Source organism: Streptococcus nakanonensis, from assembly GCF_059738785.1.
The window spans coordinates 1,398,370-1,456,040 of record NZ_AP027139.1; the positions used below are offsets into that span (position 1 = coordinate 1,398,370).

Consider the following 57,671-nt stretch of genomic DNA (forward strand, 5'->3'; position numbering starts at 1 on the left):
GCCAAGGCTTCTTGGAGTTTAATTTCTTGATCTGCTCCTGGCTGAATATATTCTTTAATCTCGCTTCCAACCTTGACACCATAGATTGGTGGTTGGGCGATATAAACATATCCAGCTTCTAGGATTGGTTTCATATAACGATAAATCAAGGTCAAAAGAAGGGTACGAATGTGGGCTCCATCGACATCGGCATCCGTCATCAAAACGAGTTTTTGGTAACGGGCTTTCGAAACATCAAATTCTGCGCCAAATCCTGTTCCCATGGCTGTGAAAAGACTACGAATTTCTTCGTTAGCTAGAATCTTATCCATACTTGCTTTTTCAACGTTCAAAATCTTACCGCGAATTGGAAGGATAGCCTGAAACTCACGGTTACGACCAGATTTGGCTGATCCACCAGCTGAGTCTCCTTCGACGATGAAGAGTTCTGTTTCAGCAGGATTGTTAGAAGAGCAGTCTGCTAGTTTCCCTGGAAGGTTGGAAATTTCCAAACCAGATTTTTTACGAGTGACTTCACGCGCACGCTTGGCAGCCACACGAGCCTTAGCAGCTAAAATCCCTTTTTCCACGATACGTTTGGCAATCTGTGGATTTTCCATGAGGAAATCGGAGAAGGCATCACTGAAGAGGCGATTGGTAATCTTGACCACTTCGCTATTCCCCAGTTTGGTCTTAGTTTGTCCTTCAAACTGTGGATTTGGGTGTTTAACTGAGATAACTGCAGTTAATCCTTCACGAACATCTTCCCCTGTTAGGTTGTCTTCATTGTCTTTTAGTAACTTATTCTTACGAGCATAATCGTTGATGACACGTGTTAAGGCTGTACGGAAACCTTGTTCATGCGTTCCACCTTCATGGGTATGAATATTATTGGCGAAACTCATGACATTTTCATGGTAACCTGTTGTGTACTGCATGGCTACCTCAACTGTGATATCATCCATCTCACCATCTGTGTAGATTGGTGTATCAAAGATTACATCCTTGTTCTCGTTGATATATTCAACATAACTAGCAATCCCACCCTCATAATGGTAATGCTTGGTTTGTTCCAAACCTTGGCGCTTATCTGTAATTGAAATTTGAAGACCGCGATTTAGAAAGGCCAACTCTTGAATCCGTTTATTTAATTTATCAAAATCAAAAGTTGTTGTTTCAGTAAAGATTTCTGGATCTGGTGTGAAGTGAACCGTTGTTCCAGTTCTATCTGTATTCCCAACCACCTCAAGGTCTGCGACAACATGACCACGACGGTATTCTTGGTAATGAATTTTACCGTTTTTGTGGACATGGACGTCTAATTGAGTGGAAAGAGCATTAACGACTGATGACCCTACTCCGTGAAGACCACCTGAAACCTTGTATCCGCCACCGCCGAACTTTCCTCCAGCGTGAAGGACTGTAAAGACGGTCTCAACAGCAGGACGGCCTGTTTTTTCCTGAATATCGACTGGGATACCACGCCCATCATCGACAACAGTAATCGAATTATCTGGCTCAATAAAGACTTGGATATGGCTGGCAAATCCTGCCAAGGCCTCGTCAATTGAGTTATCAACAATTTCCCAGACTAGATGGTGAAGACCTTCTTTTGAGGTTGATCCAATGTACATCCCTGGACGCATACGAACAGCCTCTAAGCCCTCTAAAACTTGAATTTGACTGGCATCATAATCCTGTGCCTGCAGATTTTTGATTTCTTCTGTCATCTTATTCCTTTTTCTTATATGTCTAATACTTGTCTTAAATTCACGATACTGGTAAACAAGTGGGTATCGAGTCTTGCAGCTTGACCTGCTTCGATATCAATCGGTCGATCACCAATGACAAGACCAGAGCCAATCTGATATTTTTCTCTTAAATAAATCATAGACTCAGGATTTGGCTTTCTCTTAAAACCTGAGCTAGAAGTCACTACTTCCGTAAAATAGGTTGCTATAGAAGTTTTTTCTAAAATTTCTAAGACCTGATTATTTCGATGAGAGACCAAAAAATGACGGCCACCTTGATTTGAAATGTCTTCCAATAATTCAGAAACTCCTTCAAACAAAATCGGGTGTTCAAGCTCTCTGGCTTCATTTTCCTTGTATTTTTCTAAAAAATTCTCTAAATTGGGAGCGAATGTCTCAATCGCAAAAGGAGTAGAAACCTTTAAAGCTTGATAGACACTGTCATGGTCTTGTGTGACGCCATACAGTGCCAATGTTTCAACAAATGCGGCTGTTGAAGTTTCATAATTATCCAGTAAAGTTCCACCTAAATCCCAGATATAATCGTGATATTTCATACCCTTCATTATAGCATTTTTTTATGAAAAAAGCGATGATTTCCCTGATTTTTCCACATAAAAAACGAGAGAATAACTCCCGTTTTACTGATTTTTACCAAAGACATCTCGATAGAGCATTCCTGTTCGTAAACTCTCTTCGTCCCCTCCTAGTTGCTCCACCAACTCGTAGGCAAAGGCAAGAGCTGTCGAAGGGCCTCGACTGGTTGTCAACTGACCATCTACCACTACTGTTTCCTTGACATATTGACCATCAAGGATTTGCTCTTGAACGCCGTCATAACAAGTAAACTTCTTGTTTTTCAACACTCCTGCTTGATTGAGGGCAATTGGTGCCGCACAAATGGCTGCCAGTTTCTTCCCTTCTTGCTCGAAGCTTTGCAATTCTTGCATCAAGGCCTGATTGTCCCGTAAATGTGCAGAACCAGGCATGCCGCCAGGAAGAACAACCATATCATAGTCTGATAAATCACCATCAAAGACACGATCTGCTCTTACTTGGATTGCGTGCGAACCTGTCACTTGCTCCTCAAAACCAACCATATCACAAGTAATATTTGCCCGACGCAAGACATCCACAACTGTCAAAGCTTCAATTTCTTCAAAGCCCTGAGCCAACATAACTGCTACTTTTACCATGATTTTCTCCTTATTTGATTTGTTTTAATACAACCTTTTTCCGCTTGAATGGGACTTTTCCGCTCTTTTCTTCAGCTAGATTGGTCTGGTAACTCATCGATAAAAGCAAGCCAACACCAATCAGATTACTGATAATAGCTGATCCTCCTTGAGAAATGAAAGGCAGTGGAATCCCGGTCAAAGGAAGCAAGCCCGTTACAGCACCGATATTCTCAAAGATGTGGAAGAGCAACATCATAATCAAACCTGTGGAAATATAGGTGTAGAACTGGTTATTTGATTTGAGAGTAATCTTCAACATACGATAAATGAGCATGAGATAAAGGGCGATAACAAGGACAGAGCCAATAAAGCCAAAATCTTCTGCGATCACCGTGAAAATCATATCCGACTCTCGAACCGGAATAAGCAGATTCGAAGCATTAAAACCTTGACCAAATAAGCCACCACTCCCAATGGCAATCTGCCCTTGAGCCTGCTGGTAAGTCGTTGTTTGGGCAAACTCAAAGGGATTGAGCCAAGCCAAAATCCGATTGATTTGGTAGGTCGGCATTCCAATCTGGTGAAGAAAAGCTCGTCCGTCCTTGCTAATAAAGATAGCTAAGAAACCAGCAACTCCTGTTACAGCAGTCACAAATACTGGGATAATAATTTTCCAAGAAACTCCTGATAGCAAGACGATGCCTGAGAAAATGGCTACAAAAACCAAAGCCGTCCCCAAGTCACTTTGAAGTGCTAAAAGAACTAGGACTGGAATGGTAAAGACAATCATCCAAAAAATTAATAAAAAGTCCAGCGGAACTGTGCGTCTCCATTCCTTATGTTTCTTTGTAAATTGAACAATCACACGAGCCAACATGAGAATATAGGATATCTTCATAAATTCTGACGGTTGGAATAGGGTAATTCCATTTATTGATACCCAGTTTTTGGCACCCGTTGATGCAACTAGGCTTGGATTATAAAAGACGATCGGCAAGACCATGAGTCCCAAGCCTAAAATATACAGAAAGGGTGTCACCTTCCAAAGAAATTCTGTATTAAAGAGCATGACGATAAAACCAATCACAAGCCCCAAGGCGATCCAGGCGACCTGCTGCCCTAAAATGGGCAGAATATTGTTTGGATAATCATGACTAACAGCTATATAAATAGCCACCACGCCAATAACCAGTAGAAAAAATACTGGCAATAGCAAACTATAATCGACTCTAGAGTCGAGAGAACGTTTCATATACACTAACCTTATACTTTCATACAATACTATTTATCAAAGTTCATTTAAAAATTTATCAACAGCCTCATCAACTTCGGATCGAGAGACGGTTTTAACAGTCGCTTCTTTTGCTAGAGAAGTCACAATTTGTTTGCCATATCGCTTTCCGACAATTCTCCTATCCAAAATAAGAGTTAAGGAACGCTGGTGTTCGCGTCTCATACTTCTTCCCAAAGCCTGTTTTAAACGAATAATAGCCATGGGCAATTGATAATCATAAAAGGCATTTTTCCCTTCTTGAATTAGTTCCTGATTGATCTTTTTCGTCAAGGGTTCTTGGGGATTTTGGAAAGGAAGTCTTGGTACAACTTGAATTACAAAAGGATGACTTGAAAAATCAACTCCCTCCCAGAAACTTGCTGCTCCAAGCAGGATTTGTTGTTCACCTTTTTCAAAGCGTTTCTTTAGCTGATGAACATCCCCATTTTTATACTGGGCCAAGTGGCTAACTGGAAGTAAATCTGATACTGCTAGAAGCATGTCTTTGGCAGTAAAGAGAGCCAAAATCGGTTGCTGGAAAGCTTGAACATCCATCAGCAAATCAGCTACCTCTTTGGCGTAGACTTCTAAGGAGGTTTCTGTTACCAAGGGAAAATCTTTGACCAAGACCACTTCTTGATCCTGTTTTTTATTAGATTCAATCTTGACAAATCTGGCTTCAGGGTAACCTAAAAGGTCTGCCAAAGAAACTCTCTGACTAATCTCAAGAGTAGCCGACACTCCCAAGACTTGACATGAATCAGGCACTAAAGAAGATAGAAGAATACGGCCTGATTTTGTAGAAGAAATCTGAATTTTCTTTTGACTCGTTTCAGTTGCTTCAAGCCAGTAATCACCTTCAGCCGTAAAATAGCGAACCAGTTCCTCAAAGCCTTCTACCTCTAATTCTGAAAAATACTGGTGGAGATTGGCAAGAGAATCTAAGATATTTTTCCTAGATTTGCCAGACTGAAATTGTTCTATCAAGTAAAGACACTCAAAGCGAATACTTTCTAGTATTCGTTGTTGAACCCTGTTTTCTTCTCCTATTAAAGCCTTATCAATCAAATCGACAATAGACTGGATATCGTAGGTCTCTTGAAGCAGATTTTCTAAAGCCAACAAAACTTTTTGGACTTCATCAATAATCAGTAAACGGTCACTGACAAATTCAGGATTATCTTCAAGTCTAGTTACAAGATAGGCATGATTGGTCACTAAAAGCTTGCATGTCTCTGCCCTTTCTTGACTACGTTTCCAAAAATCTTCCGTCACAAATAAGCTCTGGGATGATAAATTCCCATCATGACGAAGGTTTGTCAGAAAATGTTGGTAACGGTAGAGTTGGCCAATCTCATCCAAATCCCCCGTTTCTGTCTCTGTCAACCAGACCAAGAGTTGCATTTTAAAGCGTCTAAATAAGCGATTTTCATCATTTTCCTGCAAGGAACGATAAAAGGCATCCAACTTCAGGTAATTTTGTGGCCCCTTTAAAGAATGAATATCTGTATGGAACACTTCCTTGAGACGTTTACCTTCTTCTTCCATTATTTGATTTTGAAGAATCTTTGTCGGAACGCTAAGGACAATCTGACGCTCTTTTACTTGGGACAAAGCGGGTAAGAGATAGCCATATGTTTTCCCAATTCCTGTCGGTGCTTGAATTAATGATACAGGCTCATCTTTCAATAGCAAGCCAACCTCTTTAGCAAAACTTTCTTGTCGTTCCCTCACTTCAAGGTTCAACAGAGAAATATTTTTAGAAAAATCCTGAGATAATTTTCGTGACTCCAGGGGAGCTGCACTTTTCTTGAAATACAACCCTTGAACTTGGACCAAATCTGAAGAACTCAGAATAGATTGGTTGCGATAAATTTCTTCAATAACCAGGTAGGACTCATATAAGAGTGCATCAGCCATTTCCAGCAAGCGTTCCAAGAGACCTTTAGGAAGCTGGGCCATCTTTTCCCGTAGAAAAAGGAGTAATTCCGCAGTAGCTTGAGCATCTGAAAGGGCTGTGTGAGCGTGTTTAAGAGGAATTCCTAATTCTCGACACAATATCGGCAAGCTATATTTTTCCAGTTCAGGGAAAAAGACCTGGGCCAATTCGACCGTATCAACACGAGGGTTTCTTAGCTCATAACCTTCAAAAAATAAGTTTTCCGCCAAGAGATTAGCATCAAACTGAACATTATGGGCTACAAAAATCCCATCCTCCACCAAGTCAAAGATTTTTCTGGCAACCTGCGAAAAATCAGGTGCTTGCGCCAGACGTTGGTCAGTCAGCCCTGTCAGTTCTTTGATATGAGTATCTAAGGGTTCATGGGGATTGACATCCGTCGTATAGTGATCGACGATTTTCCCATCCTCAATCACCACAATTCCCACTTGGATAATTTTAGCCTTACTACCTGTGCTAGTTGCCTCTAAATCAACCACAACATAGCGATTACCAATCGTTTTCATTATAAAAAATTATACCAAAAAAAGGGCCATTTGGCACCTGCAAACATGGGATAATTTTCAAACACAAGAAGGTCACTTGCCTTAAAAATCCCAACAAACAGAGCATCCTAGCATACTGATTTTTTTGAAAATGATGAAGAAATACGAAAAATTGAGAGAAGAAATGTTTGCATCTTCCTTCTCTCAACGAATCATTTACTTTATTTAACCATATCAGGATCGTAATCATAGAATCCTGTATCAAGGAATCGGTTTTTAGGGTGAAGTTTACGTACTTCTTCATCCAGCAAGAAGGCTTGGTCATGGCTAAAGTTGCCCTCTTGGATCAAGCTACGCGCTTGGATAAAGAGTTTTGCAATCTCAACAAAGTTCTGACCAGGAGTATAGAGCCCTTCTAGTTTCCAGTGAGTGAAACCGTGCTCCACCAATTCTGTCAATTTGGTCATCAAATCAAGGTCATTGTTGGCAAAGATGTGGGTCCCATGATTGTCTTCAAAGATAGAGTAATGGCTCTCTGGGTCACTTGGTTCAGCCAAAAAGAGGTCACGTTTACGCGTCTTTTCATCATCGATATGCGTAAAGTTATAGTAGTTTTGCAAGAGCGGACGTTTAGAATGGTGAATCACACTAGCACCATACACCAAAACTTCAGCAGGAATTTCCAAAATCTCTGGCATTTTGAAAAGTTCAGCTGATGGAATTTCACGCGCTAAAACAGCCTCAGATGCGCCAGCCTTTTGTCCCCAGAAGTTAATCTGGCGACTGCTAGTTACCATAGTCGATGCATCGTAGATGGTCTTAAAGGAATAACCATCACGGTTGACCACGTAAAAGACGCCTGCATCCCCAATCGTAATGTAGTCTGTCTTAATTTCTTCCAAAAAGTCTAAGAAAGGCTTGATACGGTCCATCATATCTTGGTGCATGAGGGCGTTAACCGCAACGATCAATTCCTTACCAGCATCATGAACCAGCTTAGCGATTTCACGTAATTGGTCATGACTAAAGATCGTTGGCAGACGAAGGCCAAAATCTTTCTCACCGACATAGATACGGTCTACGCCAGCTTCGAGCAATTGTTTAACTTGTTCAATACTTTCAGCAGTTGCTGTAATGATAATCTTTTCCATAGGAAAAATTATACCATATTTCTCCAAAATCAGCTATTCTTTGAAAATGAAAAGGGACCTTATTCTTTTTGTAACCTTTCTGTAATAATTCTCTGCTGAAAAAATGATAAAATAGGTATGTACTGTTAAGGAGAGAATCATGCCCGTAAGAAAATTACAATCCTATGAAGTAGACTATCAAGAAGAATTAAACCAGCAACTTCCTCATTATCAAGCTTATACACCTGAAGCACAAGCTGATAGCAATCTCAAAGAAATTTTATTTTTTGTCAATATCGCTGTTTTTTGTATCTGCATTGCTATCTTTAGTTTTATCTTTTTATCATTAAAATTAACAACTGTGCTCGCCTTACCTGCAGCAATAGTATCCAGCTTACTTGTTTTAAAAGTCCAACGCTCTATTATCAAACGAAAACTTAAAAAATAAACATATCGCCCCGTCTGGAGCGATATGTTTATTTTTTCTTTTTAGATGGTGTGTGAATGGCAATCTTCACTTCAAAGATTGTTCCCTTTGGCTTATTATCTTTAACAGTAATGGTTCCTTTTAGCGCATCTACAATTTGCTTGGCTAGGGACAATCCTAAACCAAAGCCACCTTTTTGCCGGGTTCTAGCCTTGTCGACTCGATAAAAACGATCAAAAATTTTCTTTTTATCTTCTGTCGAAATACCGACTCCATTATCGGAAACTAGCAAATAAAGATTACGATCGGTCGCCGAGATAAGAAAATCAATTTCACCATCCTCTTCAGTATACTTGACAGCATTATCAAATAAGATAGTCATCAACTGCTTCAAGAGCAGTTGATCCGTCACAATCGGACGATGGATCCGATTTTCAAAACGGAAGACACGATCATTTTCCGAAGCAATCATCTCATAGTTTGTGAAAGTCGTATTGAAAAAACTAGTTGGAACTTCTGCAAGCTCCGGCTTAATCCCATCATCTCTCCGAGCTAAGTTCAGCAAGTTTGTCGTCAAAAAACGCATATTTCGGACTTCTTCCAAACTCGATGCAATGCTTTCGCTCACATCCATAATGGTTGCTTCTGGCTTACGGAAAAGGGTCTCTAAGCGATTTTGCAAAACTGCAAGTGGAGTTCGTAACTCATGACTGGCATTTTCCACAAAGGACTGTTGCTTCTGCATGCTCTCAAGCAAAGGACGAACACTGACCCTAGCTAGATAGAGACTGGCAAGTAAAGACAAAATCCAGAAACTAGCCATCACGACCACAATCAATTGCTCATGCTTTTGACTGGCCTGCTCCAACTGACTGGTGTTAATCAAGACAGCAGCATACTTGATATTGGTTGAAACCGAACTGATATTCGTTTCCATCAAAATCATGCGATAGATTTCTTCTTGTCCATAGCTATTAAAAACTTGAATCTGATAGATATGGCCTAGTTCTTTCTTTTCTAACTTAATCTTATCCAATCCCAAAAATCGATTTCCAGAAAGGAGTTGGGTAAAATTCTTATCAAAAAGAATGACTTCCGTATTGGAACTGACATTGGGTTTCACCTCAGTCTTGCTAGTATCTGTAGCGGCATTTTCTAAATCTTTAATCTCTTCTGTTGCCCTATTTACTGCCAGCTGAATAACTGCTTGAGGATTTTCACTCAATCCATGAAGCTTATCATCCACCGAAGTATAAAGACTCGAATGCATGACCTGCAAAATAATCAGAGTCATGGTGGAGAAAATCAGAGTGAAGACACCGAAGTTGCGGATAAAATAACTAAAGTCATCCGCATACCATGTTTTTTTTAGTTTACTGAACATCTTTTAAAATATACCCAACACTGCGCAAGGTTTGCAAATTCTCTGCAAAAGTGGTTCCTTTTAATTTCTTACGGACTTTTGAAACATAGACTTCGACAACTGAAATCGTTGTGTCACTATCAAATCCCCATAGACGATCAAAAATCTGCGTCTTAGGCAAAATAACATTTTGATTTTGAAGGAAATAAACTAGTAAATCGAACTCTTTCCCCAGCAATTCGACAGTAGTATCTTCAACCTTAACGGTATTTGTTGATAAATTGATGAGAATATCTCCATAAGATAGCGTATTTTCATTAAACTTACCTGAACGTTTGAGAAGGGCCTGAATCCGCATTTTGAGTTCTTCTAGGTAGAAAGGCTTGGTCAGATAATCATCCGCTCCCAGTTCAAATCCATGTCCCTTGTCATCCAAACTTTCCTTGGCAGTCATAATCAGAACTGGTGTCGTAATTCCCTTTTCACGCAATTCTTTTAAGACTTGGAAACCATTTTTTTCTGGCAACATCAAATCGAGCAAAATCAAGTCATAGACACCACTTTCAGCTTCGTAGAGACCTTCTTCCCCATCAAATACCTGCATGACATCCGCAAAATCGTCTAAAAAGTCAAATACTGAATTTGACAGGCCTAGGTCATCCTCAACCAATAAGATTTTTATCATGAGAAACTCCTCCTTATTAAAACCATTATACCAAATTTGCCTTAAAAAAAACTCAACTCTCTGCATTTTATATGAGATAGCTGAGTTTTCTTTTTATTTAGTCTTAATTATTTAGTTCCATATTGAAGAACGACTGCTTCCACTGCAGCTTTTTCACGGTTAATCAAGTCAACACGCGCTGCAATTTCCTTGATTCCCATACCGATATTACGGCTAAGAGCAAGGTCAGAAAGTTGTGGCTCAAAGAATTCCTTGTACTCTGCCAAGCGTTGCTGAGTCTTAAATACGTGTGCAGGAAGGATAACAAAGCTATCAAAGCTCATATCACCACCAAGAGCTGCCTTAATCCAAGCCCAGTTTTCACGCGCCCAAGACCAAGCTGTTTCCTGAGTTGCTTTGTGAGCTAGGAATTGGTAATACCAAGCAGACAAGTCTTGTGGTTTGACCACAAATTTGTCCTTCCAAGCAGCAATCAAGGTTTGGATATTGTCCGCATCTTTACTGTAGGCAAGAGCTGCTGCCAACTGACGTTTAAAGACAGCATCTGTTGCGTGAGTATAAGTATCAAGATAAAGTGCTAACAAGTCTTTAGTCTCATGATGTTTCATCTCATTGATCAGAACTTGTGAGCGAATTGCTGCTGGAAGTCCTGCAAGATTCTCCTTGTGAGCCGCGAAGATTTGGCTAGCGACTTGACTAGCTTCTGCATCATTTGAGCGAATCATCATCGAAACAGCCAACTGACGAACCAATTCATCCTCATCCGATTCGCCATCTTTAGCTTCAAAACCAAGACGGTCATAGTTGTGACGAGCTAATTTAGCAACCAAGGCTTTGAAGGCTCTTTCAGCTTCTGTTCCTTCATCGATAAAGCGCTCAAGAGCAGAAATCACTTGAGAAACAGCGGAAACGACAAGGTAAGACTCTTCCTTAGCAAGTTTATCAAGGACTGGGAGCAAGTCAGCATAAGAAATGTGCCCTGCTTCAGCAAGTAAACGACGTTCTTGGACGATTTGCAGTTTACTTGTGTTATCAAGCTCAACTAGGTCAGCAAGAACTGCATCCAACAAGTCTCCTTGATAGTCTGTAATGTAGTGGGCTGTATTTTCTGTGTTGAGACGAAGAGCTCCTTTGTTTTCAGCAAGAAGAGCTGCGTAGCCTGGAATTTCGATGCTTTCAGTTTCAAGTGTATCAGGCAAGCCTTTCCAGTTGCTGTTTAGTGGCACAACCCAGAGACGGTTCTTATCCTCGTGCTCACCGATGAAGAATTGTTTTTGTGAAATCTTCAAAACATCATTTTCAACTTTGACAGTAAGAACTGGGTAACCAGGCTGTTCCAACCAAGAATCCATGAAAGCTGCGACATCACGGCCAGATGCTTGACCAAGGGCATCCCAAAGGTCACTACCAATGGTGTTGTTGTATTGGTGTTTTTCAAAGTAAGCGTGCAAACCTTTGGCAAAATCGGCATCACCTAGCCAACGACGAAGCATGTGCATGAGGCGACTTCCTTTGGCATAGACGATAGCTCCGTCAAAGAGCGTATTGATTTCATCTGGATGTTTCACTTCGACGTGAACAGATTGAACACCATCAGTCGCATCACGTTTCAAGGCAGACGGAACACCACCTGTTTGGAAATCTTCAAAGATATTCCAGCTTGGTTCAATAGCATCCACACAGACGTACTCCATCATGTTCGCAAAGCTTTCATTAAGCCAAAGGTCATCCCACCATTTCATAGTAACGAGATTTCCAAACCATTGGTGAGCCAATTCATGTGCCACAACAAGGGCAACTTGTTGACGGCTAGCAAATGTTGAGTTCTCATCCACAACCAAGTAAACTTCACGGTAGGTCACAAGACCCCAGTTTTCCATAGCACCAGCCGAGAAGTCAGGAAGGGCGATGTGGAGAGATTGAGGGATTGGGTACTTAACTCCATAGTAATCTTCGTAAAACTCGATAGAGCGAACAGCGATGTCCAGTGAAAAATCAAGGTTAGATAGTGGGTGGGCTTTGGTTGAGTAAACACCAACAAGGGTACCGTTTTTAGTTTTAGCCGTTACACCTTGCAAATCACCCGCAACAAAGGCTAACAAGTAAGAAGACATACGAGGTGTTGTTTCAAACTTCCAGATACCTGTTTCCTCACGGTTTTCAACATCGATTTCTGGCATGTTAGACAAGGCCAATTCACCTTCTACTTGGTCAAAACGTAGAGAGAGGTCAAAAGTTGCTTTGGCTTCTGGCTCATCCACACATGGGAAGGCTTCGCGCGCAAAATGGCTCTCAAATTGAGTAGACAAGACTTCCTTCTTGACTCCATCAACTGTGTAATAAGAAGGGTAAATCCCTGTCATGTTGTCTGTGATTTTTCCTGAGAAAGCGATAACCACTTCAACTTGACCAGCCTCAGCCAATTCGATATGAAGGGCTTCATTGTCATGGTCAACAGTAAATGGGCGAGCTACCCCTGCAACTTCTACAGAAGCTATTTCCAAGTCTTTTTGATGAAGGGAAATGCGGTCACTCTGTGCTTGACCAGTGATGGTCACTTTCCCAGAAAAAGTCTTGGTCTCACGACTCAAGTCTAAAAATAAATCATAATGTTCAGGAACAAATTGCTTAATAAAATGTTCAACTGCTTGCATAGTTTTCTCCTATTCTAAGTTTAAGAGCTGCTGCTCTTCTTCAAACAAACTTATTATATCATGTTTTGTCTAAGAAAAAAGGATTGGACAGCGATTTCCAAAACTTTCTTCCGTCTAACAGTCTACAGAGGGTAGACCTTGCGAAATTCTTCTAAAACAACCTTGCTGTCAGGTGTAAAAGTCTGTCCTGCCTCCCTCATCCACTCGGTGAAAAAGTCCTCATGAACCTGACGCCAATAGGCTAAAGATTTGTCTCCCTCGCCTTCCTTGTAGGCATGGTCAGCAGAAACTTGATTAAAGGACTGAACGGAAACCTTTGTAATTTCGACAATGCAGACAGCCTGATTTTGACTGTCTAAAATGACATCAAATGTCCCTTCTTGCGGAAGGGGTTCATCTTCTAGTGCGTAGAGGTCGTAGGCTGAAGCTGTTGCCGTCTTTTCTCCTTCTAAAACCAAATCTGCCAAGAGATCGGCTTCCACTCCAAAAGCCCAAGCATCGATTTCATCTCCGATAGAAGGATTGATTTGTTTGTATTCATTCCACATTTCTCGCGGTGTCATGGGTTTCTCCTTTGTAATTTTTTACTTTCTTCTTTTACACGTTTGAGGTGGTCTGGATGGTCAATTTCTAAATCAAAAATCTCCGGAATAGAGCTGTAATGGAGAATGCATTCGATACCCATCTGATTCATTTTTTGTATGAAAGAAGTATTCAGATAGCCTGCTACAGCAAAATCAATCTTGTTCTTTCTTGCTTTATTCTGCATCTGTCTCAACATATCTAACATAATTGGATTTTCCATATCATGCCATTGACTGTTTCTCACAGTGGCAAAAATAAAAGAAGTCAAATCATTCATTCCAACTACAATCTTTAAAATGCCCGTTTCCATTATTCTGTCCAAGTCAAAATATGCTGACGGTAATTCAATCATCGTGGCAATTTTCCCAGTAAAGCCATGCCGACGCAATACTGTAATAGCTTGTTTTAATTGATCGGCATCATTGACAAAAGGAAAGATAACAGACAGATTGGGATTGATTTGATAAACTTCTGTAACGACATGTGCTTCAGCCTGAAATTCATCCAGACACGCCAGTAAACGCCTAGTCCCTCTATAACCAAACAAAGGATGGCGTTCATCAAAATACTCTTTAGTCCCCTTTAGACAATTAGCTTCTATATTCGTTAATTCAGAAAAACGATACCAAACTTCTTCATTTGAGTACAGGGAGCAGATAGTCTCTAGATAATCTTTTACAAATTGCTGACAACTGGGTAATAGGATGTTTTGATTAAGCTCTCTCAACAAGTATTCCCCACGAATCATTCCAATGTAGTGAAATAGTTGAGGATAAACTTTTTCAAGAATTTTTTCGCCACTAAGAGCAAGTTAATTTTGCATGTCCATTCACCTCATCTTAAAAGATATAATATCAGCTATCATTATATGACACTTTTCTCTAGTTCAAAAGCTACATAAGGTCCAATTAACTCATATCCTAAAAATTCTGCTACTTTTTTGGAAGCCTCGTTATGAGCATCCCAAAGTGGAAACATATCTCTATTTAAACTCTCTAGAATCATTGCAGCACCAAGCTTTTTAGCAAATCCATTTCCTTGTTCGTTTGGTCTAGTTGCAACTTCCACTTCAACTGCTTCACTGTAAACTAACCCTGAGGAAATCCCAGCAATCAGTTCATTATTTTTAAGAATCACAAAGCCAAATCCACCTTTTAAAACAAAATCCTGATAGGACTCAAAATCCCCCTGTAAATCCTGTGACCATTCTTCCGTAGAAAAGCAGTTATAAATATGATTATCAATAGGCACAATATTGTAGCCTTCCTCTAAATGAGTAACTAGATCATTTAGAAATTTGACTTGAAAATTTGCCTTATCTTTAAAAGAATAGCGAGTAAAAGAATTTAGCCCCACTTTCCGATGCAGAAAATCTTGCCAATTAGTATTTTCTGAAATAATAATCTTATAATCTAAACCATATTTTCTAACAAAATCTTCCCAAAATCTGGAATCCAACTCCCCTGCTAGGTATAGAAAATTCCCAACATCATAAAAGCTTGTTGCCCTATCATTGTTTCGGTAGACAGTTCCAATTTGAGATTTAAGACCATAGAGAACCATATTTTTCTTCCATGTTTTAAATAGTTCCATTATCCCCCTACTTCACCTTCCAATTCATGTAAGAAGTATTGCCCAGTTCTGTAAATCCTAATAATTCAGACTTAACCTTCAAGACTAATGGCGATGCATTTTCTTCTGTTATCTCTTGAATATCTATCCAAATATATCCAAGTGAATCGTTCGCACCATCAGACACAGCTTCCGAAATCGTAACTTGAGGTGCACTCTCATTCATTTCAACATCATACAAGGCCATGATATGGTGAACCATAAAATTTTTTAACTCTTCCCTGACGAAAACATCGTAGATTCGAGGATTAGAGTAGCTTCTAACAGTAAATCCCGTCTCTTCCATAACTTCTCTAGTCAGCGTTTCCGTCAGGCCTTCACCAAGTTGCTGACTGCCTCCAGGTAGGTCATACCGATGTTGATAAGGGCCTCTCGTTTTTTCAATGCAGAGTAACTTCCCATTTTCAAAGCAAACAGCGTAGACACCAAAGTGTCTTTTGATTTCCATCAGATCCTCCTACTTCAAAGACCAGCCACCATCTATTGTCAAAATTTGTCCTTGCATGGCGCTCGCTTTTCCACTTGCTAAGAAAAGACTAAGCTCTGCTACTTCCTCTGGTTCAATCCAGCGTTTGATTGGTGTTTCACTAGCAACCCAGGTAGCCAATCCACCTGGCTCAAAGTCCGCAGCAGTCATAGCTGTCTTGACTGCTCCTGGAGCGATACCAAATACCTGAATCCCGGTTTCAGCATAGTCTAGAGCCAACTGCTTGGTAAAGCCTGCCAAGGCGTGCTTCGAAGAAGTATAGGCGTGTCCACCGCCACCTGCTAGGCTCGAAGCAATGGAGCACATATTGATAATGGTACCTTTTTTATTCTCCAGCATTTGTGTCAAGTAATAGCGAGTCAACTCAACAGGAGTCATATAGTTGATTTCAAAAATCTCTTGAATTTCCTGCGCTGATTGTTCCAATAGGGGTTTATAAGCATCCAACACTCCAGCAGTATTGCACAAAATATCTACCTGAGGGCACCAGTCAAAAATAGGCTCCAAGTCCAAGGTCAAATCTCTCTGTAAAAAGTGAAAATCACCCTCTAAGAGTGGATTTTCACCTTGGTCAACTCCATAAACTTGATAGCCCTTCTCTAACAAGAGTCGAGCTTGAGCCAGACCAATCCCTGAACTCACTCCTGTAATGAGTACACGTTTAGTCATGCGCTTCTACCCAATCCGTCGCCAAAACATCACAAGGTGTCGGACTCCACATGGAAAAACCTTCTCCCTCCCCAGAAACGTTGATTAGGAAATAAGGTGTCACTTCAAGTGCAACCCCATTTTGCTCGATAGTGTCAAAAAGTTGGACATAGTTTTCAGCACCTCCCCAACCAGTTCGTACATATTTTTTCTTAGCCTTTAACCCAGGTAGAATTTCTTCAAATGTCATGTTTTTCTCCTTTAAAATCAATAATTCTTCCCTTCATTATAACAAAAAAACCGCTTTGTAACGGCTTTTTGACTGTGATTTATTTACATCTGCTTCTACTTACGGCAAATTATTCCCTGCTGCAAGATAAATTTCATACCATTCTTTTCTTGTTAAGCTAAAGTTTGCCGCTTGGCTAACTTCTCTCAAGTGATTAGGATTTGCGGTACCTACGACTGCCTGCATTTTTGCTGGATAACGCAATATCCAAGAAATGGCAATAGTTGAAGAGGTTACTCCATATTTAATAGCTAAACGATCAAGTACTTGATTTAAAGCTTGAAATTTCTCATTTCCAACAAAATTCCCTTTAAAATACCCAAATTGTAAGACAGACCATGCTTGAATGACCACATCGTGTAATTGGCAATATTCAAAAATGCTGCCATCTCGCATAGCTGCTTGACTATCTTCCATATTAACATGAAAACCTGATTCAAATCCTGGAGTAAAAGCCGCACTCAATTGTAGCTGATTAACAGCTAACGGCTGCTTGACATCTTTTTTAAGCAACTCCATCATCATAGGATTTTGATTAGAAACTCCAAAATCTCGAACCTTACCTTGTTTATAAAGAAGATCAAAGGCTTCTGCTACTTGGTCAGATTCCATCAAAGCATCTGGTCGATGAAGAAGCAAGCTGTCCAGATGATCAATCTTCAATCTTTGCAAAATACCGTCTACTGATTTTATAATATAGTCCTTAGAAAAATCAAAATAGGTAAATTCTTCTATGCGAATGCCACATTTGGACTGAATCCACATCTTTTCTCTTAAATCTGGACGATTTTTTAGGACAAGACCTAACAGTTCTTCACAACGACCACGACCATATATATCAGCCAAGTCGAAAGCATTGATTCCAACAGAAAGTGCTGTTTCTACAAGCTCTTCAACTTCTTTTACAGACTTATCTTTTATTCTCATCATTCCGAGAACAATTTCTGATAATTCTTTGTCATCTTGACCAAGAGTTATGTATCTCATCAAATTTTTCTCCTTTAATTTCTAACATTCTTCCCTTCATTATAACAAAAAACCGCTTTGCAACGGCTTTTTGACTATATTTCACTCCATTTTATCTTCTTAAACCCACGGAACAAGAGAAAAATGCCAATAAAAAGAACAGCTAAAGGAATGAATTTTGTAAGGAAAACATTTGAAATGCCCATCCACGCATAATAACGGAGCAGAGAGCCTACAATAAGATGGGCAACAATCATACTGACAAAGGGACGAAAGACCGCTTCTTTCCAATTCCAAATACTGATGACTAGAGAAAGCGTAAAGACAAGGAAACTATCCCAGGGAGCAGGAAGATAAAATGCTCCTTCTTGTATGAAACTTCCTATTCCTACATATCCCAGAACAACTAGAAGGACAAGAATCCCAACGACAATATAAGTGCCAATTTTCATTTTAGAAGAATCTTGGACTAAACTCCATCGTAAGATTGTGGCTACAAGCCAAAATCCAATCAAAAAAAGAAGAAGTTGCCCTAAAAATGTGAGCAAATTGACTGTTAAGAGAGGACCTTTAGAAAAATCACTTAGTAGTTGATAATAACGTAATATCGCTAGGACAAAAATTGGTGTTAAAAGGGACTCCTTGATAGAACTGCGTGGTGCTTCCTTGAGAATCTCTTTCATTATTTTTTTAGGATTCTTACCTAAATAATCCTCTGCACTCATGCCATCTCGTTCTGCTTCTGAGAAATCTAACATCATCAAATAAACCTGCTCTCTGAGATAGTCTTCATCATAGAGAAATCCAGCAAGATTAAAACTATCCCACAGTTCCTCAAAATACTGCTGATTGTCCTCAGAAAATTCATGTAGCAAAGCGCTTGTTTCTTCGTAATACTTCATTTTCTTCATGATTTAATCCCCATTCTTAATTCCTTCTACTTTTTGACTCAAATCATCCCATTGTTGCCAAAAGACTGAGACACGCTCTTCTCCTTCTTTCGTTAATGAAAAATACTTCCGATCTGGACCATCTGGCGACGGGCGCATGTCGCCTCTTATCCATTGATTTTTTTCTAACTTTTGCAACAAAGGATAAATAGTTCCTGGAACGATAGTATCAAATCCAGCCTCTCGCAAAGTCTGAACCAACTCATAACCATATCGCTCTTTTTGACCTATCATATCCAAGACACAACCTTCAAGAACACCTTTTAATAGTTGAGTTTCTTTCATCCCTTCCCCCTTCTATCTATTTTGTAATACTTACTAGTAGCTTCATCTATAATATACCACTTCACACTAGTTTGTAAAGCATAATAGTTGATACTCTTAGAAAATCTCTTCAAACAAAGTCAGCGTCGTCTTACCGTAGATATGGTTACTGACTTCGTCAGTTCTATCCACAACCTCAAAACAGTGTTTTGAGCTGACTTCGTCAGTTCTATCCACAACCTCAAAACAGTGTTTTGAGCTGACTTCGTCAGTTCTATCTACAACCTCAAAACGGTGCTTTGAGAAACCTGCGGCTAGCTTCCTAGTTTGCTCTTTGATTTTCATTGAGTGTACATAAAAAAACAGAACTAGCATGAACTAGTCCTGTCTACTTTTACCCAATCACACTTCCGTTTGGTACAGCTGGATCAACTGTGAGAAGGGTTAATTTTCCATCATATTCAGCTGAGAGGATCATCCCTTGACTGACATATTTCTTCATCATTTTACGAGGTTTGAGGTTAGCAACGATTTGAACTTTCTTACCAACCAATTCTTGTTCATTTGGATAGTACTTAGCAATCCCTGAGAGAATTTGACGGTCTTCACCATCACCAGCATCCAAGCGGAATTGAAGCAACTTATCTGAACCTTCTACTTTAGACACTTCTTTGACTTCTGCGACACGGATTTCAATCTTATCAAAGTCTTCAAACTTGATTTCTTCCTTGTTTAGTTTGAGTTCAACTTCATCTGGATTCCATTCTTTTTCGACAGCTGGCTTGTTGCCTTCCATTTGTTCCTTGATATAGGCGATTTCTTCTTCCATATCGAGACGTGGGAAGATTGGTGTTCCTTTAGCAACTACTGTTACACCTGCAGGAAAGTCTGCTAGATTTAAGTTTTCAAGGCTAGAAACTTCTGCTAGACCAAGTTGATTCAAAACTGCACGACTGGTTTCCATCATAAATGGCTCAATCAAGTGTGCTACGACGCGGAGGCTGGCTGCCAAGTGGCTCATGACACTTGCTAATTGGTCACGAAGTGCTTCATCCTTAGCCAAGACCCATGGAGTTGTCTCGTCGATGTATTTATTAGTACGAGAGATAAGGGTCCAGACTGCTTCAAGGGCACGTGGGTAGTCAACTGCTTCCATGTATTTATGGTAATCAGCAATTGATTCAGCAGCTACTTGAGCAAGAGCATTGTCAAATTTAGTCACACTTTCTACATAGGCAGGGATTTGACCATCAAAATACTTGTTAATCATAGAAACCGTACGGTTAAGGAGATTCCCAAGGTCATTGGCCAATTCATAGTTGATACGGCCTACATAGTCTTCTGGAGTGAAGGTTCCGTCTGAACCAACTGGAAGGCTACGCATGAGATAGTAACGAAGTGGATCTAGTCCATAACGCTCTACCAACATTTCAGGGTAAACCACATTCCCTTTAGATTTAGACATCTTGCCGTCTTTCATGACGAACCAACCATGGGCAATCAAACGATCAGGTAATTTAACATCCAACATCATAAGAAGGATTGGCCAGTAGATGGAGTGAAAACGAAGGATGTCTTTCCCTACCATGTGGAAGACTGTTCCATTCCAGAACTTATCAAAGTTACCATGTTCGTCTTGACCGTAGCCAAGAGCTGTCGCATAGTTAAGAAGGGCATCAATCCAAACGTAGACAACGTGTTTTGGATTTGATGGGACAGGCACTCCCCATGTAAAGGTTGTACGAGATACCGCCAAATCTTCCAAACCTGGCTCGATGAAGTTACGTAGCATTTCATTGAGACGACCATCTGGAGTGATAAATTCAGGATGGGACTTGAAAAAGTCTACCAAACGGTCTTGGTATTTGCTGAGGCGAAGGAAGTATGATTCTTCGGATACCCATTCAACCTCGTGACCTGATGGAGCAATACCGCCAGTCACATTTCCAGCTTCATCACGAAATACTTCTGCAAGCTGGCTTTCTGTAAAGAATTCTTCATCTGATACTGAATACCAGCCAGAGTATTCACCCAAGTAAATATCATCTTGAGCCAGCAAGCGCTCAAAGACCTGTGCGACAACTTTTTCGTGGTAGTCATCAGTTGTACGGATAAATTTATCGTATGAAATATTTAGTAATTGCCAGAGTTCTTTAACTCCAACTGCCATTCCATCAACATAGGCTTGTGGTGTAATGCCAGCTTCTTCCGCTTTTTGTTGAATCTTTTGACCATGCTCATCAAGACCTGTCAGATAAAAGACATCGTAGCCCATTAGGCGTTTGTAACGGGCTAGGACATCACAGGCGATGGTTGTGTAGGCAGAACCGATATGAAGTTTCCCAGATGGATAGTAAATCGGCGTTGTAATATAAAAATTCTTTTCAGACATAATTTTTCCTTTCCAGGCAAATGAAACCTGTTTTTCTAACACTTCATTATATCACATTTTTAAGGATTTTCGATAGGGAAATCTATACAAAAACAAGATAGACGAGTGTCCATCTTGTTGATCTTATTCATAACGAAGGGCTTCGATTGGGTCAAGTTTCGATGCCTTGTTGGCTGGCAAGACTCCAAAGATCATACCCACGCTAGCCGAAACTGCAAGACTAAATAGGGCAACTGGGATTGATACTCCAACTTCTATACCCGTAATCAAGCCTTGCAGTAACAAACCTGCTAAGGCAGTTAAACCACTTGCAATTGTCAAACCAATTAAGCCACCTAACAAGGTCAAAATCATGGATTCAATCAAAAACTGGATTAAAATATTGGCACGCGTTGCACCCAAAGCCTTACGGAGACCAATCTCACGGGTACGCTCTGTAACAGAAACCAGCATGATGTTCATAACACCAGTTCCTCCAACAAAGAGGGAAATCCCTGCGATGGAACTGATAATCGTCGTCATAAAACTAAACGATTGTTGAATTTCTGCAAATGTAAGCGACTCATCTGCCACCTGATATTCTCCCTGTTGCAAGCCTGCAAGTTCTGTCATTTTTCGTGCCAGTTCTGGACCCAGAGTTGGAGTTAAACTGGTATCATTCACTCGAAAGACAATACTAGCTATTTCATCTACATTAAAATTCGCAGCAAGGGAGATATTGGTAGTAATAGGCAAGCCACCAAACCCATATATTTTTGACCTTTTAGCCTCTGGACTAGTATAAACCCCAATGACTCGGTAACTAAAATCATTGACTTCTACAACCTTGTTAATAGCCTCTTGTGGAGAGCCAAATAAACTAATGGACAATTCCTCATCTAGCAAAATGACACTTGCAAACTCTTTGAAATCTTGCTCTCTTAGACTACGACCTGCAATAATTTCATTCTTAACAGCGTCCATGTAAGTTCTGTTTCCACCTGTCAAATTGGCATTTTCAACTTTTTTATCTTTATAAGTCAAGATGGCGTTCGTTGAGTTGGTTACATAGTAATTATCCACTCCCTTGAGTTTGGCTGCCTCCTTGACCCAAGATTCTTGCGGTTTTGGTGGTTCAACATGAACTTCCTCTTCTTTTCCAGAAACCGTAAAAGCTGATTGTTTCTGAGTAAAAGACCCATCTTTACTTTTTTTAGAAGAGAAAAAGACACTAATATTCTTCTGAGATTTGGTCATATCTTTGTTGAGTTGACGAGATAGGGAGTCACCTAGAGCCATAATCACAACAACTGATGAAACACCTATAATAATCCCAATCATGGTAAGCAAAGAACGCATCTTATGAGCCATGATAGATGAAAAGGCAAATTTCAGATTCTGCATCTTAGTTTTCCTCCTTTTCTAACTGTGCACTATCAGATGAAATAACTCCATCTCGAATGACAATCTGGCGTTTAGCATAAGAAGCGATTTCAGGCTCATGCGTTACCATGATAATAGTTTTTCCTTCTTTGTTCAAGTCAACCAATAGTTGCATGATTTGGTTACCTGTTTTGGTATCCAAGGCTCCTGTCGGTTCGTCTGCTAGGATAATAGAAGGATTGTTTACCAAGGCACGCGCAATAGCCACACGTTGCTTTTGACCACCAGATAATTCCGAAGGTAAATGGTGACTACGCTCAGTCAATTCAACCTTATCTAGATATTCCTCAGCTAACTTGCGCCGTTTTGAAGCCGAAACTCCTGCGTAAATCAAGGGCAATTCTACATTTTGCAGAGCATTGAGTTTAGATAGAAGAAAGAACTGCTGAAAAACAAAACCGATTTGTTGGTTGCGGACCTTGGCTAGTTGTTTTTCACCAAGTCCAGCCACTTCTTGGCCTTCAAGATAATACTCTCCACTACTTGGTGTATCCAACATGCCAATCGTATTCATCAGAGTAGACTTACCCGAACCAGATGGTCCCATGATGGCAACAAATTCACCCTCATTCACTTCTAGGTTGATATTTTTGAGAACCTGCAGTTCTTGGTCACCGTTACGGTAACTTCTGCAGATATTTTTTAGACTAATTAGTTGCTTCATCAGCCTTCACCTCTTTTCCTTCCTCTAGAGAAGACGTTGGGTTACTGATGACCTTGACTCCATTTGTCAGACCTGAAGTGATTTCTTGGTTGTCTGCATCAGCATTACCCAAACCAACTTCCACTTTCTTGGCATTTTTCTGCTCGTCAAGCACCCAGACATAGTTCTTATCATTTTCAGTCACAACACTTGTTAGAGGAACCAAAATGGCTTTACTCTTATTTTTGACCTCAACACTTACTGAGAATCCTTGTTTCAAATCACCGATTTCACTTGTAACATCAATAGTGTATGGATATTTAGAACCAGAATTACCAGAAGCTGCGGCAGCTGGACTAGCTGCTTCACCATTGTTTTTAGGATAGTCAGAAATATAGCTTAATTTCCCAGTCCATTTTTTATCAGGATACACTTTAGAAGTAAAGCTTACTTCTTGACCTACAGATAGGTTGGCGAGGTTATATTCAGACAATTCTCCCTTAACTTGCAAGTTTTCATTACTTACGACATGAACGACTACTTGGCTAGCTCCTGTTGGAGATTTAGAAACATTGTGGTTGACTTCGACCACAGTTCCCTCTAGGGTACTGAGAACCGTCATTGCATCTAACTGACTTTGAGACTTACTTAATTGTGCTGCTGCATCTGCACGAGCATCACGGGCATCACCCAACTGAGCGTCAATAGAAGCAAGAGAATTTCCAGCCACTGGAGTTGGACTTTGCACCGTTGCATCTTCTCCTCCTGCTGGCGCAGAGGCTTGAGGAGCCGGAGCTGAAGCGGCTTCATTTCGTGCTTGATTGAGTTCATTGATATGACGATCTGCCTTAGCTACTGCTCGACTCGCTGAATCATAGGCCGCCTGCGCTTCTGAACTACTGTACTTGACTAGAGCCTGCCCTTCACTAACCTTATCGCCCACAGAAACAAGGATTTCATCTAAATCTCCCTTGCTAGCATCAAAATAAACGTATTGTTCATTTTTTGCCGTTACTGTTCCTGACAATAAAACCGACGAAGCAACAGTTCCCTCTTTTGCCACTACTAGATGTGGTATTTCATCCTTAACATCGGTTTGCGAGGGTTGTCTAAAGAGTAAAATCCCCCCGGCACCCAATACAACTACACTGGCAGCACCGATTGCTGCATACAATTGCCACTTTTTAGCTTTACCATTCTTTTTCATAATGAAACTCCTTTTTGATTTAAAGTTCTTAACAATATTATACAAAAATTATCAATTTGAAACAATAACATTTCAGAACGAAATAATGACATTTCAGGATTTAATTATTGTTCGGAATTTATTTTACAATCATTGTACTAGTTATATAATACACTTTATTTTTCTTTTTTGCAAGCCTTTTCTTGAATTTTTTTGAACGTAGCAGATTTTTGCAATCAAATCAAAAAAAAGATAGAATATGACTATCAAAAAATGACACTCTACTATTTAAAAGAGTACAAAGGAGTTTTCAATGAGAGAATACGATATCATTGCTATCGGTGGAGGTAGCGGAGGAATTGCCACCATGAACCGTGCTGGTGAACATGGAGCCAAAGCGGCCGTTATTGAGGAAAAGAAACTAGGTGGAACCTGCGTCAACGTCGGCTGTGTTCCTAAAAAAATCATGTGGTACGGAGCACAAATTGCTGAGACTTTCCATCAATTTGGAGAAGACTACGGCTTTAAGACTACTGATCTTAACTTTGACTTTGCAACCCTACGTCGTAATCGTGAAGCCTACATCGATCGCGCTCGTTCTTCTTATGATGGCAGTTTTAAACGCAACGGTGTAGACTTAATTGAAGGCCATGCTGAATTTGTAGATTCTCATACTGTCAGCGTAAATGGTGAACTGATTCGTGCTAAACATATCGTGATTGCTACTGGTGCCCATCCAAGTATTCCAGACGTTCCTGGTGCTGAACTAGGTGGCTCTTCTGATGATGTATTTGCTTGGGAAGAATTGCCAGAGTCAGTTGCTATTCTAGGCGCTGGTTATATTGCCGTTGAATTGGCTGGCGTACTCCACACCTTTGGTGTCAAGACAGACCTCTTTGTTCGTCGTGATCGTCCTTTACGTGGTTTTGATTCTTACATCGTTGAAGGTCTGGTCAAGGAAATGGAAAGAACAAACTTACCACTTCACACTCACAAAGTCCCTGTTAAGTTAGAAAAAACTGCTGAAGGCATTACCATTCATTTCGAAGATGGTACTAGTCACACAGCTAGCCAAGTTATCTGGGCTACAGGCCGACGTCCAAACGTTAAGGGATTGCAACTTGAAAAAGCTGGAGTAACTCTGAACGAACGTGGCTTTATCCAAGTGGATGAATACCAAAATACTGTTATTGAAGGAATCTACGCTCTAGGTGATGTAACAGGCGAAAAAGAACTAACTCCAGTTGCTATCAAAGCTGGACGTACTTTGTCTGAACGTCTCTTTAACGGAAAAACAACTGCTAAAATGGACTACTCAACTATTCCAACTGTTGTCTTTTCACACCCTGCTATCGGAACTGTTGGTTTGACAGAAGAACAAGCTATTAAAGAATACGGTCAAGACCAAATCAAGGTTTATAAATCAAGCTTTACTTCTATGTACTCTGCTTGCACTTGCAACCGTCAAGAAACTCGTTTCAAATTGATCACAGCTGGTTCAGAAGAAAAAGTTGTCGGACTTCATGGAATTGGCTACGGCGTTGATGAAATGATTCAGGGATTTGCCGTTGCTATCAAAATGGGAGCAACCAAGGCTGACTTTGATGCAACTGTGGCGATTCACCCAACTGCATCCGAAGAATTTGTAACCATGCGTTAATCGAAATAAAAGAAGCAGAGCAAAAAACACTTCTAAATATCAAAAAGCGAGTATTTCCGTAGTTGGAGATACTCGTTTTCTTATGTCTTATTTTATAGTATGTTGAAGTAAGATATGCAAAAATCAATTAACAAACCATAGCAAAATACACGGATTATAATACAATCATTTATTCTTTTCTTTAAAAGATTCATATATTTTTTTATATAACTCTTTTATATCTTTTTTCTGAGAATTCAAGTCTTCTTTACCGTAGTCAAAGTTTGCTACCACAAATCCCTCGCCATCATCAGAAAAAGTAAAAAATTCTATTTCAATTAGTTTATTATGCTTAGAGTCCTCTAGAGTGTCTCCTAAACCATTATTGAATTTCTTCACTTCTTCTTCACGAACTCCGAACCCCGTAGCAGCTCCATTTGCAATGATGTTTGAAAATACTTCTTCAGAAGACTCTGCTTCTTTCACAGTTATGAAGTATATAGCCTCTTCCGTTTCTACTTGTCTCACTTTATTCCATTTTTCTGTATCACTAGAAGAAAGCGTATAGACTGTTAACTCTACCGTTGGCTTATTGATATTTTCTTTTGTAATCATTTGTTTTCCAAAAAAGAAGAAGGCAAGTAACCCAGCTACAAAGATCAAAGCAATATAAATTATCTTTTTCATACATTATACCCTATATCTTTCATGTCAATTATCACATCAACTTCGTTATAGACAGCTGGATCATGCGTCGCTATTATAACATATTTGTCTTCATCTTTTTCATTTAATAACAAACGAATGATTTCTTTTCCAATCTCACCATCTAAAGCTCCTGTGGGCTCATCTGCTAAAATAATTTTACGTGGTTTCATTAACATTCTGGCAATAGCTACACGTTGAGCCTGCCCACCAGACAATTCGTATATTTTTTGATGTAAATAGTCACTTGACAGTCCTACTTTTTCAAGTACGTCAGTTATTGTTTTTTTGTCTTTAGTGATAAGGCTCAGATTATCATATACTGTTTTGTTATCTATTAAAGAATAATTCTGAAATACATATCCAACAGTATTTTTAAAAAAAGTTCTTTCTTTTATATTCCAAATATCTTGTTTATCAACTAAAACATTCCCACTGTCAATTTTTTCTAATCTTCCTATAATATTAAGAAGGGTACTTTTACCGGAGCCAGAACCTCCAATCAATGCATAGCTTTTTCCAGATTCAAATATTAAATTTAAGTCTGTAAAGATCTTCTTTGAGCCGAAACTCTTTGAAACGTTCAAAAGGTCAATTGTCATGATTCATCTCCTTTTAAAATTTTAGTGTAGCTTTCAGATAATTTCCTAAAACTCATTATGATTGACAACATCAAAACTAGCAGAGAAGCCACTCCAATATATAGCAACTCTATTTGCCCTGTCATAAGAAATGTAAATAGAATAACCATTGTAATAGTCATCATAAAATATTTGAGACTTGAAATTGCTATATATGTTTTTGACAGACCCAAAATGATTTTTTTCACATATTCATTCTGTTTTAGAGTAATAAAAAGTTGGACATATTGATAAATGAGTATAAAGACAATACTGTAAATTATCTTCTGCAAGATTTGTGAAAGTAAAATTTGGTGCTCTAAGGATTGGATCTTTAATTTCACAATTTGGTAAACATCTACTGGATTCATTGAGAAATTCAACGGGACAGTCATCTCATTTATTTTTTTTACCGCTTCAGGACTAAAAAGAGATTTATATAGTATGTTACTAGCCAAAGAAAACTTATTATTTTCCATCATTTTGTCCGTATCTAAAACAACAACTATATTATCTTTACTATCTGCTACATTTGCCAGCGGTAAAATATCTTTCATTTTAAGATTATTATCAGCATCCTCATTAAAATAAAAAATTTTTCCCCATCAGGAATTATTTGTACTGCAAGCTGTTCTTTTGTATAGTTTGTTCCAATAAATTGTTCTGCTACAACTGTATTCTCAATAGATTTCTGGTTTTCTTTCCACTTCTCAGGAATATAGATGGTTGCTATTTTATTATCTAAAAGATGATAGTTTGTTCCATTCACTTTATTTTGTAGGTTAGCACCTGTTTGATTAATATAAATCAACTCTTTATTTATTTCTGGATTCGTTATCCCGTCATTTTCTAATTGTTTAGAAAAATTTTCTATAACATGCGAAGTTTTCATGAAATCTGGAACATATGCCGAAGATCGTTCTATATATAAAAAATCTAAGTTTTTTAAGGCAGCAACTATTTGTAGATACTGACCATCTGAATCACTAACTTCTCCATTTTTAGCAGAGTTACTTTCAATTCCAAGGAACTCAATCCTTCTCCAGTCTTTTACTGTGTCCCATGGTACTAAATTCTGTATTTGTATGTTAATACTAGATTGACTACTCTTTGTTTCTTGTAAAAAAATTCCTGAGACAAGAATGATAATCGAAATGATGACAAGCCATACTACAAAAATAAGTTTATTTTTCGCCTTGTTTTTGATAATTTCAATGGGCTTTTCAATCTGAATCGTCAACCAAAATAAAACAAAAGTAATAAGATCAATGATTTGAAATAGTATAAAATTCGTTAAAAGCAGAGAGAAAAATAACTTAGAACTATAGGTGAAGAAACCATTACCCAAAAAAGAACTGTAAGAAATCATCAATAAAGCCATCATAATCAGTTCAAAAATAAGAGAAATGACATACTCTCTTCTAAGGTCGTATACAGGCAAGCCCAAAGAACGTCGTATCACTCCTTCTTTGATCTGCCTCGTCCTAACAACAAATAAAACAACTAATAAAGTTAAGTAAATTGAACCCATTAACAGTATTCTTAAAGTTCCAGTAAATTGTAATATTCCTCCTATATACCAAGGATAAGCCATATATACTGTTTGTAGTCCAGTCATCGTAAGTGGTTTCAAACTATCTACATCTATTTTCCCAAGTGTGTAATACATCCCTACTATTGGTGCTGACTTTAATTGTTCATTATTTACATCATCAAAGTTTACATACTTCAACTGACCCGAACTCTGAACGATTGGCTTGTAAATGGTAACCTTTTCCGTTTTTGATAAGTCACGAATCATTTCGTATATTTCGTTATTAGAAAGATTACTTTTTCCTTGGATAGAAAAAGCACCATCAATTGGCAAAGGTATGGGGATTTCGGTATCACTAATAGTGACCAGACCAATTGTAGCAATCAAACAAAAGAAGAATCCAATGATACATAATTTTAATTTCATAAGCAATTACCATATGACAAAAGACTCTATTTTATAATTGGGTCTCTTGTTTTCATAAATTATTTTTTAAAATCTATAATAATCCCAATGTGCATTTAATCGAACATCATTTCAAATTTTTTGCTTGAAAATGTCCATCTATAATCTTTTTTATCGTGAACTTTAACGTTCCCAAAATATTCGTTACTGATGACTCTGAACTAATATTATTTGAAGAACTAACAAAGCAATTCGAATAACCATAGCTATCACTTACACCATACTTCCATAAATCAATAATCGGATATAGAACTGGGATTGCTGTAGTTGCACTACCAACACTAGCTGTAATAGCAAATCCAAAACTGAAAAAACTTGTAGCCAGCAAAATGAACTTCTTCTTAGTAAATTTTTTGTATTTTACTTCTCCTTGAATTATAATATTTGACAAAAACTCAGTAATAATTCTCTATTTTAAAATTGAACACATTTTTTTGTAAGTGTTTACAATATTAATTTAATACTAATATTTTAGTTTGTCAAGTATTTATAGTATATTTTTTATTGATAAAATGGGATTATCTATAAAGGCGATTTACAAATCGATAAAAAACAATTATCCAACTTCTCTTGTGAATCAAATCGGCCGTTACACTCTTTGTTATCTTGTTTTCAAAAATCGGTTGACAATAATTTTCCTACGAGTATAATAGTTACTATACATCAGAAAAGAGGTTAACTATTTTGAAAAAAGCTCACGTTTATGCTATCCCTGCTATTGGGGCTGCTCTCATTGCTGTTTTGGCACAAATCAGTCTTCCAATTGGACCTGTCCCCTTCACTCTGCAAAACTTTGCAATCGGCTTGATTGCTACTGTCTTTAGACCGAGGGAGGCTGTACTTTCTGTTGGACTCTATCTTCTTCTAGGTGCTATCGGTCTTCCTGTCTTTGCAGGAGGCGGAGCTGGATTTCAGGCTTTAGTTGGCCCTACTGCAGGCTATCTTTGGTTTTATCTCGTTTACTCTGGACTTACTTCTTTCCTAACTAACAGCAAAAGTGGTGTTGTCAAGATTTTTCTTGCAAACCTCTTGGGTGATGCCCTTGTCTTTGTCGGAGGGATTCTCAGCTTGCATTTCCTTGCTGGAATGGCATTTGAAAAAGCTCTTGTTGTGGGAGTTCTTCCCTTTATTATCCCAGACCTTGGTAAACTTCTTGCTATTAGTCTTATTAGTCGTCCACTACTTCAGCGCCTTAAAAATCAGGCTTACTTTACTAACTAAAAAAGGATATCGAGTTATCATGACTCAGTATCCTTTTCTTTCATTTTGAAAACTTAGTTGCCTTTAAAGGCATCCACCATTGTTTGAAATTCTTCATTGGAGAGAGTAATCCCTTTGCCCATTTTAGTATGATCTGGACTCCAAGCACGAATATCAAACTTTGCAGGAGCACCATTAAAGCTCACACGGTTGATTTCCTTGGTCCAACCTTTTTCGTTTTCAGAAAGAGTCAACAAGTGCTCTTCGATTTCAAATGTAAATTCTGCCATTTTCTTCTCCTTTTTTAGCTTTCATTTGATTATTCGTAAAATCTTGTAGATTTTAGGAAAATTTTATATAATATTGATATAAAAGAAGGGAGGCCACTATGAGACATAAATTCCAGCAAGTTCTAGATAAAATACATGACTTTTTAAATGGACATGACCAACCTGACCAGACTGAAAGCAACTCCCTTACAGCCACTATTGAAGAGGCTATACAGAAACAAACCGCTGTTCACCTTATCTTGTCTGAGACAAGTTTTACAGGTGACATCATCAAATACGATCAACAAGGCCAGCAAATTATAGTTAAAAATTTTGCCAAAAATGTAAGCCGTATTATCCGCATAAGCGATATTCAACGCCTGCGATTTGTCCCTTCAACTGTCCAAACAGCCCAAAAAAATAGATTTAAGAAAGAGTGAGATGTAGTTACTTCATCCCACTCTTTTTTCTTAGCGAACTTGTTCAAAATGTAAATGAACAGCGATATGGTCTCCATAACCACTTCTCTCCAAGTCACGTTGTAAACGATAAGAAATGTAGTGTTCTGCAATGGTAATGTAACCTGCACCCAATAAACGATGTTCAACCATAGATTGAATCATGCTAATAGTAGCACGTTCCACCTTGGCTTCTTCCAAATCCAAAACCACTTTCTTAGTGACTTGTGCAAGGTTTTGACGTAAATCATCTGTCAATACATAGACAGTCTGGGCTGCCTTTAAGATAGCTTGGTAAATCTTATCTGGATTAAATTCAGCAATTTCGCCATTACGTTTGATTACTTGCATAGGTTTCTCCTTTATTCTTTGTTTTCTTTGATTTCTGCCAGCATTTTTTCTTCTTCTGCTGTCAGTTGATAATTTTCTAACAAATCTGGTCTGCGCTCGTAGGTTTTCTTTAAACTCTCATACAATCGCCACTGACGAATCTTTTCATGGTGTCCACTCATCAGTACATCTGGGACAACCATGCCTCGATAATCATAGGGACGTGTGTACTGAGGATATTCGAGAAGGCCTGAAGAAAAACTATCATCTTGGTGGCTGGACTCCTTACCAATCACTTCTGGAATCAGGCGAACCGTCGCATCAATCATGGTCATAGCCGCCAACTCTCCACCAGTCAAGACATAGTCCCCCAGGGAAATCTCATCTGTCACCAAGGTCTTAATACGCTCATCATAACCCTCGTAGTGCCCACAGATAAAGATTATCTCTTCCTCTTGAGCCAAATCCTCAGCATAAGCCTGATCAAACTGCTTTCCAGCAGGATCGAGGAGAATGACGCGCGGATTTTTCTTTTCAATATCATCAAAGGCATCGAAAATGGGTTGGGCTCGGAGCAACATCCCCTGACCGCCTCCGTAGGGCTCATCATCTACATGACGGGCCTTTTCAGCATTTTCTCGGAAGTTATGATACTGGATATCCAAGAGCCCTTTTTCTCGAGCCTTTCCAACGATTGAGTGCTCCAGTGGAGAAAACATCTCTGGAAAGAGGGTTAAAATATCAATCTTCATCGTCTAACCCTTCTAAGATTTCCACATCGACGCGGTTATTTGGAATATCAACATTGAGAACCACTGGTGGGATATAAGGCAAGAGCAAGTCACGCTTGCCTTTTCGCTTGACCACCCAGACATCGTTAGCACCTGGTTGCAGGATTTCGTTGATGGTTCCAATCAAGTTATCACCCTCATAAACTTCCAAACCGATAATCTCGTGATAGTAGAATTCACCATCGTCTAAATCGTTTAAATCTTCCTCAGCGACCTTAAGACTGTATCCCTTATACTTTTCGATAGCATTGATATGGTACATATCTTTGAATTTAATAATGTCAAAGTTCTTCTGTTTACGGTGACTAGCGATGGTCACTGTTTGAACAAACTGATCTTTTTCATCAAACAAAGCCAGCCCAGTACCTTTTTTAAACCGTTCTTCTGCAAAATCCGTCACAGACAAGACTCGCATCTCACCCTGCAACCCTTGCGTATTGACGATTTTCCCAACATTAAAGTAGTTCATCTTGTCTCCTGTAGTCTCCTTCTTTCCATCTTATTCTGACAATTCTCGAATAATAGTCGCAATTTTTTCGGATTCAGACCACTGTAAATAATGGTGATTCCCTCCTAAAATGAGTTTAGTATTGGAAGTCCAATATTCTGATTCTCTGTACTCTTTTTCTCTATAAGGCTGACAAAAAACAAATACAGGGATACAATCTGGTATTGATACATCCTCAAAATCTTCCTCAGTAATCTCTCCAGATATCTGAAATCCTGGATTTTGCTTTTCTAACTCTAAGCCTTTTTCTTGCATTATTTCCCAGATTTCTTTATTGATTTCAGGACTAAATGTTGCTTGAGTTAAGTTCTTAAAATAAAGTTCAGGACCACACTCCTCAATCAGCCTCATCTGCTCTTCCATTCTGGATAAGGATTTTCTGAAAAATCAGCAAACATGACGTTTTTAGTTGTCGGTTCAATTGCTACTAAAGCCTGACACTTAATTGGTTTGTTGAGCAATTTACAAGCTAAAATTCCACTCAAACTATGTACACAAAGTATATATTCAGAAATCCCTAATTCTTCAAGTACTTCATAAACTGCATCTACAAGATTATCCAGATTTTTGTCAGATTGGTCATGAATCGGACTCCTACCTGTGTTCGGAAAATCAATTGTCAAATAACCAATTGTAGGAGGAAGTTTTTCAAGTATAAGTGAAAAATTTTCATAACTTGGTAGCAAACCTGCGCCACTTAAACAAACTAGCATTTTCTTTTGCTTTTGATAAGTAACAGAGAGACTACCAATTTCTGTAGATACTTCAATCCTCTTCATAAAGAAATCCACTCATTCTATATAATGAATTATTAAAAATCCTTATCCTTTATTTTATCACGTTCCAAAGATTTTCTCAAGTTGGAGGAAGGGGACAACATCTCTACTTTCCATTCAAAAATCCTTCCAAATCACGTTCATGTTGGTACTTAATGGATGCAATTTTACACTTCTCGCAAAAAAGCGAGACATTCGTCCCGCTCTTCTTATTTTTCATCAATAACGATTCTTACTTTTTTGTCTTCAGTTGGAACAGAGTAGACAATCGTTCTTATCGCAGAAATAGTGCGACCCTTACGACCGATTACACGACCCACATCGCTTTGATCAAGATTCAAATGATATTCCAAAAATTCTGGTGTATCTTCAATCTTGATAGTTAAGGCATCTGGTTGTGAAATCAAGGGTTTCACAATCGCAATAATGAGATTTTCAATCGTATCCATTTGTCAACCTACTTTAAACTTATTTTGCGAATTTAGAATCGTGGAATTTTTTCAATACGCCTTCTTTTGAAAGGATGTTGCGAACTGTATCTGAAGGTTGAGCTCCATCAGCCAACCATGCAAGAACGCGGTCTTCTTTCAAAGTTACTTGGTTTTCAGCAACAAGTGGGTTGTAAGTTCCAACTGTTTCGATGAAACGTCCGTCACGTGGTGAACGTGAATCTGCTACGTTGATACGGTAGAAAGGTTTTTTCTTAGAACCCATACGAGTCAAACGGATTTTAACTGCCATTTTTAAAGTCTCTTTTCTTATTTTTTATTTCGGTGAAATAGCTGAGCTATTTAGCACATGTTCTATTATAGCAGATTTCTGACAGGTGTCAAGAAAAAAACTTGACAGACTATAAAATTCTTAAACCATTTAGAAATTTGTTAGAAGTAGGAAATAAATGTTTGAAAGAAGCTATCCGTGAATACTATTTTATACTCAATGAAAATCAAAGAACAAACTAGGAAGCTAGCCGCAGCCTGTACTTGAGTACGGCAAGGTAAAGCTGACGTAGTTTGAAGAGATTTTCGAAGAGTATTAGAAACATTTTATAAAGACCACCAAGTTAAGCCCTTCATCTCTCCTGAACGTGATTTGGATGCTTGACTTCTAAATCCCAAGCCCGTTCCCAAACGAAATATCAAGGATTTTAAGAACGATATCTACTAATTAATTTATAAAATATGAATTAATAGATTCTAAATAGGAGAATAATTTAGTTCTGTAAAAATTAACTTCTACACCTACAAAGCTTATTCTGAAAGACTTTATAACAGTCTAAGAAAAAGTAGAGATTCATACAGTATCTAGATTTTCCAAAAATTCTTTATCATCAAATATTATTAACGAAACTATCCAAACCAAATCCGATGCATTGCTTCAAAGAATTCTTTAGTTGTTTGACTAGCGAGGATTTTTATTAAAAAATTTTTTCAAATAATTGCCACCTTGGCACATAAATTCTTGCTTTCTAAATTTAAATGTGATATATTTATAACATAAAATTTAAGTGTTATATATTTATAACATAAAAAAGGAGTCTATCATGAAAAAAAGTCAAAAAATGCGTGGCCTCATTGCAATGATTGCCGTAGCTCTCTTTATTGATTTTATTGTTTTATTTGGTTCTAATCTTAGTTGGGGACCCAAGTTAGTTATTACTGGTATTTCAGTGTTAGGTCAAATTGTGGCTATTTGGGGCTGGATACATAAGAGTCAGAAAGGTAAGGGAAAGATTATTTTTGACTTGTCTGCTAAGCTTTACACGATACTTGTGTTTGCAGCAAGCATTTTTTATACAGTAGGAATTTGGGTTGCGACCCCAAGCGAAAGTTCTGGTATTAAAGAATGGATTTTGGGAATTGGCCTCGTTATTGAAGTGATTGTATTTGGTTTTTTCTCTTTGAAAAATGTCAAGGAAACTCCGGACGAACGCTTTTATGCTAATTTAGCCAAGGCAGCTAGCTTGATGTTTGTTTTTATACTAGGCGCACTGATGATCCTAGCAGTTATCATTGGGTATATGGGGTCTCTCACTCTTTACATGGGCCAGATATTTATTAGCATAGCTGCCTTGATTTGCATCTTTGCGGTTGTCTATTTTATCTTGGAACGTAGAGGATAAGCATGGCCAAAGAAAGCAATATTATTACTAAGCTTAAATCTGTTCGTGAGTCCACAGGCATGACCCAGCAGGAGTTAGCCGACCGCATCGGCATTCGACGCGAGACAATTCTGCACTTGGAAAATAACCGTTACAATCCTTCGCTGGAGATGGCTCTTAAAATTGCTCAAGTTTTTAATCTGAAAGTAGAAGACCTCTTTGAACTCAGACAGCAAGAGGAAGCATAATTCTTTTCGAGACCTAGTATTCAGTTCATTGATTCATTAGGAATCGAAGCCAAAAGAAAAAATCCTTTGAAAATGTGCTCTTTTAAAATATAGTAATTCTTTCGAATTAACGTTTGCTAATTGTGATGCTTTACGAGCTTTCTTATGACCTGGTTTCCTAAATACTTTGAGTACACTTATGGCATTGATGCCCCAAAGCAAGTGACTTTTTAGTTGACTTTCTCTAAAACCACCTTGTCACTAATATTTGAAATCCCCTTCCTTTTAGGGTACAATGGTAGAAATGAATTTTTGAGAGGAACAGAATGAAAAAACTAGCAACTCTTCTTTTACTATCCACTGTAGCTCTAGCTGGATGTAGCAACATCCAACGTAGTTTGCGTGGTGATGACTATGTAGATTCTAGCTTGGCCGCTGAGGAAAGCTCCAAAGCAGCAGCCCAATCTGCCAAGGAGCTAAACGATGCTTTAACAAACGAAAACGCCAATTTCCCACAACTATCTAAAGAAGTTGCTGAAAACGAGGCTGAAGTGATTCTCCACACAAGTCAAGGAGATATCCGTATCAAACTCTTCCCTAAACTCGCTCCTCTAGCGGTTGAAAACTTCCTAACTCATGCCAAAGAAGGCTACTATAACGGCATTACCTTCCACCGTGTCATCGATGGCTTCATGGTTCAAACTGGAGATCCAAAAGGGGACGGTACAGGTGGTCAGTCCATCTGGCATGACAAGGATAAGGCTAAAGACAAGGGAACTGGTTTCAAAAACGAGATTACTCCTTATCTCTATAACATCCGTGGTGCTCTTTCTATGGCTAATACTGGTCAACCAAACACCAATGGCAGCCAGTTCTTCATCAACCAAAACTCTACAGATACCTCTGCTAAACTCCCTACAAGCAAGTATCCAAAGAAAATTATCGAAGCCTATAAAGAAGGGGGAAACCCTAGTCTAGATGGAAAACACCCAGTCTTTGGCCAAGTGATTGACGGTATGGATGTTGTGGATAAGATTGCCAAAGCCGAAAAAGATGAAAAAGACAAGCCAACTACTGCTATTACTATCGATAGCATCGAAGTGGTGAAAGACTACGATTTTAAATCTTAAAAACCAAAAAATACAGTATCCACATTCGGTACTGTATTTCTTTTATCCTCATTTTTAAGTTAGATTATTAAAATCCCAGATTTGGTCCATCCAGCCTTCATAGAAGTCTGGTTCGTGGCAGACCATAAGAATAGATCCCTTGTACTCTTTAAGAGCGCGTTTGAGTTCATCCTTGGCATCCACATCCAAATGGTTGGTCGGCTCATCCAACACTAAAACGTTGTTTTCACGATTCATCAAGAGACAGAAACGAACCTTGGCTTGTTCCCCTCCTGACAAGACCTGAATTTGGCTTTCAATATGCTTAGTTGTCAGACCACAACGGGCAAGGGCTGCACGGACTTCAGCTTGGTTGAGAGCTGGAAATGCATTCCAAACAGCCTCTAGTGGTGTTTGACGATTACCACCTTCTACTTCTTGTTCAAAATAACCGAGTTCTAGGTAGTCACCGCGTTCCACTTCCCCAGCTATTGGCGGGATAATTCCCAAGAGAGACTTCAAGAGAGTTGTTTTCCCGATACCATTTGCCCCGATAATAGCAACCTTTTGATTACGTTCAAAGGTAAGATTTAAAGGCTTGGTCAGAGGACGATCATAACCAATTTGCAAATCCTTGGCTTGGAAAATAAAGCGCCCTGGTGTACGAGCCGGTTTGAAATCAAAGGATGGTTTTGGTTTCTCACTTTGCAGTTCGATAATATCCATCTTATCCAATTTCTTCTGACGAGACATGGCCATATTTCGTGTTGCAACACGCGCTTTGTTTCGAGCGACGAAGTCCTTGAGGTCCGCAATCTCTTTCTGCTGACGTTCGTAGGCTGCCTCTAGCTGAGATTTCTTCATAGCATAGACTTCTTGGAACTGGTAGTAATCACCAGAATAACGCGTCAGCTGTTGATTCTCCACATGGTAGACAATATTAATCACGTCGTTCAAGAATGGAATATCATGCGAAATAAGGACAAAGGCATTCTCATAGTTTTGGAGATAGCGCTTGAGCCAGTCAATATGCTCAGCATCCAAGTAGTTGGTCGGCTCGTCCAAAAGCAAGATATCGGGCTTTTCAAGGAGGAGTTTAGCCAAAAGCACCTTGGTTCTTTGCCCACCTGACAAAGAGGTTACATCTGTATCCATGCCAAAGTCCATGACACCAAGGGCACGCGCTACTTCGTCAATCTTAGCATCCAAGGTATAGAAATCACGACTCTCCAGACGGTCTTGAAGTTCTCCCACTTCTTCCATGAGAGCATCAACATCTGCTCCGTCTTCAGCCATTTCCATATAGAGGTCATTGATCCGGGCTTCCGCTTTGAAAAGCTCATCAAAGGCTGTACGGAGAACATCGCGTACCGACTGCCCTTCAGCAAGGACGGAGTGCTGATCCAAGTAACCAGCGGTCACATATTTGGACCACTCAACCTTCCCTTCATCTGGCAGCATTTTACCAGTCACAATGCTCATAAAGGTTGATTTCCCTTCACCATTGGCACCGACCAGGCCGATATGTTCTCCCTTGAGGAGACGGAAGGACACATCTTCAAAAATTGCACGGTCACCAAAACCATGACTCAGATTTTTAACTTCTAAAATACTCATTTTAATTCCTTATCTTGTTTTTATGTAATTGTTTATAGAGAAACCAAGCCAGATAGCCACCCAAGGTATTAGTCCACAAATCATCAATCTCAAAGACGCGATTGAAATCAAAGAAAAAATCCAAGACTAACTGCGTACACTCAATTCCAAGACTCACTAGAAAGCTAAAAAGTAGCACCTTTTTTGTTTTTCGCAAGTTTGGAAGGAGATAAAGGAGTTGGAATATCAAAGGAAAAAGTAAGAAGACATTGAGGATATTTTGTAAAAAAATCCAAGATAATTGTCCTACATCACTCACTTCGCCCAGTTTCCAAAGAGAATTGAAAGGAGTCAAAAGAAAAACCAGGCGTCCAAGATGCTGAATACCTGGAGTTTCCACCCCCACGGGAGATTGTTCTTGAGGAGTAAAGCAAAAATAGACAATGCAAATGCTATAGAAAATAACTCCCCAGACCAAAATATGATTATAAGTCTTCTTCATAATTAAGGATTGACTGCTGCGACTGCTTTCTGGCGGTCACGTTTCATTGTATTGGAACGCAATTGTCCACAAGCTGCATCAATATCAGTACCATGCTCTTGACGAACAACACAGTTAACCCCTTTTTTCTTAAGCGTATCATAGAAGGCCAGGACGCGCTCTTTAGGACTACGGCTATATTGGTCATGCTCACTAACTGGGTTATAAGGAATCAAGTTTACATAAGACAATTTCTTGATGTTCTTGAGCAATTCAGCCAATTCCAAGGCTTGTTCTACACCGTCATTGACTTCATTGAGCATGATATACTCAAAGGTCACACGACGATTAGTTGTCTCAATGTAGTACTCAATAGCCGCAAAGAGTTTTTCAATCGGAAAGGCACGGTTAATCTTCATGATGCTTGAGCGCAATTCATTGTTAGGTGCGTGAAGGGAAACGGCAAGATTAACCTGAACCCCTTCATTAGCAAAATCACGAATTTTATGGGCCAAACCTGAGGTTGAAACCGTAATGTGACGAGCACCGATTGCCATTCCCTTGTCATCATTGATAGTACGAACGAAATTTAAGACATTGTTGTAGTTATCAAATGGTTCACCAATTCCCATGACAACGATATGGCTGACGCGTTCGTCCTGACCACGCTCATCAAAGTATTTCTGAACCAGCATGATTTGCGCTACTATTTCCCCATTATTAAGGTCACGTTGTTTCTTAATCAAACCAGAGGCACAGAAGGTACAACCAATATTACAGCCGACCTGAGTGGTCACACAGACAGATAAACCGTAGTGTTGACGCATAAGTACCGTCTCAATCAACATACCATCTGGCAATTCAAAAAGATATTTAACTGTCCCATCAGCAGACTCTTGCACAATACGTTGTTTCAAGGGATTGACTACAAATTGGTCATTAAGCTTAGCAATCAAATCTTTTGAAAGGTTGGTCATTTCTTCAAATGACTGGACACGTTTACGGTAGAGCCATTCCCAGATTTGATCTGCACGGAATTTCTTTTCTCCTTGCTCCAAAACCCATTCCTGCATGGTTTGACGTGTTAAACTATAAATTGACGGTTTCATTTCTTCTCCTTATTCTCTACTCACTTCTGACGAATGACAAAATGACGTTGTCCCTTGTCCTCTTTCTGAGAATGCTGGTCTTTCTGACGACGTCTATTTTTCTTATCTGCATTCGGTTTTCGTTTGGTTTGAGTCGGTTTCTTTCCTTTTTTAGAAGGTGTTTCTTCTTCCTTCTTACGCATTTTCTTGTCAAATGATGCGCGCTTAGGGGCTTCATTTTCTAAGACAAAATAGGCACAACCATAACTACAATACTCTAAAAGGTAGTCTTGTAAACGACTGATTTTTTCAAGATTTTCCTCTGTTCGGTCATCCTTGTAAAAACCTCGTAGGCGAAGCTGTTCGTTGCTCCAGTCCCCCACGATAAAATCAAACTTGGTTAAGACTTCTGAAAAACGCTGATTAAAAGCCGTCACATCAAAGGCATCCTTGATATTTTCCACCAAGGAAAAAGCTATCCCTTCCGTTTCAACCTTGTCCCCATGTAAATGGAACTCAGGACCAGGAAACTTGTTATAGTTGTATAATTCAGGTGCAATTTCTTTTCGCATAGATATCCTTTTTCACGATTACTTAATACTTTATTCTACCATAATTTCTAGCAGTTAGCACGTTTCTCATAAAAATGAAAAAAGTCTGACGATTTTGTCAGACCAAAATAATATAACCTTAAAAAGAGAAGAACAATTCTTCCCTCCAACTATCATTATTTAGCAGCTGCGTACAATTCATCTACTTTGTTCCAGTTGATCACTGAGAAGAAAGCTTTGATGTAGTCAGGACGCACGTTGCGGTATTTCACGTAGTAAGCATGTTCCCAAACGTCCAAGCCCAAGATTGGTTTTTTACCTTCTGAGATTGGTGTGTCTTGGTTTGCTGTTGAAGTCACTTCAAGCTTCCCTTCTTTGTTGACAACCAACCATGCCCAGCCAGAACCGAAACGAGTTGTTGCTGCTGCAGTGAAGGCTGCTTGGAATTCTTCAAATGAACCAAATGTTGCATCGATTGCTGTTGCAAGTTCTGCTGAAGGAGCTGTTTTCTCTGGAGTCATCAATTCCCAGAAAAGAGCATGGTTCAAGTGTCCACCACCATTGTTGATAAGTGCTTGACGGATATCAGCTGGGATAAATTCTACATCAGCAAGCAAGGCTTCAAGGTCTTCACCTATTTCAGGGTGTTTTTCAAGAGCTGCATTAGCATTGTTGACATAAGTTTGATGGTGTTTGTCATGGTGCAAGTGCATTGTTTCCGCATCGATGTATGGTTCCAAAGCGTCGTATGCATATGGAAGATCTGGTAAGATAATAGCCATCTGTAATACCTCTTTTTCTTTCTATATGAAAATGATAACGCAAACATTTACTTTTTTCAAGTTTTTTGCTTATAGATGAAGAAATCACTGAAATACTTTCTAATCATACTCTTCGAAAATCTCTTCAAACCGCGTCAACGTCGCCTTGTAGTAGATATATGTAACTGACTTCGTCAGTTCTATCCACAACCTCAAAACAGTGTTTTGAGCTGACTTCGTCAGTCTTATCTACAACCTCAAAGCAGTGCTTTAAGCAACCTGCGGCTAGTTTCCTAGTTTGCTCTTTGATTTTCATTGAGTATAAAACAAGCAAATCAGCAAGAAACCCACGACAAGATAATGTTGACGCGAGTTGTAGTTTCAAAAAAATGTCAATTGATCTGACTAGCAATCTGTAGGAGTGCCTTTTCAAAAAGGAAACCTTTTTCATAAAGGCCTGTTTTAATCTGATAGTCTGTCTCAATCAAATAAGAAATAGCTTGCTTCAAAAAGTTCAAGGAAAGTCCTCGTGAATCCCTCAGCGCAAACTTGATTTGATAGGGATTAGGATTGCGTCCGAGAAAACTTCCTAGACTACTTGCAATCTGCGATTCTGTTTGCCCAGACTCCGCCAAAATCTTCACCTGAGTAAAAGTTCGAAATTGCCCTAGCATGACTGCAATCAGTTTAATTTCATCTTCACCTTGCAAGGTCAAGTCTCTAACCAAATCGCGCGCCTGGTCCATCTTTTTAGTCAGAATAAACTGAGTTAAATCAAAAATATTGTCCTGCAAGGTCTTGGGAATTGCGTTAACAATATCCTCCTCCTCGATAACAGAGTCTTGCTTATAGGACTGTAAAAAGAGGAGATTTTTCTGGATTTCGCTAAATTGAAAACCCGATTTGATGAGGAGATTTTCAAAAGAATGATTGGTAAACTGCAGATCTTGTTTCTGGCTCCACTTTTGGAAATACTGGCGCAATTCTTGTTCTTTGGCTTCTACTGCATCAAAGACCTTGGCATCACGCTTAAGTAATTTAACCAACCGTCTTTTGCTATCCAGCTTTCCTTCAGCAAAGATCAACAACTTAGTTGTTGACGAAGGGTTATCAAGGTATTCCTCAAACGACTTAAGCTCATCATCTGTTAAAAAGCGCTTTTTAGCAGTCGTGACATCAACAAAATGGTCTAATATCACGATTTTTTCATCCGCAAAGAAAGGAAGACTGACTAACTCCAGTTCCACATCCTTGTAAACTACTTCTTTCATATCAAAGTAGGCAAAGTTGAGGGCAGCAGAATCATAGCCAATCTGTTTCAATACTTGACTCTTCATCACTTCAAACTGACCCTGATCTGTCCCTGTAAATAGGCTCAGACTAGGTAAATTTGATAAAGTCAACTTCTGACTTTCTTCAATGGCTAGCATCGTCTCTCCTTTCTTCTGATTTTTAGATTTAATTTAGTCAATATAGCGCAATTTCCCACGGAAATCTTCTAGGCTCTCGTACCCTTTTTCCGCCATGATTTCTTTCAGTTCATTGGTAATGCGATCAAAGGCACTGACACCTTCCTTATGAAGGGTGGTTCCCACCTGCACCATACTTGCTCCACAGAGGATATGTTCAAAGGCATCACGACCAGTCAACACGCCACCTGTTCCGATGATTTGAATTTGAGGATTTAAGCGTTGATAAAAGGCATGAACATTAGCTAGAGCAGTTGGTTTAATATACTCCCCACCAATGCCACCGAAACCATTTTTAGGACGAATAACGACAGACTCATCTTCTATATAGAGGCCGTTCCCGATAGAGTTGACACAGTTGACAAACTTGAGTGGATACTTGTTGAAAATAGCAGCTGCTTGATCAAAGTGAACAATATCAAAATAAGGTGGGAGCTTAATTCCAAGAGGTTTGGTAAAGTAGGCAAACACCTCTGACAAAATCAGGTCAGTTGTCTCAAAATCATAGGCAATCTGTGGTTTTCCTGGAACATTTGGGCAAGAAAGATTTAGCTCAGTCAGACCACGGAAGTCACTCTCTTGGACTTTTTTCAAGATAGTATGGGTTTCCTCTGGAGACATGCCGACTAGAGATAAGAAGAAAGTTCGGTTTGGCTCTTTTTCCTGCAGATCCAAAAGGTAGTCCAAATAATAGTCTAAGCCATTATTTGGCAAGCCCATAGAGTTGATAGAACCAAGTGGAACATCCTGATAACGTGGTTCAGGGTTACCCTGACGAAAGTCCAAAGTCGCAGTCTTTGTGACAAAGGTTCCTGCCGCTGAGTTTTTAACCCCTTCCAGCTCCTCTATCGTCATACAAGCCACACCTGCTGCATTCATCAAACAATTGTCAAACTCAAAACCAGCAATTTGCGTTTTCGTTGATACCATGATTCTGATCCTCCAGATTCCTTTTATTGCTAATATTATACCACAGTTTTAATTCTAGGTTTACTAGATTCTATGGTTCTATCTATTTATTCGGAAAAGAAAGTCTAGTGCAGAAGTCATGCTATGGAAACAGCTAGTGTATTGGAAGTTTGAACAAGACTTGGATAACAGACTTTTGAATGAAGTCCAAGCAACAAGGAGAAATCTCAACCATGAGTCCATTCCATGACTCTGTTGCTCTAGAAAACCTTGCAATAGTCAAGTGATAACGAATAAAACTTTGGATTGAAATATCCCCATGATTATCTATTACGAGGAGAAATCTCAACCTTTATCATTTTTAAAGAAATACATGTAAATCTCTACTTTCGCAAAATGGATTTTCAGAACAGTATCCCAGTATAGTTAAAAACTATAAAAAAGAGGGAGGCCCCTCTTTCTTCAATTCATTTATTTTACTGCTTCTTTTAAAGCATCTACCTTATCCAAACGTTCCCATGGAAGGTCAATATCTGTACGTCCCATGTGACCGTAAGCCGATGTTTGACGGTAAATTGGACGCTTGAGGTCCAGCATTTGGATAATTCCTGCAGGGCGAAGGTCAAAGATTTGACGGGCTGCTTTTTCAAGCTTGCTTTCAGCTACTGTTCCTGTACCGAAAGTATCGATACGAACAGAAACAGGTTGGGCAACACCGATAGCGTAGGCCAATTGCACTTCTGCCTTCTTAGCAAGGCCTGCTGCAACAATATTCTTTGCAATATAGCGAGCCGCATAAGAGGCTGAACGGTCTACCTTAGTCGCATCTTTACCAGAGAAGGCACCACCACCGTGACGAGAGTAGCCACCATAAGTATCTACGATAATCTTACGACCAGTCAAACCTGAGTCCCCTTGAGGTCCACCGATTACAAAACGACCAGTAGGATTGATGAAGAATTTTGTTTGCTCATCCAAGTAGGAAGCTGGAATAACCTCTTTGATAACCTTGTTAATGACATCATTGTGAATTTGTTCGTTGCTGACTTCTGGATCGTGCTGAGTTGAAATAACAACTGTGTCCACACGTACTGGACGGTCATTTTCATCATACTCAACCGTAACTTGTGATTTAGCATCTGGGCGAAGATAGCTAATTTCCCCAGACTTACGAAGTTCTGCCAGACGACGAACCAATTTATGACTGAGTGAAATTGGTAAAGGCATGAGCTCTTCTGTTTCATCCACTGCAAAGCCAAACATGAGACCTTGGTCTCCAGCACCAATTAAGTCCAGCGGATCTTGGTCTGCATTTCCACGAACCTCCAAGGCTTCGTTAACACCTTGGGCAATGTCAGGAGATTGTTCCACCAAAGATGGATGTACTCCTACAGTCTCAGCAGAAAAACCATATTCTGTATTAGTGTAGCCAATCTCTGCAATGGTATCACGAACCACACGGTTAATATCCACATAGGCATTTGTAGATATTTCACCAAAAACGTGAACAGAACCAGTATATACAGCTGTCTCAGCAGCAACGTGCGCTTCTGGATCCTTAGCTAAAATAGCATCCAAAATCGCATCTGAAATTTGGTCTGCAATCTTATCTGGATGCCCCTCAGATACAGACTCAGACGTGAATAATTTACGTTCTGACATAAAAATGTCCCCCCTTAAAAATAGTGTTATAGAGTTACAAAGTACTGATAGGAATCCCTATCATCTACGAGTTGCGACGCGAAAGAAATAAAAACAATACTTTTTTATTTCTGAAGCTAGTAAGGCGCATAGGGTGACCACCTTATAGCGGCAACCGTAGAATGACGAGCGACTACTTTGGAGCCGTCAGTCTTTGCGAATTGCAAACTACTGAAAACTCTTAGTAATGAATACCTACCATCTTATCGGGACTATATAACTTTATCATTATACCATTTTTTAGCGCAATTTGCAGTCTTTAATGTAGTGTTTCTGTTTAGATAGTTCGTTCTTGTAACTTCTCAAAGTAACTTCCACTTGCCTGACCAAAGTGGAAATTAGTCTAAAACGGATTTTTATGGTGGAATTAAGTGTGAGACGTTTGAGTTAGAAACGAGGTCTACTATGACAAAACATAAACACCTTACCCTTTCAGACCGTAATGATATCCAATTAGGTTTAGAGCGCAGTGAAACCTTCAAAGCTATTGGACAATCCATTCTAAAAGACCCGACTACTGTTTCTAAAGAAGTCAAACGAAACAGACAAGTCCGAGAGTCTACATGCCATAACCTTCCTTGCCCTCTACTCGACAAAGCTCCCTTTGTCTGTAACGGCTGCCCTAAAAGAAGACAGAATTGTGGCTATAAGAAGATCTTCTACCTCGCTAAGCAAGCTCAAAAACAATACGAACAAACTCTTGGCGAAGCTCGTGAAGGAACTCCCCTCAATTCCAAGACCTTCTGGGACATGGACAAAGTCATTTCTGATGGGGTTAAAAAAGGACAACACATCTATCATATTCTCAAAACTCATAACCTTGATGTCAGCTCCTCAACTGTCTATCGACACATCCGAAAAGGGTACCTATCTATCGCTCCGATTGATCTTGCCAGAGCCGTTAAATTCAAAGAAAGACGAAAAAGTAAGCTACCTTCCATCCCTAAAGAAGCTAAAAAAGGCCGTTCCTATGAGGATTTCCAAAACTATTTAGCACTGAATCAACTAGACTCTTGGCTGGAAATGGACACAGTTATGGGGAGAATGGGAGGTAAAGTCCTACTCACCTTCAATCTATCTTTCTGTAACTTTATCTTCGCTAGACTTCTGGATAATAAAACTGCCCTTGAGGTTACCAAACATCTCTATGACATCAAGAACACTCTTCACCAAGCGGACAAAGATTTCTTCCAACTCTTCCCTGTCATTCTTACCGATAATGGTGGAGAGTTTGCCAGGGTTGATGACATCGAAATGGATGTGCGAGGAGAGAGTAAACTCTTCTTTTGTGACCCTAATCGCTCTGACCAGAAAGGGAGAATTGAGAAAAATCACACGCTGATTCGCGACATTCTACCTAAAGGAACTTCTTTTGACAATTTAACTCAAGAGGACATCAATCTCGTCTGCTCTCATGTCAACAGCGTCAAACGTGCTGCTTTGAATGGAAAGTCAGCTTATGAACTCTTTGCCTTTACTTATGGAGAAGAAATTCCTAAGCTTCTCGGTATTTCTAAAATACCTGCAGAAGACGTCTGTCAGTCTTCTAAATTACTCCAACATAAGTTCTAAAAACTAACCTAAAACCCTATTCAAACGTCTCACACTAACTTCCACCATAGCGGAACTTAATCTGAAACGCTTTCAGATAAGAGGATTTTGTGCGCTCTTTTTTTCGATTCATTTTGGCTACAAAAGCAATAAAATCAAGCATTAGTAAAACCAGTGGAACTTACCCTGACATGGATTTCCACTGGTTTTTACAATTTTTATCAGATTAACTTCCACTTCTACTAGCGGTGGAACTTAGTTTGGGAATTTACCGATAGTTCGTTCTCATAAATCAAAAAGTTGGAGCTCAGCACTCCAACAATTACTATTAAAATGTTTGGCGTTTAGCTTTACGCTCTGCACGACCTCGAGCGCGATTTTCAGCACGCTTGGTCTTGCGGCGCTTTTCATCAACCGCCCATTGAATCTTCTTCTTATAACCTGGTTTGACTTTTTTCTTTTTCTTTTTGACCAAGCCAATCATTTCGATATCAAGTTTATCTTGTTTTTTCTCACGGTTAGCACGACGATCACGGTCATAAGTATCTTGAAATTCCCCGTCTTTGACCATCTTAGGAGTAAACTTAATTCCTAATTTCTCCAACTCACGGATATCTGAGTCATCACTTGGCTGATAAAGGGTAATAGCTGTACCTGGTAGGCCATTGCGTCCGGTACGACCAACACGGTGCACGAAGAAGGATAAGTCTTGCGGAATGGCATCATTGATGACATGGCTGACACCTTCAATGTCAATCCCACGCGCTGCCAAATCTGTTGCGACAATGTACTCAAAATCCAGATTTTTCACCTGATTCATGATTCGCTTACGTTCACGAGGGGCAATATCTCCATGAATCTTCGCTACCTTCAAGCCTTGAGCAGTCAGATATGAATGCAATTCATCAGCACGCGTTTTAGTGTTAACAAAAATCATTGCCAAATATGGGTGCATCAACTGAGTCAACTGGTAAATTTGAGCGTTCTTGTCACGTCCCTTAGTTGAAATCAACCAATTATCAATAGTGTCAGAAATGACCGTTTTGGTCTTGATTTTCTCCATAACAGGATTTGATAAGTATTTTTTCAAGAATGGTTGCAGTTTTTGTGGAATAGTCGCTGAGAAGACCATGAATTGCAGGTCTTTTGGAAGGCTTCCAGCAATCTTATCAACAGTTTCTAAGAATCCCATATCCAAGGTCATGTCTGCCTCATCGACCACAAAGGTCTTTGCCTTGTGAATAGCTAGGTCACCAGACTTAACTAAGTCATAAATACGGCCAGGCGTTCCGATAACAATATGAGGCTGGTTACTTGCCAATTTGTCAATCTGGCGAGCCTTATCCGTACCACCCACATAATTAACCACACGAACTTCGACATCTGAGTGGGCTGCAATCTGACGGGCTGCTTGGTAAATTTGAGTAGCTAATTCACGGCTCGGTGCAGTAATGACTGCTTGAACACTATCGTCGGCTTCATCTAATTGCTGGAAAATCGGCAATAGGAAAGTGTGAGTCTTACCCGAACCTGTTTTTGATTCACCGACTAGGTCACGACCTGTCAAAACAATAGGAATCAACTTGTCTTGCACCTCTGTTGGAGTTGTAAATTTCAACTCCTCCAAGGCTTCACTAATATATTTTTTAAATTGAAATTTCGTAAATGACATAATATCCTCGATTCTATCTATCCTATCAATTATACCATATTTTATTCCATTTCAGTAGTCTCACTTATTTAGGCTATTTCTAGTAGCTTCTCTAGTAAAAAAGGCTGGAATTTGTGAATCCCAACCTCTTTTCAGTCATTATTTCCAGTTTAAAATAGCATTCAAGCCATAGTGATCACTCACTTGTGGACTCTTGTTACCATCAAATACGACATGTAAATTTTCCACCGCTAACTCCTTGGTAGTAAAAACATAGTCGATTCGAAGGGGTTCAGTGTTCCCCTTCCATCCATCAATTTCTGGTGGAACAGTATAGCTACCACTTTTATCTTGAGCAACTTCAAATGCGTCTTGTAAGCCTAATGGACTAGCTAAAATAGCTTGGTAACCTTCCTGACCAGCTGGATTGTTGAAATCTCCAGCTAGCAAAAGCGGCTTGTTCAATTCTTTCAAGACAGCTTCAAATCGTGCCCATTCTTCTTGGAAACCTTTATCCCACCAAGAAAGGTGGACACTGGCAACTGCAAGCTCCTTACCATCAACTACAGTTTCAGCCAAGGCAACACGACGAGTATGATAGTCTGTTGGATCATCCACATCTGAAACCAAAATTTCTCTTGCTTCAATAGGTGTTTTAGACAAGATAGCCACACCTTCATGGTAGCGATCATAACCGATATGGTTATAGGCCCAAGTCCAGTAGTAATTTTTCCCTTGCTCAGATAACTTTTCAACCAAGAGTCTAACATAGTGATCTTGGTGAATAGGCTCAGCTGCTGGCAAAGCTTGATAAAGATCATTGACCTCTACCTCTGGAGATGTGATCTCCTGATTGATTTCTTGGAAACAAATCAAATCATAGTCTTTTTCAAGGATATCCTCAAGCAAAATCTGGAATTTTTCCTCAGCTTCTTTTTCCATCCAACTATGAGTATTGAGTGTTAAAAATTTCATTCTTTTCTCCCAAAATAAGAGGTTGGAATACAGCTTCCAACCTCAAGTATATTACAATTCTACTTTAGCAACTGCTGTTTTAGCTGCAAGAGAACCTGTTTTTTCTAATTTAACTGATTTAATTGCATCACCATTTGTGAAGACAACTACTGTTGAAGTTTCACGTCCTGCTGCACGGATAGCATCCAAGTCAGCTGTGACAAGGAGATCTCCTGCTGCAACTTTTTGTCCTTCAGCAACATGAACTGTAAATGGTTTACCTTCAAGACTTACTGTGTCCAAACCAATGTGAACCAATACTTCAAGACCTGCTTCAGTCACAAGACCAAGAGCATGTTTTGTAGGGAAGATGCTTGATACAGTACCTGAAACTGGAGATACAATGTTTCCATTTGCAGGTTCTACAGCAAATCCATCACCCATCATTTTTTGAGCAAATACTGGATCTTTCACTTGTTCCAAAGCAACAACTTGACCATCTGCTACTGAGTAAACTTCCTCAGTAAGACCTTTGAAGTGTACAGTGTTTTGTTGCGCTTCCGTCATTTGACTTGGAAGAGTTTCAGGAATGATTTCACCTGAATCAAGGATATCTTGGATATCAGATTTCAATACGTCTGCTTTTGGACCGTAGATAGCTTGAACTCCTTGTCCTTTCATGACAAGACCCATAGCTCCTTCTGCTTTCCATTGTTCTGCATCACCGACTTTATCAGCATCTTTTACAGTTACACGAAGACGAGTCATACATGCATCAACATCAACGATGTTTGCACGTCCACCAAGAAGGTTGATAATGTTTACAGCTTGAGAACCTGCTGCAACTTTCACTTCGCTGCTAGCTTCTTCTGAACCTTCAGCAGTTTCGTAGTTTCCGTTACGTCCTGGAGTGGCGTAGTTGAATTTTTGAATCATGAAGTTTGCGATAAAGTACATGATTACGGCAAAGAGAACAGTTACCCAGATAAAGTTAACGATATCCATACCAATACCAGCATTAATTGCTAGTGGTGTACGAGTCAAGAATTCAATTGAACCGAATGAGTGGACACGTAGGTTTACTACGTCAGCCATAGCGAAGGCAGCACCTTGAACAAGTGAGTAAACAAGATACATAGGTGTTGCTACAAACATGAACATGTATTCGATTGGTTCAGTAACCCCTGTCAAGAATGTTGCAAGAGCTGTCGCAATCATCATACCTTTATATTGATGTTTCTTATCAGCATCGACATTACGGTAGATAGCAACGATCATACCCATCAAGATACCGAATGAACCGATCATTTGTCCAACTTTGAAACGAGCTGGGTGAACAGTATCTAACAATTGTTGGTAGTGACTTGCATCTGTACCTTTAAGGTTAACAAGGTCTGTTACCCATGCAAGCCATAGTGGGTCTTGACCAAATACTTGAGTACCTTTAGCTGCACCAGTTAAAATGTCATAAGTACCACCAAGAGCTGTGTAGTTCATTGGGATAGTCAACATATGGTGAAGACCAAATGGCAAGAGCAAACGTTCCAAAGTACCATACAAGAATGGTGCAAGGATTGGAGCAGTTTCTTGTGAGTTGGCAATCCAGATACCAAAGCTATTGATACCTGTTTGAACTACTGGCCAGAAGGCAGCAAGTAGAATTGCAGCGATTGCTGAACGAAGAATAACTACAAATGGTACGAAACGTTTCCCGTTGAAGAATGAAAGTGCATCAGGAAGTTTACGGAAGTTGTAGTATTTATTGTAAGCAGTTGCCCCTACAAAACCTGAGATAATCCCTACAAACACACCCATGTTCAATGCTGGAGCTTCAAGAACACTAATGAAGTAATCAGCAACTTTGATTGAACCACCAAAGAGAGTTGTGACCATAGCATCTGGATTTTTCAACATATCTCCTGATACACCAAAGATTGTACCAGTGATACGGTTAATCAAGATGAAGGCAAGACCAGCGGCGAAAGCACCACCAGCACGTTCTTTAGCCCAGCTTCCTCCAATTGCTAGGGCAAACAAAATGTGAAGGTTACCGATAACCCCCCAACCAATTTGCTCAAGAATTCCACCTGTAACTACAAGTGGTGCAAAAGTTGGGTTAATCATTACGATAGACTTACCGATTGAAATCATCAAACCAGCAGCCGGCATAACCGCGATAACCACCATCAAAGCCTTACCGAATTTTTGCCAAAACTCGAAAGACAAGACATTTTTGAATGTATCTTTCATCATTCAAATCTCCTTTATTTTTATTTAGGCAAACGTTTTACGAAAACGTTTGCACTTTCTATAATTCAATTATACCACTTTAATTTTTTTTGTAAAGGCTTTTATAAAAAAAAGTAGACTTTTTTCTAAAATTTTTGTAGTAAAAAAGGAGATATTAAAATCTCCTCAAATATACTTCTATTTTAGATTTTCAGGAATCGGCGCATTGAAATTCCTGATCCGATTGAACCGATAAAAATTCCAATCACAAATAATAAGGCAATCATCAGTGGACTGAATACTTCTGGTGATATCATTGAAAGGTTCTGACCAACCAATGACTTATTAACAGATTGGTAAACCATTTTATAGACAATAAATACCAGAACTGATGGAAGTGTTGCTCCAAGCAAACCAATGAAGGCACCTTCAAGCAAGAAAGGTCCGCGGATATAGCCATTCTTAGCACCTACTAAACGCATGATTTGAATTTCACGGCTTCGTGAAATAATGGTGATACGTATAGTATTAGAAATCAAGAACACCGCAATGAAAATCAATAATCCAGCGATAACTAGTCCCCAAACACGAATAAATGAAGCTAACTTAAACAAGCGTTCTGTATTAGCACCACCATCTTGAACTTCTGATACACCTTCGATTTTCTTAGCCTCTTCTGCTACCGTCTTTACATCACTTGGTGTATTTGTATCAACGATATATGCATCATAGAGTGGATTGGCATCGCCCTCAAAGATTTTCCAGTTGTCCCCCATTGTTTCTGTCAACTTTTCATATTGTTCTTCTTTACTTGAAAACGTAACACTTTTAACGGTTGACATACCTTTCAAAGCATCATATACCTTATGGTAGTCGTTATTTGTAACAGTTTGACCTTCTTTTTCAATCGTCTCACTATTATCAGCTACGTCCTTACGAATGTATACCATTACTCGGACATTATTTTCGATATCTGTAGCTAGTTTAGCCGTATTAAAGATAACAGATGCAAATATTGCAACCAAGGTCAAAGTAATCATAACTGAACTAACAGCAGCTACTGTCATCCAGCCATTTCGTTTCAAACTTTTTAACGATTCAAATAAATGACGAAAAAATCTACTAATCATCGTATCCATATTCTCCTTTAGCTTCGTCACGAACGACACGGCCATTTTCAATGGCAATGACACGGTGGCGCAAGGTATTTACAATCTGACTGTTGTGGGTAGCCATCAAGACAGTTGTACCTTGGAGATTGATGCGTTCCAGCAAGTTCATAATTTCCCATGAATTATCTGGGTCCAAGTTTCCTGTTGGTTCGTCCGCAATCAATACTTTTGGATTGTTTACAATGGCACGTGCAATTGCAATCCGTTGCTGTTCTCCCCCTGAAAGTTCATTTGGGAAAGAACGAACCTTATGCTTCAATCCAACCAAGTCTAAGACTTCCATAACACGTTTTTTGATATTACGGCGACTTTCTCCAATTACCTCCATTGCATAAGCAATATTTTCATAAACGGTTTTCTTTGGTAACAGTTTATAATCTTGGAAGACAACCCCAACACTACGACGTAGGAGAGGAACATCTTTCTTTTTAATTTTAACCAGATTAAAACCAGCAACAGATAAGCTTCCTTTTTCGATTTTTACTTCGCGATACAAAGAACGAATAAAGGTTGATTTCCCAGCTCCTGAAGGTCCTACGATGTAAACAAATTCCCCTGGTTGAACGCTTACCGAAACACCACGTAGGGCAGTCGTTCCGTTGTCGTATTTTTTGACGACATCTCTCATTTCAATAATTGACATGTGAGTTCCTTTCTATCTTAGCTGATTCTCCACTTGAGATAGGCATCAATAAAACCATCTAGGTCTCCATCCATAACCTTATCTACTTGTGCAACTTCAAAGTTAGTTCGATGGTCTTTTACCATAGTATATGGCGTGAAAACATAAGAACGAATTTGACTTCCCCATGTGATTTCCTTTTTCTCACCCTTGAGGGAATCGACTTCCGCAGCTTTCTTCTCCTGCTCCATTTGATAGAGCTTAGCCTGCAACATCTTCATGGCACGATCTCTATTTCCATACTGGGTACGATCGACTGTTGACTGAACGACAGTTCCCGTAGGAATGTGTGTCAAACGCACACCTGTGGAAACCTTGTTGACGTTTTGTCCACCAGCACCACCTGAACGGAAAGTATCCATCTTGATATCATCTTCACGGATTTCTACTTCAATAGTATCATCCAATTCTGGCATCACTTCTACAGATGTGAAAGAGGTGTGGCGACGTTTAGCAGAGTCAAATGGTGAAATTCGTACCAAACGGTGTACACCCATTTCTGACTTGAGAAGACCATAGGCATTAGGTCCTTCAAAAGATAAGGTTACTGACTTGATACCAGCTTCATCTCCTGCTTGGTAATCCAATACTTCCACTTTAAAGCCTTTAGCATTTCCATAGCGAGTGTACATACGAAGCAACATATCACCCCAGTCCTGAGCCTCAGTACCACCGGATCCTGGATGGATTTCCAAGATGGCATTATTATGGTCATAAGGTTCTGACAAGAGCAAGGTCATCTCGTAACTGGTCATCATCTTATCAAGTTCGGATAACTGTTCAACCAATTCTTCATGTACCGACTCATCTTCAGCTAAAAAGTCTAATAAAATTTCAACTTCATCCTGCAACTCTTCCATTTTGTGAAAGGTGTTATAGGTGTTTTTTAATTCATTTAATTCTTGCGACGTTTTTTGGGCCGCGATATTATCGTTCCAAAAATCAGGTTCTGTCATCTTGTTTTCCAAGATGGCAATCTCTTCCTCTAAACCTTCGAGGTCAAAGAGACCCCCTGAAAGAAGCTAATTTTTCACGATTTGCGTCAATTTTCTGACGAATTTCTGAAATGTCCATAAATACTCCTTTTTTACATTATTTCATTATAGCATATTTTATCATTTCTTTCCATCTTTTGCTCTAATCCCTTATTACACGTAAAAAGAAGCCTTTCGGCTTCCCTTCTTACAAGACTTTTGCTGAAGTACGAGTAATCTCTTCTACTTGAATATTCTCTGATTCAAATTTTTCTTTCAAGGCTGGTAAATCAATTGATCCATCGATTTGAACTTCGATAATGACCTTACCATCCTTACGCGGAATATTGACTGTATGGGAGATATTCAAATTTTCTTCAACGATTAGAGAAACAATCTTACCAAGAACGCCAACTTCATTTTCCGTAACAAAGCGCACACGAATTCCTTCTTCTCCATAGCCAGCAATTTCAAGAAAGGCTTGGAAAACGTCACGGTCTGTAATAACTCCGTAGACTTGATGGTTATCTACGACAGGAAGAATACCAATCTTGTTTTTCAACATCAGATAAGTTGCATCCTCAAGACTGGCATAGCCTGAGACAGTGACAACATCGCGAATCATGACATCTTTTACTTTTGTCTTATTCAGAAGATAATTCATCTCATAGATAGAAAGACTTGTTGCTTTGGATGGACTTGCTTGTGCAATGGTTCCCTCAGTCACCAAACCAACTAATTGATCATTTTCGATAACGGGCAAACGGTGCAAGCCTTGCTCTCTCATCAAATCTGCTGCATGAGATACTGTTGTATCTGGACTAATGTACACTACCTTGCGGGTCATAAAATCTTTAACTGCCATGAGACTTCTCCTTTTCTATTCTTATCCCTATTATACAATCTTTTTGTAAATCTATCAAACGCTTACATTTCTTTTTCAAAATTCAGAAAAGTATGAATAAGCTAGCAAAAAGAGCTCTAAAATCGAGCTCTGTGAATGAAGGTTAGAAACGTTTCATTCGATTTTTTCAATTATTAGAAATTAACCTTTTGATGTAGATGATGATTACTTCGCAATCTTCATCTTCTGACTAAAACAATCCACTGGATTTGATGATTGCTTCGCAATCTTCATCCGCCGACTAAAAAGGTCCCCTGGACTATAATGATGATTACTTCGTAATCTCCATCTGCAACCTAAACTAGTCTCCCAGACTATGCGATGATTGCTTCGCAATCTCTATCCACCGATTAAAAAGGTCCCCCGGACCTTTTTAACCACCCAGATATGCTTTTCTGACTTCTTCTGATGAGGCGAGTTCTTTTCCTGTTCCGGATAGGACGATTTTCCCTGTTTCCAATACATATCCTCGGTCAGAGATTGCGAGTGCTTTATTGGCATTTTGTTCAATCAAGAGGACAGTTGTCCCTTGCTTCTGAATATCTTGAATGATATCAAAAATCTCTTGAATAAATATTGGAGCAAGTCCCATTGATGGTTCATCTAAGAGAAGAAGTTTTGGTGTTGACATAAGAGCGCGTCCCATGGCAAGCATTTGTTGTTCCCCTCCTGAAAGAGTGGCTGCGTCCTGGTTCTTCCGCTCTTCAAGACGTGGGAAGCGTGAGAAAACTTTCTTCAAGTTAGCTTGATTTTCTTCACGATTTTTCTTTAAGAAAGCTCCCATTTCAAGATTTTCCATAACAGTCAAGCCAGGAAAGACGTGGCGTCCTTCTGGAACTTGTGAAAGCCCACCTGCTACGATTTTCTGCGCTGGCATCTTTTGGATTTCTTGACCTAAAAATTCAATCTTTCCTGAGCTTGGTCTAACTAAACCAGACAAGGTACGGAGAATAGTTGTCTTACCAGCACCATTGGCACCGATAAGGGAAACAACTTCTCCTTCATTAACTTCAAAGCTTACATCACGGACTGCTTGGATCATACCGTAATGCACAGAAAGATTATCAACTTTTAACATAGACATTAGGCTTCACCTCCTAGATAAGCTTCGATAACGCGTTTATTAGTCTTAATTTCATCTGGAGTTCCTTGAGCAATTAAACGACCATATTCAAGTACGTAGATACGTTCTGTTACTTCCATGACCAGATTCATATCGTGTTCAATCAGCATGATCGTAATCTTAAATTCATCTTTGATACGACGAATTAACTCAGTCAATTCAGCTGTTTCCTGTGGGTTCATACCCGCTGCTGGTTCATCTAAGAAGAGAATTTTAGGTTCCGTAGCGAGGGCACGAACAATTTCCAAACGACGTTGTTGTCCGTAGGCAAGATTTTTAGCAAGAGTTTCTGCATCACCATCCAAATCAAAGATTTTCAGCAATTCCAAAGCTTTAGCCTTTAATTCTTTTTCACTCTTGTAAAAAGCTGGTAAGCGTAAGAAACTAGCAAAAACATGTTGTTTATGATGGTTGCCAAAAGCAATTAAAACATTGTCCAAAACGGTTAAATCTTTAAAGAGACGAATATTTTGGAAAGTACGTCCAAGTCCCAAAGAGGCAATCTTATAAGGTGCCTTTCCATTCAAAAGGTGACCATCTAGGGTTACTGTTCCCTCGCTTGGTTCATAAACACCCGTCAAGAGGTTGAAAAGAGTGGTTTTCCCAGCTCCGTTTGGACCGATTAGTCCAACCAGTTCCCCTTCGTTCAATTCAAGAGTCACATCTCCAACAGCTGTTAGACCGCCAAAATGTTTGGTTAACTGTTTTACTTCAAGTAATGCCATTAGTTTTGTTCCTCCTTCTTAGATTTTTTAAAGAAACGTGATAGGCTCAATTCCCATGTTCCAAGGAGT

General features: G+C 39.3%; 58 protein-coding genes and 3 pseudogenes (2 of these 61 only partly in view). 8 read left to right on the forward strand and 53 right to left on the reverse strand.

Annotated features, from left to right (window positions below):
- From gyrB to AC6I9F_RS06795, 6 genes are all read right to left on the reverse strand, one after another.
- Positions 1–1,709, reverse strand: partial view of a DNA topoisomerase (ATP-hydrolyzing) subunit B gene (gene gyrB / locus AC6I9F_RS06770; RefSeq protein WP_173233799.1) — the 5' portion only. Its footprint begins 238 nt before the window's first position; 1,709 of the gene's 1,947 nt are visible here — the first part of the coding sequence; the start codon lies at positions 1,707–1,709; the stop codon falls past the left edge of the window.
- Between the two features lie 14 nt (positions 1,710–1,723).
- Positions 1,724–2,287 (reverse strand): HAD family hydrolase, encoded by a 564-nt coding sequence (locus AC6I9F_RS06775; protein ID WP_173234117.1) that lies wholly within the window; start codon positions 2,285–2,287, stop codon positions 1,724–1,726.
- Positions 2,288–2,371: 84 nt separating this feature from the next.
- Positions 2,372–2,926, reverse strand: coding sequence for a DJ-1 family glyoxalase III (locus tag AC6I9F_RS06780; protein ID WP_173233797.1), 555 nt, complete (start codon positions 2,924–2,926; stop codon positions 2,372–2,374).
- Positions 2,927–2,936: 10 nt separating this feature from the next.
- Complete coding sequence (locus AC6I9F_RS06785) at positions 2,937–4,160, reverse strand: FtsW/RodA/SpoVE family cell cycle protein (protein WP_173233794.1); 1,224 nt, start codon at positions 4,158–4,160, stop codon at positions 2,937–2,939.
- A 36-nt stretch (positions 4,161–4,196) separates the two neighbouring features.
- Positions 4,197–6,647, reverse strand: a complete 2,451-nt coding sequence (locus tag AC6I9F_RS06790) for a bifunctional DnaQ family exonuclease/ATP-dependent helicase (protein WP_498021260.1) — start codon at positions 6,645–6,647, stop codon at positions 4,197–4,199.
- A 200-nt stretch (positions 6,648–6,847) separates the two neighbouring features.
- Positions 6,848–7,777 (reverse strand): peptidase U32 family protein, encoded by a 930-nt coding sequence (locus AC6I9F_RS06795; RefSeq protein WP_295501767.1) that lies wholly within the window; start codon positions 7,775–7,777, stop codon positions 6,848–6,850.
- Between the two features lie 139 nt (positions 7,778–7,916).
- Here AC6I9F_RS06795 and AC6I9F_RS06800 point away from each other — a divergent pair, with 139 nt between their 5' ends.
- Positions 7,917–8,204 (forward strand): DUF3270 domain-containing protein, encoded by a 288-nt coding sequence (locus AC6I9F_RS06800; protein WP_112443507.1) that lies wholly within the window; start codon positions 7,917–7,919, stop codon positions 8,202–8,204.
- Between the two features lie 28 nt (positions 8,205–8,232).
- On the opposite strand, the gene ciaH is transcribed toward AC6I9F_RS06800, so the two are convergent.
- From ciaH to AC6I9F_RS06885, 17 genes and pseudogenes are all read right to left on the reverse strand, one after another.
- Positions 8,233–9,567 carry a two-component system sensor histidine kinase CiaH gene (ciaH, locus tag AC6I9F_RS06805; protein ID WP_261148410.1) on the reverse strand — a complete coding sequence of 445 codons (1,335 nt, stop codon included), beginning with the start codon at positions 9,565–9,567 and terminating at the stop codon, positions 8,233–8,235.
- Positions 9,557–10,231 (reverse strand): two-component system response regulator CiaR, encoded by a 675-nt coding sequence (gene ciaR / locus AC6I9F_RS06810; protein WP_000590628.1) that lies wholly within the window; start codon positions 10,229–10,231, stop codon positions 9,557–9,559. The genes ciaH and ciaR overlap by 11 nt, the downstream gene beginning before the upstream one ends.
- 107 nt (positions 10,232–10,338) lie before the next feature.
- Positions 10,339–12,885: a M1 family metallopeptidase gene (locus AC6I9F_RS06815; RefSeq protein ID WP_498021263.1), complete on the reverse strand. Its 2,547-nt coding sequence runs from the start codon at positions 12,883–12,885 to the stop codon at positions 10,339–10,341.
- A 122-nt stretch (positions 12,886–13,007) separates the two neighbouring features.
- Positions 13,008–13,448, reverse strand: a complete 441-nt coding sequence (locus tag AC6I9F_RS06820; RefSeq protein WP_173217614.1) for an ASCH domain-containing protein — start codon at positions 13,446–13,448, stop codon at positions 13,008–13,010.
- Positions 13,423–14,260: pseudogene (locus AC6I9F_RS06825) on the reverse strand (putative PEP-binding protein). Before AC6I9F_RS06825 ends, AC6I9F_RS06820 begins: the two are co-directional and overlap by 26 nt.
- A 74-nt stretch (positions 14,261–14,334) precedes the next feature.
- Complete coding sequence (locus AC6I9F_RS06830; protein WP_112443503.1) at positions 14,335–15,063, reverse strand: GNAT family N-acetyltransferase; 729 nt, start codon at positions 15,061–15,063, stop codon at positions 14,335–14,337.
- A gap of 7 nt (positions 15,064–15,070) precedes the next feature.
- Positions 15,071–15,550, reverse strand: a complete 480-nt coding sequence (locus tag AC6I9F_RS06835; protein ID WP_112443502.1) for an NUDIX hydrolase — start codon at positions 15,548–15,550, stop codon at positions 15,071–15,073.
- 9 nt (positions 15,551–15,559) lie between these two features.
- On the reverse strand, positions 15,560–16,258 hold the full coding sequence (locus AC6I9F_RS06840) for a 3-oxoacyl-ACP reductase (protein WP_112443501.1): 699 nt from the start codon (positions 16,256–16,258) through the stop codon (positions 15,560–15,562).
- Positions 16,251–16,487: a DUF2829 domain-containing protein gene (locus AC6I9F_RS06845; protein WP_000141912.1), complete on the reverse strand. Its 237-nt coding sequence runs from the start codon at positions 16,485–16,487 to the stop codon at positions 16,251–16,253. The genes AC6I9F_RS06840 and AC6I9F_RS06845 overlap by 8 nt, the downstream gene beginning before the upstream one ends.
- Positions 16,488–16,586: 99 nt before the next feature.
- On the reverse strand, positions 16,587–17,513 hold the full coding sequence (locus AC6I9F_RS06850; protein ID WP_112443500.1) for an aldo/keto reductase: 927 nt from the start codon (positions 17,511–17,513) through the stop codon (positions 16,587–16,589).
- A 74-nt stretch (positions 17,514–17,587) separates the two neighbouring features.
- A complete protein-coding gene (locus AC6I9F_RS06855) occupies positions 17,588–18,403 on the reverse strand; it encodes a hypothetical protein (RefSeq protein ID WP_112443499.1) in 816 nt (271 codons plus the stop codon).
- Between the two features lie 3 nt (positions 18,404–18,406).
- The gene (locus tag AC6I9F_RS06860; protein WP_112443498.1) at positions 18,407–18,727 is read right to left on the reverse strand and encodes a PadR family transcriptional regulator; all 321 of its coding nucleotides are present in this window, start codon (positions 18,725–18,727) and stop codon (positions 18,407–18,409) included.
- A 96-nt stretch (positions 18,728–18,823) separates the two neighbouring features.
- On the reverse strand, positions 18,824–19,051 hold the full coding sequence (locus AC6I9F_RS06865) for a hypothetical protein (protein ID WP_498021267.1): 228 nt from the start codon (positions 19,049–19,051) through the stop codon (positions 18,824–18,826).
- Positions 19,052–19,100: 49 nt separating this feature from the next.
- Positions 19,101–21,098: a methionine--tRNA ligase gene (gene metG, locus AC6I9F_RS06870; RefSeq protein ID WP_498021269.1), complete on the reverse strand. Its 1,998-nt coding sequence runs from the start codon at positions 21,096–21,098 to the stop codon at positions 19,101–19,103.
- A 123-nt stretch (positions 21,099–21,221) separates the two neighbouring features.
- A complete protein-coding gene (locus tag AC6I9F_RS06875; RefSeq protein ID WP_498021271.1) occupies positions 21,222–22,481 on the reverse strand; it encodes an ABC transporter permease in 1,260 nt (419 codons plus the stop codon).
- Position 22,482: 1 nt separating this feature from the next.
- Positions 22,483–23,184: an ABC transporter ATP-binding protein gene (locus tag AC6I9F_RS06880; protein ID WP_173213720.1), complete on the reverse strand. Its 702-nt coding sequence runs from the start codon at positions 23,182–23,184 to the stop codon at positions 22,483–22,485.
- The gene (locus AC6I9F_RS06885) at positions 23,168–24,373 is read right to left on the reverse strand and encodes an efflux RND transporter periplasmic adaptor subunit (protein ID WP_498023200.1); all 1,206 of its coding nucleotides are present in this window, start codon (positions 24,371–24,373) and stop codon (positions 23,168–23,170) included. Before AC6I9F_RS06885 ends, AC6I9F_RS06880 begins: the two co-directional genes overlap by 17 nt.
- A gap of 289 nt (positions 24,374–24,662) precedes the next feature.
- Between AC6I9F_RS06885 and gor the strand changes: the two genes are divergently transcribed.
- Positions 24,663–26,009, forward strand: coding sequence for a glutathione-disulfide reductase (gene gor, locus AC6I9F_RS06890; RefSeq protein WP_487797573.1), 1,347 nt, complete (start codon positions 24,663–24,665; stop codon positions 26,007–26,009).
- A 165-nt stretch (positions 26,010–26,174) separates the two neighbouring features.
- On the opposite strand, the gene AC6I9F_RS06895 is transcribed toward gor, so the two are convergent.
- The 4 genes and pseudogenes from AC6I9F_RS06895 to AC6I9F_RS06910 all read right to left on the reverse strand — a co-directional run bounded on the left by AC6I9F_RS06895 (position 26,175) and on the right by AC6I9F_RS06910 (position 29,703).
- Positions 26,175–26,675 carry a hypothetical protein gene (locus AC6I9F_RS06895; RefSeq protein ID WP_498021274.1) on the reverse strand — a complete coding sequence of 167 codons (501 nt, stop codon included), beginning with the start codon at positions 26,673–26,675 and terminating at the stop codon, positions 26,175–26,177.
- On the reverse strand, positions 26,672–27,295 hold the full coding sequence (locus AC6I9F_RS06900; RefSeq protein WP_173217624.1) for an ATP-binding cassette domain-containing protein: 624 nt from the start codon (positions 27,293–27,295) through the stop codon (positions 26,672–26,674). Before AC6I9F_RS06900 ends, AC6I9F_RS06895 begins: the two co-directional genes overlap by 4 nt.
- Positions 27,292–29,273, reverse strand: a pseudogene (locus tag AC6I9F_RS06905) (bacteriocin-associated integral membrane family protein). Before AC6I9F_RS06905 ends, AC6I9F_RS06900 begins: the two are co-directional and overlap by 4 nt.
- Before the next feature lie 106 nt (positions 29,274–29,379).
- Entirely contained in the window at positions 29,380–29,703 is a 324-nt protein-coding gene (locus tag AC6I9F_RS06910) for a hypothetical protein (protein WP_498021276.1), read from the reverse strand.
- A 293-nt stretch (positions 29,704–29,996) separates the two neighbouring features.
- Here AC6I9F_RS06910 and AC6I9F_RS06915 point away from each other — a divergent pair, with 293 nt between their 5' ends.
- Entirely contained in the window at positions 29,997–30,533 is a 537-nt protein-coding gene (locus AC6I9F_RS06915) for a biotin transporter BioY (RefSeq protein ID WP_498021278.1), read from the forward strand.
- 53 nt (positions 30,534–30,586) lie between these two features.
- Here AC6I9F_RS06915 and AC6I9F_RS06920 read toward each other — a convergent pair whose 3' ends face one another.
- Entirely contained in the window at positions 30,587–30,802 is a 216-nt protein-coding gene (locus tag AC6I9F_RS06920; RefSeq protein WP_000807422.1) for a YdbC family protein, read from the reverse strand.
- Positions 30,803–30,900: 98 nt separating this feature from the next.
- Here AC6I9F_RS06920 and AC6I9F_RS06925 point away from each other — a divergent pair, with 98 nt between their 5' ends.
- Positions 30,901–31,221, forward strand: coding sequence for a hypothetical protein (locus AC6I9F_RS06925; RefSeq protein WP_498021289.1), 321 nt, complete (start codon positions 30,901–30,903; stop codon positions 31,219–31,221).
- A gap of 30 nt (positions 31,222–31,251) precedes the next feature.
- Here AC6I9F_RS06925 and AC6I9F_RS06930 read toward each other — a convergent pair whose 3' ends face one another.
- The 6 genes and pseudogenes from AC6I9F_RS06930 to rpsP form a co-directional block, all read right to left on the reverse strand.
- The gene (locus AC6I9F_RS06930; RefSeq protein ID WP_001196048.1) at positions 31,252–31,590 is read right to left on the reverse strand and encodes an ATP cone domain-containing protein; all 339 of its coding nucleotides are present in this window, start codon (positions 31,588–31,590) and stop codon (positions 31,252–31,254) included.
- Between the two features lie 11 nt (positions 31,591–31,601).
- Positions 31,602–32,321 (reverse strand): tRNA (guanosine(37)-N1)-methyltransferase TrmD, encoded by a 720-nt coding sequence (gene trmD, locus AC6I9F_RS06935; protein ID WP_498021291.1) that lies wholly within the window; start codon positions 32,319–32,321, stop codon positions 31,602–31,604.
- A complete protein-coding gene (rimM, locus tag AC6I9F_RS06940) occupies positions 32,311–32,829 on the reverse strand; it encodes a ribosome maturation factor RimM (protein WP_498021293.1) in 519 nt (172 codons plus the stop codon). Before rimM ends, trmD begins: the two co-directional genes overlap by 11 nt.
- A 30-nt stretch (positions 32,830–32,859) precedes the next feature.
- Positions 32,860–33,647, reverse strand: a pseudogene (locus AC6I9F_RS06945) (alpha/beta fold hydrolase).
- Positions 33,648–33,853: 206 nt separating this feature from the next.
- Entirely contained in the window at positions 33,854–34,093 is a 240-nt protein-coding gene (gene kphA, locus AC6I9F_RS06950; protein ID WP_000379620.1) for an RNA-binding protein KphA, read from the reverse strand.
- A 19-nt stretch (positions 34,094–34,112) separates the two neighbouring features.
- Positions 34,113–34,385 (reverse strand): 30S ribosomal protein S16, encoded by a 273-nt coding sequence (rpsP, locus tag AC6I9F_RS06955; RefSeq protein ID WP_049511451.1) that lies wholly within the window; start codon positions 34,383–34,385, stop codon positions 34,113–34,115.
- Between the two features lie 802 nt (positions 34,386–35,187).
- Between rpsP and AC6I9F_RS06960 the strand changes: the two genes are divergently transcribed.
- From AC6I9F_RS06960 to AC6I9F_RS06970, 3 genes are all read left to right on the forward strand, one after another.
- Complete coding sequence (locus tag AC6I9F_RS06960; RefSeq protein WP_498021295.1) at positions 35,188–35,766, forward strand: DUF3796 domain-containing protein; 579 nt, start codon at positions 35,188–35,190, stop codon at positions 35,764–35,766.
- Between the two features lie 2 nt (positions 35,767–35,768).
- Positions 35,769–35,993 (forward strand): helix-turn-helix transcriptional regulator, encoded by a 225-nt coding sequence (locus tag AC6I9F_RS06965; protein WP_449161681.1) that lies wholly within the window; start codon positions 35,769–35,771, stop codon positions 35,991–35,993.
- A 305-nt stretch (positions 35,994–36,298) separates the two neighbouring features.
- Complete coding sequence (locus tag AC6I9F_RS06970) at positions 36,299–37,102, forward strand: peptidylprolyl isomerase (RefSeq protein ID WP_485710990.1); 804 nt, start codon at positions 36,299–36,301, stop codon at positions 37,100–37,102.
- A gap of 54 nt (positions 37,103–37,156) precedes the next feature.
- Here the strand turns inward: AC6I9F_RS06970 and AC6I9F_RS06975 are convergent, their stop codons facing one another.
- The 9 genes from AC6I9F_RS06975 to metK form a co-directional block, all read right to left on the reverse strand.
- On the reverse strand, positions 37,157–38,698 hold the full coding sequence (locus tag AC6I9F_RS06975) for an ABC-F family ATP-binding cassette domain-containing protein (protein ID WP_000025378.1): 1,542 nt from the start codon (positions 38,696–38,698) through the stop codon (positions 37,157–37,159).
- 1 nt (position 38,699) lies between these two features.
- A complete protein-coding gene (locus AC6I9F_RS06980; RefSeq protein ID WP_112443485.1) occupies positions 38,700–39,182 on the reverse strand; it encodes a VanZ family protein in 483 nt (160 codons plus the stop codon).
- Positions 39,182–40,267 carry a dual-specificity RNA methyltransferase RlmN gene (gene rlmN, locus AC6I9F_RS06985; RefSeq protein WP_000804760.1) on the reverse strand — a complete coding sequence of 362 codons (1,086 nt, stop codon included), beginning with the start codon at positions 40,265–40,267 and terminating at the stop codon, positions 39,182–39,184. Before rlmN ends, AC6I9F_RS06980 begins: the two co-directional genes overlap by 1 nt.
- 20 nt (positions 40,268–40,287) lie before the next feature.
- On the reverse strand, positions 40,288–40,818 hold the full coding sequence (locus tag AC6I9F_RS06990) for a YutD family protein (RefSeq protein WP_261074896.1): 531 nt from the start codon (positions 40,816–40,818) through the stop codon (positions 40,288–40,290).
- A gap of 155 nt (positions 40,819–40,973) precedes the next feature.
- The gene (gene sodA / locus AC6I9F_RS06995; RefSeq protein WP_498021296.1) at positions 40,974–41,579 is read right to left on the reverse strand and encodes a superoxide dismutase SodA; all 606 of its coding nucleotides are present in this window, start codon (positions 41,577–41,579) and stop codon (positions 40,974–40,976) included.
- Positions 41,580–41,703: 124 nt separating this feature from the next.
- The gene (locus AC6I9F_RS07000; RefSeq protein WP_498021297.1) at positions 41,704–41,874 is read right to left on the reverse strand and encodes a hypothetical protein; all 171 of its coding nucleotides are present in this window, start codon (positions 41,872–41,874) and stop codon (positions 41,704–41,706) included.
- Between the two features lie 76 nt (positions 41,875–41,950).
- Entirely contained in the window at positions 41,951–42,988 is a 1,038-nt protein-coding gene (gene holA, locus AC6I9F_RS07005) for a DNA polymerase III subunit delta (protein ID WP_498021299.1), read from the reverse strand.
- Positions 42,989–43,021: 33 nt separating this feature from the next.
- Positions 43,022–43,957 (reverse strand): dihydroorotate oxidase, encoded by a 936-nt coding sequence (locus AC6I9F_RS07010; RefSeq protein ID WP_498021301.1) that lies wholly within the window; start codon positions 43,955–43,957, stop codon positions 43,022–43,024.
- 450 nt (positions 43,958–44,407) lie between these two features.
- Positions 44,408–45,598 (reverse strand): methionine adenosyltransferase, encoded by a 1,191-nt coding sequence (gene metK, locus AC6I9F_RS07015; RefSeq protein ID WP_023940470.1) that lies wholly within the window; start codon positions 45,596–45,598, stop codon positions 44,408–44,410.
- Positions 45,599–46,042: 444 nt separating this feature from the next.
- On the opposite strand from metK, the gene AC6I9F_RS07020 reads away from it, so the two are divergent.
- Positions 46,043–47,209: an IS30 family transposase gene (locus tag AC6I9F_RS07020; protein WP_000160552.1), complete on the forward strand. Its 1,167-nt coding sequence runs from the start codon at positions 46,043–46,045 to the stop codon at positions 47,207–47,209.
- Between the two features lie 307 nt (positions 47,210–47,516).
- On the opposite strand, the gene AC6I9F_RS07025 is transcribed toward AC6I9F_RS07020, so the two are convergent.
- From AC6I9F_RS07025 to AC6I9F_RS07070, 10 genes are all read right to left on the reverse strand, one after another.
- Positions 47,517–48,860, reverse strand: a complete 1,344-nt coding sequence (locus AC6I9F_RS07025; RefSeq protein WP_498021303.1) for a DEAD/DEAH box helicase — start codon at positions 48,858–48,860, stop codon at positions 47,517–47,519.
- A gap of 138 nt (positions 48,861–48,998) precedes the next feature.
- Positions 48,999–49,814 (reverse strand): endonuclease/exonuclease/phosphatase family protein, encoded by an 816-nt coding sequence (locus AC6I9F_RS07030; RefSeq protein WP_084863100.1) that lies wholly within the window; start codon positions 49,812–49,814, stop codon positions 48,999–49,001.
- A gap of 51 nt (positions 49,815–49,865) precedes the next feature.
- Entirely contained in the window at positions 49,866–52,046 is a 2,181-nt protein-coding gene (locus AC6I9F_RS07035; protein WP_084951093.1) for a PTS transporter subunit IIBC, read from the reverse strand.
- Positions 52,047–52,225: 179 nt separating this feature from the next.
- A complete protein-coding gene (gene ftsX / locus AC6I9F_RS07040) occupies positions 52,226–53,152 on the reverse strand; it encodes a permease-like cell division protein FtsX (protein ID WP_000625545.1) in 927 nt (308 codons plus the stop codon).
- Positions 53,145–53,837, reverse strand: a complete 693-nt coding sequence (ftsE, locus tag AC6I9F_RS07045) for a cell division ATP-binding protein FtsE (protein WP_000022269.1) — start codon at positions 53,835–53,837, stop codon at positions 53,145–53,147. Before ftsE ends, ftsX begins: the two co-directional genes overlap by 8 nt.
- A 17-nt stretch (positions 53,838–53,854) precedes the next feature.
- Positions 53,855–54,950 (reverse strand): peptide chain release factor 2 gene (gene prfB / locus AC6I9F_RS07050; RefSeq protein WP_115262371.1). Its coding sequence is split into 2 segments (ribosomal slippage): positions 53,855–54,877 and positions 54,879–54,950, totalling 1,095 coding nucleotides; the frame shifts between segments, so codons are not numbered across the junction.
- 108 nt (positions 54,951–55,058) lie between these two features.
- Positions 55,059–55,715 carry a CBS domain-containing protein gene (locus AC6I9F_RS07055; RefSeq protein ID WP_004256822.1) on the reverse strand — a complete coding sequence of 219 codons (657 nt, stop codon included), beginning with the start codon at positions 55,713–55,715 and terminating at the stop codon, positions 55,059–55,061.
- A gap of 412 nt (positions 55,716–56,127) precedes the next feature.
- Complete coding sequence (locus AC6I9F_RS07060) at positions 56,128–56,838, reverse strand: ABC transporter ATP-binding protein (protein ID WP_000062200.1); 711 nt, start codon at positions 56,836–56,838, stop codon at positions 56,128–56,130.
- A complete protein-coding gene (locus AC6I9F_RS07065) occupies positions 56,838–57,602 on the reverse strand; it encodes an ABC transporter ATP-binding protein (RefSeq protein ID WP_001185995.1) in 765 nt (254 codons plus the stop codon). The genes AC6I9F_RS07060 and AC6I9F_RS07065 overlap by 1 nt, the downstream gene beginning before the upstream one ends.
- Positions 57,602–57,671: the 3' end of a branched-chain amino acid ABC transporter permease gene (locus AC6I9F_RS07070; RefSeq protein ID WP_262081717.1), read on the reverse strand. The gene runs 887 nt beyond the window's last position; 70 of the gene's 957 nt are visible here — the last part of the coding sequence; the start codon falls outside the window, past its right edge; the stop codon is at positions 57,602–57,604. The genes AC6I9F_RS07065 and AC6I9F_RS07070 overlap by 1 nt, the downstream gene beginning before the upstream one ends.

Bases quoted from the DNA above. Each gene is read 5' to 3' on its own strand.
- AC6I9F_RS06775 (WP_173234117.1), bottom strand. From the start codon at position 2,287: ATGAAATATCACGATTATATCTGGGATTTAGGTGGAACTTTACTGGAT.
- AC6I9F_RS06780 (WP_173233797.1), bottom strand. From the start codon at position 2,926: ATGGTAAAAGTAGCAGTTATGTTGGCTCAGGGCTTTGAAGAAATTGAA.
- AC6I9F_RS06785 (WP_173233794.1), bottom strand. From the start codon at position 4,160: ATGAAACGTTCTCTCGACTCTAGAGTCGATTATAGTTTGCTATTGCCA.
- AC6I9F_RS06790 (WP_498021260.1), bottom strand. From the start codon at position 6,647: ATGAAAACGATTGGTAATCGCTATGTTGTGGTTGATTTAGAGGCAACT.
- AC6I9F_RS06795 (WP_295501767.1), bottom strand. From the start codon at position 7,777: ATGGAAAAGATTATCATTACAGCAACTGCTGAAAGTATTGAACAAGTT.
- AC6I9F_RS06800 (WP_112443507.1), top strand. From the start codon at position 7,917: ATGCCCGTAAGAAAATTACAATCCTATGAAGTAGACTATCAAGAAGAA.
- ciaH (WP_261148410.1), bottom strand. From the start codon at position 9,567: ATGTTCAGTAAACTAAAAAAAACATGGTATGCGGATGACTTTAGTTAT.
- ciaR (WP_000590628.1), bottom strand. From the start codon at position 10,231: ATGATAAAAATCTTATTGGTTGAGGATGACCTAGGCCTGTCAAATTCA.
- AC6I9F_RS06815 (WP_498021263.1), bottom strand. From the start codon at position 12,885: ATGCAAGCAGTTGAACATTTTATTAAGCAATTTGTTCCTGAACATTAT.
- AC6I9F_RS06820 (WP_173217614.1), bottom strand. From the start codon at position 13,448: ATGACACCGCGAGAAATGTGGAATGAATACAAACAAATCAATCCTTCT.
- AC6I9F_RS06830 (WP_112443503.1), bottom strand. From the start codon at position 15,063: ATGGAACTATTTAAAACATGGAAGAAAAATATGGTTCTCTATGGTCTT.
- AC6I9F_RS06835 (WP_112443502.1), bottom strand. From the start codon at position 15,550: ATGGAAATCAAAAGACACTTTGGTGTCTACGCTGTTTGCTTTGAAAAT.
- AC6I9F_RS06840 (WP_112443501.1), bottom strand. From the start codon at position 16,258: ATGACTAAACGTGTACTCATTACAGGAGTGAGTTCAGGGATTGGTCTG.
- AC6I9F_RS06845 (WP_000141912.1), bottom strand. From the start codon at position 16,487: ATGACATTTGAAGAAATTCTACCTGGGTTAAAGGCTAAGAAAAAATAT.
- AC6I9F_RS06850 (WP_112443500.1), bottom strand. From the start codon at position 17,513: ATGAGATACATAACTCTTGGTCAAGATGACAAAGAATTATCAGAAATT.
- AC6I9F_RS06855 (WP_112443499.1), bottom strand. From the start codon at position 18,403: ATGAAGAAAATGAAGTATTACGAAGAAACAAGCGCTTTGCTACATGAA.
- AC6I9F_RS06860 (WP_112443498.1), bottom strand. From the start codon at position 18,727: ATGAAAGAAACTCAACTATTAAAAGGTGTTCTTGAAGGTTGTGTCTTG.
- AC6I9F_RS06865 (WP_498021267.1), bottom strand. From the start codon at position 19,051: ATGAAAATCAAAGAGCAAACTAGGAAGCTAGCCGCAGGTTTCTCAAAG.
- metG (WP_498021269.1), bottom strand. From the start codon at position 21,098: ATGTCTGAAAAGAATTTTTATATTACAACGCCGATTTACTATCCATCT.
- AC6I9F_RS06875 (WP_498021271.1), bottom strand. From the start codon at position 22,481: ATGCAGAATCTGAAATTTGCCTTTTCATCTATCATGGCTCATAAGATG.
- AC6I9F_RS06880 (WP_173213720.1), bottom strand. From the start codon at position 23,184: ATGAAGCAACTAATTAGTCTAAAAAATATCTGCAGAAGTTACCGTAAC.
- gor (WP_487797573.1), top strand. From the start codon at position 24,663: ATGAGAGAATACGATATCATTGCTATCGGTGGAGGTAGCGGAGGAATT.
- AC6I9F_RS06895 (WP_498021274.1), bottom strand. From the start codon at position 26,675: ATGAAAAAGATAATTTATATTGCTTTGATCTTTGTAGCTGGGTTACTT.
- AC6I9F_RS06900 (WP_173217624.1), bottom strand. From the start codon at position 27,295: ATGACAATTGACCTTTTGAACGTTTCAAAGAGTTTCGGCTCAAAGAAG.
- AC6I9F_RS06920 (WP_000807422.1), bottom strand. From the start codon at position 30,802: ATGGCAGAATTTACATTTGAAATCGAAGAGCACTTGTTGACTCTTTCT.
- AC6I9F_RS06925 (WP_498021289.1), top strand. From the start codon at position 30,901: ATGAGACATAAATTCCAGCAAGTTCTAGATAAAATACATGACTTTTTA.
- AC6I9F_RS06930 (WP_001196048.1), bottom strand. From the start codon at position 31,590: ATGCAAGTAATCAAACGTAATGGCGAAATTGCTGAATTTAATCCAGAT.
- trmD (WP_498021291.1), bottom strand. From the start codon at position 32,321: ATGAAGATTGATATTTTAACCCTCTTTCCAGAGATGTTTTCTCCACTG.
- rimM (WP_498021293.1), bottom strand. From the start codon at position 32,829: ATGAACTACTTTAATGTTGGGAAAATCGTCAATACGCAAGGGTTGCAG.
- kphA (WP_000379620.1), bottom strand. From the start codon at position 34,093: ATGGATACGATTGAAAATCTCATTATTGCGATTGTGAAACCCTTGATT.
- rpsP (WP_049511451.1), bottom strand. From the start codon at position 34,385: ATGGCAGTTAAAATCCGTTTGACTCGTATGGGTTCTAAGAAAAAACCT.
- AC6I9F_RS06960 (WP_498021295.1), top strand. From the start codon at position 35,188: ATGAAAAAAAGTCAAAAAATGCGTGGCCTCATTGCAATGATTGCCGTA.
- AC6I9F_RS06965 (WP_449161681.1), top strand. From the start codon at position 35,769: ATGGCCAAAGAAAGCAATATTATTACTAAGCTTAAATCTGTTCGTGAG.
- AC6I9F_RS06970 (WP_485710990.1), top strand. From the start codon at position 36,299: ATGAAAAAACTAGCAACTCTTCTTTTACTATCCACTGTAGCTCTAGCT.
- AC6I9F_RS06975 (WP_000025378.1), bottom strand. From the start codon at position 38,698: ATGAGTATTTTAGAAGTTAAAAATCTGAGTCATGGTTTTGGTGACCGT.
- rlmN (WP_000804760.1), bottom strand. From the start codon at position 40,267: ATGAAACCGTCAATTTATAGTTTAACACGTCAAACCATGCAGGAATGG.
- AC6I9F_RS06990 (WP_261074896.1), bottom strand. From the start codon at position 40,818: ATGCGAAAAGAAATTGCACCTGAATTATACAACTATAACAAGTTTCCT.
- sodA (WP_498021296.1), bottom strand. From the start codon at position 41,579: ATGGCTATTATCTTACCAGATCTTCCATATGCATACGACGCTTTGGAA.
- AC6I9F_RS07000 (WP_498021297.1), bottom strand. From the start codon at position 41,874: ATGAAAATCAAAGAGCAAACTAGGAAACTAGCCGCAGGTTGCTTAAAG.
- holA (WP_498021299.1), bottom strand. From the start codon at position 42,988: ATGCTAGCCATTGAAGAAAGTCAGAAGTTGACTTTATCAAATTTACCT.
- AC6I9F_RS07010 (WP_498021301.1), bottom strand. From the start codon at position 43,957: ATGGTATCAACGAAAACGCAAATTGCTGGTTTTGAGTTTGACAATTGT.
- metK (WP_023940470.1), bottom strand. From the start codon at position 45,598: ATGTCAGAACGTAAATTATTCACGTCTGAGTCTGTATCTGAGGGGCAT.
- AC6I9F_RS07020 (WP_000160552.1), top strand. From the start codon at position 46,043: ATGACAAAACATAAACACCTTACCCTTTCAGACCGTAATGATATCCAA.
- AC6I9F_RS07025 (WP_498021303.1), bottom strand. From the start codon at position 48,860: ATGTCATTTACGAAATTTCAATTTAAAAAATATATTAGTGAAGCCTTG.
- AC6I9F_RS07030 (WP_084863100.1), bottom strand. From the start codon at position 49,814: ATGAAATTTTTAACACTCAATACTCATAGTTGGATGGAAAAAGAAGCT.
- AC6I9F_RS07035 (WP_084951093.1), bottom strand. From the start codon at position 52,046: ATGATGAAAGATACATTCAAAAATGTCTTGTCTTTCGAGTTTTGGCAA.
- ftsX (WP_000625545.1), bottom strand. From the start codon at position 53,152: ATGATTAGTAGATTTTTTCGTCATTTATTTGAATCGTTAAAAAGTTTG.
- ftsE (WP_000022269.1), bottom strand. From the start codon at position 53,837: ATGTCAATTATTGAAATGAGAGATGTCGTCAAAAAATACGACAACGGA.
- AC6I9F_RS07055 (WP_004256822.1), bottom strand. From the start codon at position 55,715: ATGGCAGTTAAAGATTTTATGACCCGCAAGGTAGTGTACATTAGTCCA.
- AC6I9F_RS07060 (WP_000062200.1), bottom strand. From the start codon at position 56,838: ATGTCTATGTTAAAAGTTGATAATCTTTCTGTGCATTACGGTATGATC.
- AC6I9F_RS07065 (WP_001185995.1), bottom strand. From the start codon at position 57,602: ATGGCATTACTTGAAGTAAAACAGTTAACCAAACATTTTGGCGGTCTA.